49 protein-coding genes, 2 tRNA genes and 1 pseudogene (2 of these 52 running past the window's edge) are annotated in these 57671 nt (G+C 39.6%); 18 read left to right on the top strand and 34 right to left on the bottom strand.

The genetic code is table 11. The annotated features are described in order from the left end of the window. On the top strand, positions 1-726 hold the 3' portion of the coding sequence (locus tag KX723_RS01445) for a uroporphyrinogen-III C-methyltransferase (protein WP_218814344.1). The gene continues 288 nt to the left of window position 1, outside the view; the window shows 726 of its 1014 coding nt (coding positions 289-1014); the start codon falls outside the window, past its left edge; its stop codon occupies positions 724-726. Beyond that, complete coding sequence (locus KX723_RS01440) at positions 723-1649, top strand: heme biosynthesis HemY N-terminal domain-containing protein (RefSeq protein WP_218814343.1); 927 nt, start codon at positions 723-725, stop codon at positions 1647-1649. Before KX723_RS01445 ends, KX723_RS01440 begins: the two co-directional genes overlap by 4 nt. A gap of 72 nt (positions 1650-1721) precedes the next feature. Here the strand turns inward: KX723_RS01440 and KX723_RS01435 are convergent, their stop codons facing one another. Next, the gene (locus tag KX723_RS01435) at positions 1722-2945 is read right to left on the bottom strand and encodes a dihydroorotase (RefSeq protein ID WP_218814342.1); all 1224 of its coding nucleotides are present in this window, start codon (positions 2943-2945) and stop codon (positions 1722-1724) included. Positions 2946-3347: 402 nt separating this feature from the next. Between KX723_RS01435 and KX723_RS01430 the strand changes: the two genes are divergently transcribed. Continuing rightward, positions 3348-5891 carry a hypothetical protein gene (locus KX723_RS01430; protein WP_218814341.1) on the top strand — a complete coding sequence of 848 codons (2544 nt, stop codon included), beginning with the start codon at positions 3348-3350 and terminating at the stop codon, positions 5889-5891. 96 nt (positions 5892-5987) lie between these two features. On the opposite strand, the gene KX723_RS01425 is transcribed toward KX723_RS01430, so the two are convergent. Further along, complete coding sequence (locus KX723_RS01425; protein ID WP_218813425.1) at positions 5988-7205, bottom strand: IS256 family transposase; 1218 nt, start codon at positions 7203-7205, stop codon at positions 5988-5990. A gap of 101 nt (positions 7206-7306) precedes the next feature. Continuing rightward, positions 7307-8185, bottom strand: a pseudogene (locus KX723_RS01420) (IS481 family transposase); the annotation flags it as partial. A gap of 8 nt (positions 8186-8193) precedes the next feature. Here KX723_RS01420 and KX723_RS01415 point away from each other — a divergent pair. Beyond that, positions 8194-8364 (top strand): hypothetical protein, encoded by a 171-nt coding sequence (locus KX723_RS01415; RefSeq protein WP_218813323.1) that lies wholly within the window; start codon positions 8194-8196, stop codon positions 8362-8364. A gap of 11 nt (positions 8365-8375) precedes the next feature. Here the strand turns inward: KX723_RS01415 and KX723_RS09815 are convergent, their stop codons facing one another. The 9 genes from KX723_RS09815 to rpsO form a co-directional block, all read right to left on the bottom strand. Then, on the bottom strand, positions 8376-8546 hold the full coding sequence (locus KX723_RS09815; protein WP_425516588.1) for a helix-turn-helix domain-containing protein: 171 nt from the start codon (positions 8544-8546) through the stop codon (positions 8376-8378). 267 nt (positions 8547-8813) lie between these two features. Next, positions 8814-9737 (bottom strand): aspartate carbamoyltransferase, encoded by a 924-nt coding sequence (gene pyrB / locus KX723_RS01405; protein WP_246562482.1) that lies wholly within the window; start codon positions 9735-9737, stop codon positions 8814-8816. Positions 9738-9755: 18 nt separating this feature from the next. Continuing rightward, complete coding sequence (gene carB / locus KX723_RS01400) at positions 9756-12947, bottom strand: carbamoyl-phosphate synthase (glutamine-hydrolyzing) large subunit (protein WP_218814340.1); 3192 nt, start codon at positions 12945-12947, stop codon at positions 9756-9758. Between the two features lie 8 nt (positions 12948-12955). Then, the gene (gene carA, locus KX723_RS01395; protein WP_218814339.1) at positions 12956-14008 is read right to left on the bottom strand and encodes a glutamine-hydrolyzing carbamoyl-phosphate synthase small subunit; all 1053 of its coding nucleotides are present in this window, start codon (positions 14006-14008) and stop codon (positions 12956-12958) included. Beyond that, the gene (locus KX723_RS01390; RefSeq protein WP_218814338.1) at positions 13996-15084 is read right to left on the bottom strand and encodes a beta/alpha barrel domain-containing protein; all 1089 of its coding nucleotides are present in this window, start codon (positions 15082-15084) and stop codon (positions 13996-13998) included. Before KX723_RS01390 ends, carA begins: the two co-directional genes overlap by 13 nt. 118 nt (positions 15085-15202) lie before the next feature. Then, a tRNA-Leu gene (locus KX723_RS01385) sits at positions 15203-15289 on the bottom strand. 41 nt (positions 15290-15330) lie between these two features. After that, on the bottom strand, positions 15331-15699 hold the full coding sequence (locus KX723_RS01380) for a rhodanese-like domain-containing protein (protein ID WP_218814927.1): 369 nt from the start codon (positions 15697-15699) through the stop codon (positions 15331-15333). Next, positions 15699-17798: a polyribonucleotide nucleotidyltransferase gene (gene pnp, locus KX723_RS01375; RefSeq protein WP_218814926.1), complete on the bottom strand. Its 2100-nt coding sequence runs from the start codon at positions 17796-17798 to the stop codon at positions 15699-15701. The genes KX723_RS01380 and pnp overlap by 1 nt, the downstream gene beginning before the upstream one ends. Before the next feature lie 140 nt (positions 17799-17938). Further along, the gene (gene rpsO / locus KX723_RS01370) at positions 17939-18196 is read right to left on the bottom strand and encodes a 30S ribosomal protein S15 (RefSeq protein ID WP_218814337.1); all 258 of its coding nucleotides are present in this window, start codon (positions 18194-18196) and stop codon (positions 17939-17941) included. Between the two features lie 212 nt (positions 18197-18408). Between rpsO and KX723_RS01365 the strand changes: the two genes are divergently transcribed. From KX723_RS01365 to KX723_RS01355, 3 genes are all read left to right on the top strand, one after another. Continuing rightward, positions 18409-19056: a S24 family peptidase gene (locus tag KX723_RS01365; protein WP_218814336.1), complete on the top strand. Its 648-nt coding sequence runs from the start codon at positions 18409-18411 to the stop codon at positions 19054-19056. Between the two features lies 1 nt (position 19057). Continuing rightward, the gene (gene nth, locus KX723_RS01360; protein ID WP_218814335.1) at positions 19058-19699 is read left to right on the top strand and encodes an endonuclease III; all 642 of its coding nucleotides are present in this window, start codon (positions 19058-19060) and stop codon (positions 19697-19699) included. 263 nt (positions 19700-19962) lie between these two features. Beyond that, positions 19963-21966, top strand: a complete 2004-nt coding sequence (locus KX723_RS01355; RefSeq protein WP_218814334.1) for a hypothetical protein — start codon at positions 19963-19965, stop codon at positions 21964-21966. Here the strand turns inward: KX723_RS01355 and hemC are convergent. From hemC to KX723_RS01340, 3 genes are all read right to left on the bottom strand, one after another. Beyond that, entirely contained in the window at positions 21961-22890 is a 930-nt protein-coding gene (gene hemC / locus KX723_RS01350; protein WP_218814333.1) for a hydroxymethylbilane synthase, read from the bottom strand. The two genes, KX723_RS01355 and hemC, sit on opposite strands and share 6 nt — an antisense overlap. 49 nt (positions 22891-22939) lie before the next feature. After that, positions 22940-23830 carry a 1-acylglycerol-3-phosphate O-acyltransferase, YihG family gene (locus KX723_RS01345; RefSeq protein WP_218814332.1) on the bottom strand — a complete coding sequence of 297 codons (891 nt, stop codon included), beginning with the start codon at positions 23828-23830 and terminating at the stop codon, positions 22940-22942. 77 nt (positions 23831-23907) lie between these two features. Continuing rightward, a complete protein-coding gene (locus tag KX723_RS01340; RefSeq protein ID WP_218814331.1) occupies positions 23908-25122 on the bottom strand; it encodes a D-alanyl-D-alanine carboxypeptidase family protein in 1215 nt (404 codons plus the stop codon). A 207-nt stretch (positions 25123-25329) separates the two neighbouring features. Between KX723_RS01340 and KX723_RS01335 the strand changes: the two genes are divergently transcribed. The 3 genes from KX723_RS01335 (at position 25330) to KX723_RS01325 (ending at position 30818) form a co-directional block, all read left to right on the top strand. After that, entirely contained in the window at positions 25330-26487 is a 1158-nt protein-coding gene (locus KX723_RS01335) for a hypothetical protein (protein ID WP_218814330.1), read from the top strand. A gap of 171 nt (positions 26488-26658) precedes the next feature. Further along, on the top strand, positions 26659-28398 hold the full coding sequence (locus KX723_RS01330; protein ID WP_218814329.1) for an autotransporter assembly complex protein TamA: 1740 nt from the start codon (positions 26659-26661) through the stop codon (positions 28396-28398). Continuing rightward, positions 28395-30818, top strand: coding sequence for a translocation/assembly module TamB domain-containing protein (locus tag KX723_RS01325; RefSeq protein ID WP_218814328.1), 2424 nt, complete (start codon positions 28395-28397; stop codon positions 30816-30818). Before KX723_RS01330 ends, KX723_RS01325 begins: the two co-directional genes overlap by 4 nt. Before the next feature lie 12 nt (positions 30819-30830). On the opposite strand, the gene KX723_RS01320 is transcribed toward KX723_RS01325, so the two are convergent. The 4 genes from KX723_RS01320 to KX723_RS01305 form a co-directional block, all read right to left on the bottom strand. Then, entirely contained in the window at positions 30831-32369 is a 1539-nt protein-coding gene (locus tag KX723_RS01320; RefSeq protein WP_218814327.1) for a hybrid sensor histidine kinase/response regulator, read from the bottom strand. Between the two features lie 256 nt (positions 32370-32625). Beyond that, the gene (locus KX723_RS01315; RefSeq protein WP_246562480.1) at positions 32626-33693 is read right to left on the bottom strand and encodes an undecaprenyldiphospho-muramoylpentapeptide beta-N-acetylglucosaminyltransferase; all 1068 of its coding nucleotides are present in this window, start codon (positions 33691-33693) and stop codon (positions 32626-32628) included. A gap of 14 nt (positions 33694-33707) precedes the next feature. Continuing rightward, positions 33708-36704 carry a mechanosensitive ion channel domain-containing protein gene (locus KX723_RS01310; protein ID WP_218814325.1) on the bottom strand — a complete coding sequence of 999 codons (2997 nt, stop codon included), beginning with the start codon at positions 36702-36704 and terminating at the stop codon, positions 33708-33710. A 9-nt stretch (positions 36705-36713) separates the two neighbouring features. Further along, the gene (locus KX723_RS01305; RefSeq protein ID WP_246562479.1) at positions 36714-38075 is read right to left on the bottom strand and encodes an amino acid permease; all 1362 of its coding nucleotides are present in this window, start codon (positions 38073-38075) and stop codon (positions 36714-36716) included. Positions 38076-38157: 82 nt separating this feature from the next. Here KX723_RS01305 and rsmI point away from each other — a divergent pair, with 82 nt between their 5' ends. Genes rsmI through KX723_RS01290 form a run of 3 tightly spaced genes read left to right on the top strand, consistent with a single transcriptional unit; the run spans position 38158 to position 40571 of the window. Beyond that, positions 38158-39015 (top strand): 16S rRNA (cytidine(1402)-2'-O)-methyltransferase, encoded by an 858-nt coding sequence (gene rsmI, locus KX723_RS01300; RefSeq protein WP_218814324.1) that lies wholly within the window; start codon positions 38158-38160, stop codon positions 39013-39015. Then, positions 39005-40222 (top strand): tyrosine--tRNA ligase, encoded by a 1218-nt coding sequence (gene tyrS, locus KX723_RS01295; RefSeq protein ID WP_218814323.1) that lies wholly within the window; start codon positions 39005-39007, stop codon positions 40220-40222. The genes rsmI and tyrS overlap by 11 nt, the downstream gene beginning before the upstream one ends. Before the next feature lie 58 nt (positions 40223-40280). Next, positions 40281-40571, top strand: coding sequence for a hypothetical protein (locus tag KX723_RS01290; RefSeq protein WP_218814322.1), 291 nt, complete (start codon positions 40281-40283; stop codon positions 40569-40571). Between the two features lie 67 nt (positions 40572-40638). On the opposite strand, the gene KX723_RS01285 is transcribed toward KX723_RS01290, so the two are convergent. The 6 genes from KX723_RS01285 to argS form a co-directional block, all read right to left on the bottom strand. Continuing rightward, entirely contained in the window at positions 40639-40809 is a 171-nt protein-coding gene (locus KX723_RS01285) for a hypothetical protein (protein ID WP_218813323.1), read from the bottom strand. A gap of 40 nt (positions 40810-40849) precedes the next feature. Further along, the gene (locus KX723_RS01280; RefSeq protein ID WP_218814321.1) at positions 40850-41212 is read right to left on the bottom strand and encodes a gamma-butyrobetaine hydroxylase family protein; all 363 of its coding nucleotides are present in this window, start codon (positions 41210-41212) and stop codon (positions 40850-40852) included. Positions 41213-41215: 3 nt separating this feature from the next. Beyond that, the gene (gene hslU / locus KX723_RS01275) at positions 41216-42550 is read right to left on the bottom strand and encodes an ATP-dependent protease ATPase subunit HslU (protein ID WP_218814924.1); all 1335 of its coding nucleotides are present in this window, start codon (positions 42548-42550) and stop codon (positions 41216-41218) included. 186 nt (positions 42551-42736) lie between these two features. After that, the gene (hslV, locus tag KX723_RS01270; RefSeq protein WP_218814320.1) at positions 42737-43294 is read right to left on the bottom strand and encodes an ATP-dependent protease subunit HslV; all 558 of its coding nucleotides are present in this window, start codon (positions 43292-43294) and stop codon (positions 42737-42739) included. Positions 43295-43411: 117 nt separating this feature from the next. Beyond that, on the bottom strand, positions 43412-44062 hold the full coding sequence (locus KX723_RS01265; RefSeq protein WP_218814319.1) for an SPOR domain-containing protein: 651 nt from the start codon (positions 44060-44062) through the stop codon (positions 43412-43414). Beyond that, positions 44062-45822 (bottom strand): arginine--tRNA ligase, encoded by a 1761-nt coding sequence (gene argS, locus KX723_RS01260; protein ID WP_218814318.1) that lies wholly within the window; start codon positions 45820-45822, stop codon positions 44062-44064. Before argS ends, KX723_RS01265 begins: the two co-directional genes overlap by 1 nt. A gap of 170 nt (positions 45823-45992) precedes the next feature. On the opposite strand from argS, the gene KX723_RS01255 reads away from it, so the two are divergent. Beyond that, entirely contained in the window at positions 45993-46892 is a 900-nt protein-coding gene (locus tag KX723_RS01255; RefSeq protein WP_218814317.1) for a GIN domain-containing protein, read from the top strand. A gap of 116 nt (positions 46893-47008) precedes the next feature. On the opposite strand, the gene KX723_RS01250 is transcribed toward KX723_RS01255, so the two are convergent. From KX723_RS01250 to def, 4 genes are read right to left on the bottom strand one after another with little or no spacing between them, the layout of a single operon-like run. Continuing rightward, positions 47009-47539 carry an OmpA family protein gene (locus tag KX723_RS01250; RefSeq protein WP_218814316.1) on the bottom strand — a complete coding sequence of 177 codons (531 nt, stop codon included), beginning with the start codon at positions 47537-47539 and terminating at the stop codon, positions 47009-47011. Positions 47540-47574: 35 nt separating this feature from the next. Further along, entirely contained in the window at positions 47575-48876 is a 1302-nt protein-coding gene (rsmB, locus tag KX723_RS01245; protein ID WP_218814315.1) for a 16S rRNA (cytosine(967)-C(5))-methyltransferase RsmB, read from the bottom strand. Next, a complete protein-coding gene (gene fmt / locus KX723_RS01240) occupies positions 48869-49813 on the bottom strand; it encodes a methionyl-tRNA formyltransferase (protein WP_218814314.1) in 945 nt (314 codons plus the stop codon). The genes rsmB and fmt overlap by 8 nt, the downstream gene beginning before the upstream one ends. After that, a complete protein-coding gene (gene def / locus KX723_RS01235) occupies positions 49810-50319 on the bottom strand; it encodes a peptide deformylase (RefSeq protein ID WP_218814313.1) in 510 nt (169 codons plus the stop codon). Before def ends, fmt begins: the two co-directional genes overlap by 4 nt. Before the next feature lie 167 nt (positions 50320-50486). Between def and KX723_RS01230 the strand changes: the two genes are divergently transcribed. Further along, a complete protein-coding gene (locus KX723_RS01230; RefSeq protein ID WP_218814312.1) occupies positions 50487-51341 on the top strand; it encodes a hypothetical protein in 855 nt (284 codons plus the stop codon). A gap of 267 nt (positions 51342-51608) precedes the next feature. On the opposite strand, the gene cydB is transcribed toward KX723_RS01230, so the two are convergent. Together cydB and KX723_RS01220 are read right to left on the bottom strand one after the other, a co-directional pair. After that, positions 51609-52604 (bottom strand): cytochrome d ubiquinol oxidase subunit II, encoded by a 996-nt coding sequence (gene cydB, locus KX723_RS01225; RefSeq protein ID WP_218814311.1) that lies wholly within the window; start codon positions 52602-52604, stop codon positions 51609-51611. Continuing rightward, complete coding sequence (locus KX723_RS01220) at positions 52605-53984, bottom strand: cytochrome ubiquinol oxidase subunit I (RefSeq protein WP_218814310.1); 1380 nt, start codon at positions 53982-53984, stop codon at positions 52605-52607. It lies immediately after the preceding gene. A gap of 300 nt (positions 53985-54284) precedes the next feature. Here KX723_RS01220 and thpR point away from each other — a divergent pair, with 300 nt between their 5' ends. After that, positions 54285-54866: an RNA 2',3'-cyclic phosphodiesterase gene (gene thpR, locus KX723_RS01215; RefSeq protein ID WP_218814309.1), complete on the top strand. Its 582-nt coding sequence runs from the start codon at positions 54285-54287 to the stop codon at positions 54864-54866. Between the two features lie 14 nt (positions 54867-54880). On the opposite strand, the gene KX723_RS01210 is transcribed toward thpR, so the two are convergent. The 3 genes from KX723_RS01210 to dapA all read right to left on the bottom strand — a co-directional run bounded on the left by KX723_RS01210 (position 54881) and on the right by dapA (position 56129). After that, positions 54881-54971, bottom strand: a tRNA-Ser gene (locus tag KX723_RS01210). Positions 54972-55015: 44 nt separating this feature from the next. After that, the gene (locus tag KX723_RS01205; protein WP_218814308.1) at positions 55016-55243 is read right to left on the bottom strand and encodes a hypothetical protein; all 228 of its coding nucleotides are present in this window, start codon (positions 55241-55243) and stop codon (positions 55016-55018) included. A gap of 10 nt (positions 55244-55253) precedes the next feature. After that, the gene (gene dapA, locus KX723_RS01200; protein ID WP_218814307.1) at positions 55254-56129 is read right to left on the bottom strand and encodes a 4-hydroxy-tetrahydrodipicolinate synthase; all 876 of its coding nucleotides are present in this window, start codon (positions 56127-56129) and stop codon (positions 55254-55256) included. A gap of 330 nt (positions 56130-56459) precedes the next feature. Here dapA and KX723_RS01195 point away from each other — a divergent pair, with 330 nt between their 5' ends. Together KX723_RS01195 and KX723_RS01190 are read left to right on the top strand one after the other, a co-directional pair. Next, positions 56460-57458, top strand: a complete 999-nt coding sequence (locus KX723_RS01195; protein WP_218814306.1) for an aminoglycoside phosphotransferase family protein — start codon at positions 56460-56462, stop codon at positions 57456-57458. A gap of 43 nt (positions 57459-57501) precedes the next feature. Beyond that, a protein-coding gene (locus KX723_RS01190) for a nucleotidyltransferase family protein (RefSeq protein ID WP_246562478.1) crosses the window boundary here: on the top strand, positions 57502-57671 show its 5' portion. Its footprint extends 469 nt past the window's final position; the window shows 170 of its 639 coding nt (coding positions 1-170); it begins with the start codon at positions 57502-57504; its stop codon lies off the right edge, out of view.

Below are 57671 nucleotides of genomic sequence, written 5' to 3'. Positions count from 1 at the left end.
CTGATTCGACTAAACGAAGCCAAAGAGCTTATTCAGCTAGCTAATTACAATCTTTTTTATCTACGTGATCAAAATAGTGCTTTATCGGCGTTAAATTTAGCGAATAAACAATTAGCTGAATCTAATAACTCGACCGCTTCCCTAGAGACGCTTCGCAACTTATTAACGCAAAATATCGCTAAATTAAATGCATTACCACACCTAGACCTGAGTAATACACTCGTACAATTAAATAGCCTGAAAGCCCAAGTAGCAGAACTACCTTTGCTGAGCACTACACTCACTACCCAAGAAATAGCAAGTTCACAGCCCCAAGCTACTTCAGAAAAAAAATGGATGGATGCTATTCAAACGAGTCTACATAGTTTTCAACAGTTAATCGTTGTGCGGCATTTAGATAAACCGATAGAGCCGCTATTACCGCAAATACAGCAACAATATTTACAACAGAACCTACAATTATTATTACAGCAAGCACAGTGGGCCTTGCTCCATAACCAACAAGAAATTTATCAGTCCAGCTTGCAACAAACTAAAGAAGCCATACAACAATATTACGTAGAAAAATCTCCGGCGGCTCAAACTATCATTCAACAAATCAACAAACTTGCTGAAATAAATCTACAGCTCGCATTACCGGATTTAAGTCCCACCTTAGAAGCCATCGATTCTCTGATTAAAACAGTCGCTCGCACACCTACCGATCAGAAGGAAACACCTTTATGAAGCGGTTTTTTATATTTTTAATCATTCTATTATTTTCAGTTTGGATAGGCGTTGAAATAGCCACAGACCCTGGGTATGTGCTTATTACTAGGCATAAACTCGCTATAGAAATGCCCTTATGGTTAGCCTTAATCGGCTTTTTACTGAGTTTTATTGTTGTTTATTTTTTAATTCGTACTATCCATTATTTTGGTTTATTGCCAAAGCGTTGGCGTGCTTGGTTACAAAACAGACAGCAGCAAAAACAAGATTCTATAGAAGATCAAACATTATTTGCGACGCTTTATCAAAAGCCTCCAGATTGGAACATTATTTTAAATACCTTGCCCCAACTAGAAAAAAGAAGTTGGTTATCTGAAGAGCAAATACAAAAGTTAGAACATGATAGCTATGCGGGTTTATTACAGGAAGCCATACAAACTAATTTAGTCAAGTTTGAAGAAAAATGGCAACAACTACCCCATCGATTGAAGAAAGATCCTTATTTTCTTAACTTCTACATTCAAGGCCTTATCCAATATCATGAAACTGAAAAAGCGGAGGAATTAACGCGCAAACTTTTAAAAAAGCATTGGTCCGCACCACTCGTGCATACCTATGGTCTTATTAGAAGCGCACATCCTGAGCGCCAATTAGCCTATGCCGAAAAATGGCTAAAAAATAATCCGCATGATCCTGATCTTTTATTAAGTTTAGGCCGTATCTGCAAGCAACTACAATTATGGGGTAAAGCACGGGATTATCTAGAGACGGGTTTAACTCAAAACCCATCTAACCCAGAAAGCTATCAAGAGTTAGGTGAGCTATTTGAAGCCTTAGGAGAACCGTCAGAAGCATTACAGGCGTTTAAAAAAGCTTTAAAAATAAGAGTCGATGTTTGTATCTCCGACGGGTCCAACCGTCATGGCGAGCGAATGCAATGAGCGTGGCCATCCAGTTTAAGATATTTTCTAGATTGGCACGCGCTTCGCGCTCGCAATGACGAATTAGTGTGATTAGACAGACGCTAAATCATAAACATGATTATTTAAAATCGTATAAACAGGCCAACCTCTTAGCGTAAGCCCTGCAAAGGGTGACCAGTGGCATTTGGTCTTGAGCTCATTTTCATTAACCACACGGCGCATGGCTAAATCGACTAATACATAATCGGCATAAGCTTTTAATTTAAAAATTTCTTGTGCACGCCTAGACGTTAAATCCACTATTTTTTCTAATGATAAGTGGCCTTCATGGTACGCTTCTAATAATAATGGCAATGTTGTTTCTATCCCTGGAACTCCCGAGGGGCAAGCACCATAAGGCCGGGCCTTTTCTTCAGCGGTATGCGGCGCATGATCGGAACCGATGGTATCTATAACGCCTTCCTTAATCGCTTGAAATAAGGCTTTTTGATGCTCTGTTGCTCGCAAAGGTGGATTCATAACCGCCTTACCTTGCAAGCGATCATAATCATTGCTATTCAAAAACAAGTGATGCGGTGTTGTTTCGGCAAAAACGGGCAGGTCTTCCATTTTCGCTTGTGCAATTAAATCCATTTCTTGGCGCGTACTAGTATGCAAAATATATAAACGTGTTCCATACAAACGCACTAAATCAATCGCTTTTTTTACAGCGATACTGGCGGCTTTTTCATCACGTATTTGTGAATGAATCGCATAAGGCTGCGGTAATACTATTTTTTTGCTATTTTCCTTTAATCGATGCTCGTTTTCTGCATGTACGGCCACTAGCATATCTTCTTCAGCCGCTAATTTAAAAATCGCATGCAGGCTTTCATCATCATCAATCACTAAACCACCGGTGCTGCAGCCCATAAACACTTTAATACCAATAACCTGTCCTTTTACTTTTTTTATTTCGTCTAAATGGTGTTTATCGGCACCAAAAAATAAATGATAACGTAATGGTATTTTTACGGCTTTTAGTTGGCTATCAATTAAGTTTTTCTTTTCCTGTAGTTCGAGCTGCGTCACTGTCGGTGGAATTGTATTCGGCATATCAAAAACGGTGGTATATCCACCTTTAATGCTTGCTTGCGCGGCGGTTCGCCAATCTTCTTTATACTCCAGGCCAGGCGTTCTGAAATGCACATGGGGGTCAATTAACCCTGGCAGTAATAATAAATTTTCTGCCTCTATACTTACTTCTTGCTGGCTTTCAATGCTTAGACTTTGACGGGCTCCGTCCAAAGTTTGGATATGCTTGATTTGAATCATAAATGCATTTGTTTATAGGAATAAGGCTCAACTCGATTCTCTTAACAAAAGAGTATAATACGCCTAATCTAACATCCAGTTAATATTTCACAAAATACCTATCAGTAATAACCCCTAGGAAATGAGAAAAAACCCTTTCTATCTCTTTACAACACCTTCTTTTTTCAACCTATTAAAATTCACCGCTGCATACAAAAACAAGGCCTATATTTACTTTTTTTCTTAAGTATCTCTTAATTTTCTTTCTATATACTTCTCTCCAAAATCCCCCATGCAAAAAAAGAAGCAAAGCCACATGGGGCTATATGGTCTAGGAAACTGCAATAGCTACGCATTGAAAATGCATATCATCGCATAATTTCTGGTAATTCAATTGATACAAAAATAAAAAGACCAATTTCTATGCCACAAGATAAAGTTTTCACCTTATACTTCATTTCAAAAAATGGAGAACAACCCAATTTCTCTCCTAATAGCAAGAAAATTGTGGCGTCCAAGGAACAAACACTACTAGGTCAGTCTTCTAAGATAAAGATTACAATAGCCTCAGGAAATAACAACTATCCTGATAGGACATTTTTTATCTTTTATATTTCACCAAGCTGTGAAACACAGCTTGCCTCTATTCTTGATATAATCCAGCAGAATGCAGAATATTTACGTTTAAACAAAGATAAACAAGAATACGACAAATTTTCAAAATTAGAAAAAACATTAAATGGCGCCGGATATAGCATACACTCAGAAAAAACATCTAATTCCACCCACCGTTATGCTACCGATCCCGGCCGAAGAAAAAGAACATTAAGCTCTACTTCTTTAAGGGACATTCCTGAGGCAAATGATAATAAAGGAAAAGGAGTCACTAGATCTGCTACTTTTAATAACCTTCGTAACCCAAGTTTTTGCCAAGGAAGCATCGCAAGCTCCTATCCTTCAACTAGCAGTCTTTATAATGATGATCCGTTGATTGATTCGAATAACCATCGGCTAGCAAGAGAGCTTGCTCACGCTCAACAAGAAAATAGCGTATTGAAAGAACAGCTTCAAACAGAAAAAATCGCTAAAGACGATGCTGTGCGAGCCCAGCAAGAAGCTGAAGGAAACATCAAAACGCTAAAAGAACAGCTTCAAAAAGCTCAAACAGAAGCTGATGCAAGAGCAGGCACAGCTGCAGCAACAGCTACAATAGCAACCGACGCTAAAACAGTAGCTGAAGAAAAAGTCGCAACCCTAACAGCAACACTTGGTCGAGCAATCGTAGCTCAAGCCGAAGCCGAAGCAAAAGCCAACAATTTAGAAGCACAGCTTAAGACGGCAACCGATGCTAAAGCCGACGCTGGAAAAGCGAATGAAACGTTGCAAACTGAACTTAATAACGCTAAGCAAGCTCAAGAAACAGCTGAAAAAGAAAATGGAACATTGAAAAGACAGCTTCAAGCAGCACAAACAGCAAACGAAGATAGAGCAAGCACTGAAGCTGAAGTCGAAAATCTAAAAGAACAACTTAAAAAAATTCAAATAGAAATTCAAACAGTATACGGTGCTAAAGACGGTGCTAAAAGAGCACAGAAAACAGCTGAAATAAAAATGACAGCTGCTAAAGAAAATCAAAGAAAATTGGAAACTAGACTGTCAGAACAGAAAGAAACATTTGAAAAAGAAATAAAAACATTAGAATGTAAACAAGTTGAATTAGAAAAAACAATAGAAACTTTAACTACGCAGTTAGGATTAAAGCAGACAAAATCTCAGCAAAAAGTTGCAGAAGAACTTTTAACGTTGCAAGCTGAACTTAAGAAAGCTCAGCAAGCTCAAACAGAAGCTGAAAGAAAATATAAACAAGCTCAAGAAGCTTTAGAAAAGCTGCAACAAACTAAAGACAACGTTGATGAGCAAGTCACGACTCTACAAGAACAGCTTGCGGCTGAAACAGCAAAAGCTAAACAAGCTCAACAAGATTTAGAAAAGCTGCAACAAACCAAAGGCACAGTTGATGAGCAAGTCACAAATCTACAAGAACGGCTTGCGGCTGAAACCAAAGCTAAAGAGACAGCTCAAGAAGCTTTAGAAAAGTTGCAAAAAACTAAAGGCAACGTTGATGAGCAAGTCACAAATCTACAAGAACAGCTTGCGGCTGAAAAAGAAAAGGTCGTGGATTTAGAAACGAAGCTTAGGGAAGCAACTGAGAATAAAGAAAGAGCTGAAGCAGAAGTCGAAGACCTAGAAGCGAAGCTCAAGAAAGATGAAGCTCAAGTCACAAAGCTAACAGAAGAACTTAGTCGAGCAACCAAAGCGAAAGACGATGCTGAAGCAACCGCTAAAACAGCAAACGAGGATAAAGAAAAAGCTGAAGCAGAAACTAGACAAGCTACAAAAGCTCAGCAAAAAGCTGAAGCTCAAGTCAAAGGGCTCACAGAAGGATTTATTAGCGCTCAACAAGAAGCTGAACAAGCTCTAAAAGCTGAAATTAATGAGTTAAAAGCACAACTGTCCGAGCAGAAAGATTTCCAGCTATTCCTTCAACCTTTACAGCGTGAATTGGAACAGCATGCCGACTTATTAAAACAAAATAATTCTTCACTAGCACAGAACAAAGCTAGCATGATTTTGGATTTATCTGAGGCATTAAAATTATTTGCGACAAAAAATAGCAACCGAGAAGAATCTTTAGGACAATTAAAACAGAAAATTAATGATTCTAGAGAAACCCTAGAACAGCATAGAAATATAAGCAGTCGCCTGCTTTGTTATATGTTTAGATCTAAACGTCCTGTATTTAAAACAGCAAGTGCTCGACTTTTATATAACATAGAAAAAACGATAAGCCCTTTTGACGCTAATCAATCTCTAGTTGAGTCATCGAATACAACCGAGGCAACGCGTCCGAAGAATAATGGGGCATCTTGGATAACAGACAGTATACTAAGTCATCGACACCGTTAGTCATAAGCTGTAGTAGCTCAGACTTGATCGGACAGTTGCCGGTTATTAAGAAGTGACTGTCAGTGAGCCTGTAAACAATTTTGTGTAAGTGCCGTGTCAGGAGAACCTACCCTCGAATTCGATAGCGAATCGATTCATAGCGGCTCTCCAATCATGTAAAGCCATCGTCCACTTTTGTGATGCCTTCTGTACCGCTAAATATACTACTTTTAATGCCGATTGGTCATTAGGAAAGATTTTACGATTATTAATTGATTTTCTAATCACACTATTGAGTGATTCAATGGCATTGGTGGTATAAATAATTTTTCGTATGTCGTCAGGATAATCGAATAAGGTCACCATATTACTCCAGTTTTTATGCCAGGTACGGCTAATGGCGGGATATTTTTTATCCCATTTTTCACTGAACATCAGAAGCGCTTCTTCGGCTTGCTCTATAGAAATAGCACGGTAAATAAGCTTAAGATCCGCTACCACGGCTTTCATGTCCTTATGCGGTACGTAGCGTAAGGAATAACGAATAAGATGCACAATGCAGAGCTGAACCTTCGTTTTTGGGAATACCGCGTTTATTGCCTCTGGAAACCCGCTTAGTCCATCCACGCAAGCAATAAAAATATCCTTTACCCCACGATGATTTAATTCGGTTAATACAGATAGCCAAAATTTTGCACCCTCGGTTTCAGCTATCCACAAGCCGAGTAATTCCTTTTGTCCTTCACAATTAATGCCCAAAGCCAAATAGATGGATTTATTGATCACACGTTTATCTTGATGGCATTTAATAACGATACAATCTAAATACACGATAGGATATACCGTTTCTAAGGGGCGATTCTGCCACACCGTCACCTCATCCATCACGGCTTCAGTCACTTTAGAAATCAAGCTGTGCGATACCTCCGCACCGTACATTTCTTTGAACGTCGCCGCTATATCACGGGTAGTCATCCCTCGGGCATACAGCGCTAAAATCTGTTCATCAAACTCCGTCAAGCGCGTTTGTCCTTTGCGTATAAGTCGAGGTTCAAACGTACTATTTCGATCCCTAGGCGTGTTAATCTCAACTTCGCCAAAATCACCCTTTAATCGCTTCGGTGAATAACCATTGCGGCTATTTCCCGTATTCTTGCCTTCTATCGCGTGCTTTTCGTAGCCTAGATGCTCCTCTAGCTCTGCATCCATGGCTCGTTCTACCGTGAGCTTTAATAGCTGCTTGCTCAGCGCAGATATATCTTTTTCACTCTTTATGGATTTAGCCAATTCACTGATTAATTCGGGAGCTATATTTATTTCTTGTTCTTGTTTCATTACTTATTTCTCTTTTATCGCTAGTGCTTTTTTCAGCGCATTAGCTTAGGTAATAATAAGCATTTACACAATTTAGTTTACAGGCTCCTGTCAGTTCAAGTTTAGTGAATAAACTTTTCCTTCCAGATTTGTTTCCCATCAACGAGAGTTTCTATAGGTGTTCTTCCACAACACATTTTGCCTTGACGAGTTCGTTTATTATTATAGAAATTAATCCATTCGTCTAGATCGTGTTGTAACATTTCTATACTTGAATACAATTTTTTTCGAAAAGTAATTTGATAAAACTCCTGCAAAATAGTTTTATGAAAACGTTCACAAATTCCATTCGTCTGAGGTGAACGTACTTTTGTCTTTGTGTGATCAATGTCATTAAGCGCTAAATAAAGCTGATAATCATGATGTTCGGCTTTACCACAATACTCTGTGCCTCTGTCAGTTAAAATCCGCAATACGGGCAAGCTGTGCTCCTCAAAAAACGGTAATACCCGGTCATTGAGCATATCGGCTGCCGTAATCGGTGTTTTCGTCGTATACAGCTTAGCAAAAGCAATTTTACTATAGGTGTCGACAAATGTTTGCTGGTACACACGACCAACTCCCTTTAATGTCCCTACGTAAAAACTATCCTGCGATCCAAGGTAGCCAGGATGGACTGTCTCAATTTCACCACACACTTCATCATCGTGTTTTTTCCTTTCAAGTGCGACAATCTGTGCTTCTGTTAGTAAGATGCCTTCTTCAGCCACCTTGGTTTCTAGCGCCTTCAGACGTTCTTTAAAATTCTCTAATGAATGACGAACCCAGATACTCCGTACACCACTGCCGGATACAAAGATACCTTCCTTGCGTAACTCATTACTTGCCCTGTGTTGACCGTGGGCTGGATAGGCGACGGCATAGTTCACGACGGCTCCTTCCGTTTTATCATCGACTCTATTTTTTAAATTAGGTTGACGACGGCTCTTTTCAAATAAGGCTTCCATCGATGAGACAGGAAAGCATTGTGAAAGCAATGCGAAGTCGAAGAGCCCGCGATAGGCGTGCGTTGACGGGCGAAGCAGGAAACGCATCACGCCGTAAAGTCATTTGTGGGAGGCACGGGCATGAACTCCGAAGGAGTGAGTGCGTGCCGGACGCAGGACGTATCGCGGCCTAATTTCAGTCGCGTCATGCGAACGAATTTCGGGGACACGATGGCCGAAATTCTTCGGGAGCATAGCGACTCACTTGTCCACCTTTTTCAACCGCTGATTTATAGCTGTAAAAGGTATCTCGAGATAGCCCCATGACCTGGCAAGCTTTCGATACGTTTCCTAATTCCTCCGCTAAATTAAGCAATCCGACTTTATGTTTAATAATTTTATCAGTAGTATGTAACGTGAGAGTTTCCTCTGTTTTTAAATTTTGATTCGAAGTTTTACACCTCTATCAAAACCGGAAACTCTCGCTTTTTCAAGCTCTGTGTACGATTACATCTGAACTAATACACATAAGCATAAACAGCGCTTATCTTGTGAGATGGGCGTGGGGCCATCCAGTACTGTATTTTATAGCTTGCTGCGCGCTTCGCACTCGCAAGCACAGCTTAAAGTTATGTAGGGCAGACTAGTTAATATTTTTATTTAATACTAAGGTTAAAAGAGCCTGTCTGACATAAACAGCATTTTCTACTTGCTCAAAATAGGCGGCATAGGGTGTTTTATCAATCGCTTTATCAATTTCACCCGCGCGTGGTAAAGGATGCAATACCTTTAGACTAGACTTTGCATTTTTAAGCTTTTCTAGTTGCAACACAAATTGATTTTCTAGCAATTCATGCTCGGCTTTGTTGAAACGTTCTTGTTGAAGTCGAGTCATATAAATAATATCGACCTTAGAAATCACTTCATCTAAATTAGAATGAAAAGAAACCGGTATGCCTTGATGATGTAATTCATCGTAAAATGATTCAGGCAAAGCAAGTAAAGGAGGAGATACTAAAAATAAGTGACAATTAAATAAGGCACAGGCCTGTATTAAAGAATGAATAGTCCGTCCATATTTTAAATCACCTACAAACGCGATAGACAATCCTTCTAACTTGCCTTGGGTTTCTTCTATCGTCATTAAGTCGGCTAAAGCCTGCGTGGGATGTTGGTTTGCACCATCTCCTGCATTAATCACCGGTTTATCCGCTATTTCAGCGGCTAAACTTGCGGCACCTTCTTGAGGGTGACGGAGAACAATCAGGTCAGCATATTTAGAAATTGTTTTAATGGTATCGCTTAAATCTTCACCTTTTGTGACCGAAAGATTTTCAGCATTGGAAAAACCAATCACTTGCGCACCTAAACGTAGAGAAGCTGTTTCAAACGATAAACGCGTACGTGTAGAGGATTCAAAAAAGCAATGTGCAATAATTTTATCCAGCAAATATTTCTTAGGGGCTTTATGTTTAAATTGTTTTGCTAACTTTAATACCGCATTAATTTGCTCTAAGCTGAAATCGCGCATGGAAATAATATCAGTATCGAACAGTAAATTAGACATGAATAAACTCAATTTAAATTAACTATTTTTTCCTACTAAACTTTGCCATGAGTCCACCGGCAACTCTTTGTCCCATAGCGTCACTAAGCCTTGCAGAAAAACTTGGGCAATTTGCGCATTGGTTACCAAAGGAATATGGTGATCAATGGCTAATCGTCGAATTACAAAACCATCCGTTCGTTGCAACCCCGTCGCTGAACTAGGAATATTAATAATGGCCGCTACTTTTCGCTGACTAATCAAATGTTTAATATTAGGTTTCTTTGCCTCGCTGGCTTTATTAACAAGTGAGGATTTGACACCTTGCTGGCGCAGGAACTGATGTGTTCCTGCCGTACTGTAAATCAACCAGCCTTGCTCATCTAACTGCTGTATCCAAGGTAATAGCTTAGCTTTATAATTATCCGCGATACTCAGCAGTATTTTCTTTTCGGTGATCGTTTGATCGGTTGCTAACCAGGCTTTATAAAACGCTTCGACTAAATCATCAGCTATACAAGCGACTTCACCGGTAGATGCCATCTCAACTTGCGCCACAGGGTTCGCACCTTTTAAGCGACTATAAGAAAATTGCGCTGCTTTCACGCCAACATAATCCAGCTCTAAGGTTTCATACTGCTGTGGCTGATGTTTACCCAACATAACTTCTGTGGCTATTTGAATCAAATTATGCCCTGTTACTTTGGAGACAAAAGGAAACGAGCGTGAAGCACGTAAATTACATTCTATAACCTGAATATCATTATTTTTTGCGATAAATTGAATATTGAAGGGGCCTGTAATATTCAATGCTTTAACAATTTGTCGTGCGATTTTTTTAGTGCGACGTATTGTTTCTAAATACAATTTTTGCGGAGGCAACACAACCGTCGCATCACCCGAGTGCACACCCGCATTCTCAATGTGCTCTGAAATCGCTTCAATAACAATATTACCCTGCTGTGCTACACCATCAACTTCTAATTCTTTTGCCTCTTCAACAAACTTAGAAATAACCACTGGATGTTCTTGAGAAACTAATGCGGCCGCTTGCAAATGCTGCTGTAACGATTCGGGATCGTAAACAACATTCATTGCTGCACCGGACAGAATATAGGAAGGCCTAATTAATACGGGATATCCTACCTCGGATGCAAACGCCTTTGCTTTTTTTAAGCTAGTAATGCGCTCCCAAGCCGGTTGATCAATCGCCAGTTTATTTAATAATGCCGAAAATTTTTCTCGATTTTCTGCCTGATCAATCGATTTAGAATCGGTACCTAATAAGGGATAACCCGCCGCTGCTAAAGGTAGTACTAAGTTATTGGCAATTTGCCCGCCGACTGAAACAATAATCCCCTTAGCTTGCTCAAAATCTACAATATCTTGTATACGCTCAAAGGTCAGCTGTTCGAAATACAGCCGATCAGATTCATCATAATCCGTTGATACGGTCTCAGGATTTGAGTTGATAATGATGGCGGTTTCTTTTAAACGACGTAAAGTTTGCACGGTATTAACTGCACACCAGTCAAATTCAACCGAAGACCCAATGGCATAAGGCCCTGAACCTAATACAACAATAGGGCGCAAAGCAGCCGGCTTTATATCGTGTTCTACCGCATGGTAACTTAAATACAAATAATTGGTTTGCGCCGCAAATTCACCCGCTAAGGTATCAATCTGTTTTACATAAGGAATGATCTTATGTTTTAAACGCAAAGCACGAACCTGTTTAGCCGATTTATTTTTTAGTTGTGCAATCGCTTGATCTGAAAATCCAGATTGTTTTAATTGGCGCAGTAATTTTTGATTTAAATTAGCTTGTGTTAATTGCTTTTCTAAATCGGCTATTGCATGGATATGTGCCAAAAACCAGGGGTCAATCTGTGATAATTTTTGAGCCTGCGTGACTGAACCACCTTGTAAAAAAAACTGATACAGCGCAAACAAACGTCTATCGGTTGCAACTTGTACTTCTTTTTCTGGATGTTTGATGCTCTCTGAATGATCGCTTAAACAAGAAGCGCCGATATTTAACATGCCCACGGCTTTTTGCAAGGCTTCTGGAAAGGAGCGTCCTATCGCCATGACCTCGCCTACACTTTTCATTTCCGTGCCGATCGTTCTTTCTGCTGCCTTTAATTTTTGAATGTCCCAGCGTGGAATTTTAACCACAATATAATCCAATGCGGGTTCAAAATAGGCACATGTCACTTGCGTCACGGTATTTTTGAGTTCGTGTAAACAATATCCGAGTGCTAATTTGGTAGCAATAAATGCCAAAGGATAGCCCGTTGCTTTAGAGGCTAATGCGCTAGAGCGCGAAAGCCTCGCATTCATTTCTATGACACGGTAATCGCCATTCTCTGGATTAACCGCAAACTGGATATTACATTCGCCGACGATATTAAAACAATCGGCCGCCTTTAAAGCGATATTACGTAAAAATTGATGTTGCGCATTACTTAATGTCTGCGCCGGCGCAACGACGATACTTTCTCCGGTATGGATTCCCATCGCATCCATATTTTCCATATTGCATATTGTTAATCCATTACCCTGTCTATCGCGTACGATTTCATATTCAAACTCTTTCCAACCAAATAAATATTCTTCAATCAAAATCTGTGGCGAAGCAACTAAACTTTCATGCGCACGCTGTTCTAGCGTTTCTTTATTCGGAATTTTTCCAGAACCTAAACCCCCTAAAGAAAAACCAGAACGTAACATAACTGGATAACCAATTTTCTCGGCTGCCTTTAACGCTTGTTGTACGGTTTTCGCAGCAATACTTAATGGCGTTTTTACTTCAATTTTCTTTAGCGCCAGTTTAAAAAGATCCCTGTCTTCGGTTTGACGAATCGATTCAACTGATGAGCCCAATACAGTTACTTTATGTTTTTTTAATACGCCTTTCTCTTGTAACTGCAGACCTAGATTTAAAGCCGTCTGGCCACCAAAACCAAGCAAAATCCCATCTGGCTTTTCTTTGGCAATAATTCGTTCAACGGTGTTGAAATTTAACGGTTGTAAATAAACCTCATCCGCCAAACTCGCATCAGTCTGCACTGTCGCAATATTCGGATTAATCAACATCGTTTTAATATTTTCTTGCTTTAATGCCTTAATCGCCTGTGAACCCGAATAATCAAATTCTCCGGCTTGGCCAATACGTAACCCGCCTGAACCTAAAATTAATATCTTTTTGCCTTTAAATTGTTTTTTCATAAATTTTTTTATAGGGTGCGATAAAAGCGTTCAAATAACCATTGTGTATCCATTGGCCCTGGTGCAGCTTCTGGATGAAATTGAACTGAGAAAAAAGGATGTTCGGTATGCTCAATACCAGCCACGGACTGATCATTCAGATTACGAAATAATATCTTCCAATCAGCAGGCAATGTTTTCTCATCCACAGCATAACCATGATTTTGTGAAGTTAAATAACAACGCTGTGTTGGTAAATACATGCAAGGTTGATTTTGCGAACGGTGACCAAAAACTAATTTATAAGTCTTGGCATCCACCGCTAACGCCATCAATTGCGTGCCTAAACAGATTCCAAAACAAGGCTTTTTCTTGGCTAATACTTTTTTCAAAATAGCCACGGTTTTTTGGCATAAAATGGGATCACCTGGACCATTTGAAATAAATACCCCATCATAATCCTCTTGGCTATAATCATGGTCATAAGGAACTCGCTTTATTTGTATAGGATACTGTAATAAACAACGCAGTATGTTTTCTTTCATACCACAATCGACCACGATAATCTTTTTACCGCCTTTTCCATAGTAAATGGGTTCGCTAATCGTGACTTGTTTCACCCAATCAATGCTATCAAATTCTATAAACTCGGTAGGATCTTTAACAGAATGCGTAATTATCCCCGGAATTACGCCCTTTTCCCGTAGACAATGTGTTAATGCACGTGTATCAACACCCGTCATATAGGGAATGCTTTGCTCTTCTAACCAAGCCAGCAGAGAACGCTGTGCTGAATCATTTGAATAAAAAGGCGCAAGTTCTGACATTACAACGCCTTTTACCTGTATCTTTGCAGACTCCCAAGTATCGGGCGCAGAAACACCGTAATTTCCTATCAATGGATAGGTAAAACAAAGTATCTGCCCAGCATATGAAGGATCTGTTAAAGATTCTACATAGCCGACCATACCCGTATTAAATATGACTTCGCCTGTTTGGTTATTCATTTGCGAGTCTGGTGAAAATCCTGCAAAACTTTCGCCGGTTTTTAACAGTAATCGTGTTGGTATTAATGACTGCATTGTTGCTCTTGTTGATGATATTGAGAAGCAAGATAAGGATTCCACATCATCCCTGTTGCTGAAAGTGCGATATCTGCCCCTGCATTGAAAAACGCATTAAAATGTTCTGGCAATGTAATACCCCCCATTCCTAAAATAGCTAAATCTAATTTTTGCTCTTGATTGATTCTAGAGATTTTATTAATAAACTGTAAAGCAAGTGCATAAATGGGATAACCAGAAACACCACTAAAAATTCGTTTTCCAAATGCGGGTTGATGTGTTTGATCCAGCACGCGCATGCTTACAGAATTAATCGTACTAACACCTCTCGCGCCTGCTTTGGCTATTGCGGCTAAAATTTTACTCAGCACAGAAGTGTCAGAAACAAAACCTATTTTAACAAGTAGCGCAGAACTATTACCCACACGGCTTAAAACACAGGAAATAATCTTATTCACTGCCTCTGCATCTTTATAAATAGGCTCTCCTGCTTTTAATAAATTAGGGCATGAAAGGTTAAGCTCGATAATATCTGCACCGGCTTGTTGGGCAAACGACGCTGTTTCAGCAAATTCAGTGGCAATCGCTTCTAGCGATTCGCCTTCACCATAAACCGATACTATTAACACTTGACCTTCTGATAAGCTATTTTTTGCCAAGGCTATATCTTGGATAATAACTTCAGGTTCTAAACAACCATTACCAAAGGAGTTACTAATCGCAATTTTTTCTGCTGAAAGGGGATTTTTTTGCGTATAAAGTGGTTTATCTAAATCCACTTCACTCAATACCGCATCTTTAGCAAGATAAACAATATTGGGTAATGGATGGCTAGGCGTAGCACGTCGTCGAATCGTTTTATAGGTTAATACATCAAATCCCAAACGCGCTAATAAGGCAATGCCTTTTCCGGTTGTCACGGCGCAAGCTGCCGCACCAATACAAGAAGCCAATGGGAACCCTAAAAATTGAGTCCATTGTGCTTTAGGAAGCCAAGAACGAGAAGGTGGAGTTATTAAGGAAAAAGGGGGATCGCGGAAGTTTTCTTCAAATGTTTTACGAATGTCATAAAGAGGCGGCGAAACGCTACTCATGCAATTTTGCTAGAAATAATTTCGACTATTTAAACCGATTTTTTAAAAAATACCAAGCTTTTTATATATACGCACAGTAATTAGCTTTCCGGCAAGGCGCCGCGCGAAGATGCGTTACTGGTGCCGAGAAGAGGACTCGAACCTCCACGGGTTTTACCCCACAAATACCTGAAACTTGCGTGTCTACCAGTTCCACCACCTCGGCTTCAATACAAACCAATATGCTTTTTAGCTAGGTTCTTTCCCTTAGGTTGCTAATGGATAACCTGCTTCTAACCAAGCACGAAATCCGCCGGTTAAAGAAGCCACCTGTTGGTAACCCATTTTCTGAAGGTTATCGGCAACTAAGTAAGAACGAAAACCACCACTACAATAAACAACGATATCCGCTGCATCATCAGGAATCAGCCTTTCAATATCACGCTCAATAGTGCCTTTGCTGAGATGAATAGCGTTGGGTATTGCACCTTGCTTATATTCATCTAACTCTCGCACATCAATCAAATAAAAAGGCACTTTGCTTAGCTTATCAGCTAAGTCGCTGGTGCTTATCTCTTTGATTCTAGATTTTGCATCAGCCACTAAAGCAATAAACCCTGATGTATGCTGCTTTATCACGATTGTATTTCGTTTTCCGTCTCGTTTACTGTCATTTTTTCTGTCGCTTTTTCAGCCTCTATATCCTTCATAGACAAACGAATACGTCCTTGTCGATCGATCTCAAGAACCTTCACTTTAACGATTTGGCCTTCAGTTAATACATCACTCACGTTCTCAACGCGCTCATTAGAAATTTGAGAGATGTGCACCAGACCATCACGACCTGGTAATACATTAACAAACGCACCAAAGTCTGTAAGCTTGACAACAGCACCTTCATAAATAGCACCTACTTCAACTTCTGCCGTTACCTTTTTAATGCGTTCTATCGCATTTTGGCAAGCTTCTAAGTCAGAAGTAGAAATCCGAACAACACCGTCATCACTAATGTCGATTAAGGTCCCGGTTTCTTCAGTAATAGAACGAATGGTCGCACCACCCTTACCAATTAAATCACGGATTTTATCCGGGTTTATCTTTAATGTGGTGATACGTGGCGCATAGGGAGAAACTTCAACTCGAGCGCCAGGTAAAGCTTTTTCCATAATACCCAATATATGTAAACGTCCTTCTTTAGCTTGTCCCAGTGCTATTTCTAAAATTTCTTTAGTAATACCATCGATTTTAATATCCATCTGTAAAGCGGTAACACCATCAGCGGTTCCTGCTACTTTAAAGTCCATGTCGCCTAAGTGATCTTCATCACCTAAAATATCTGTTAAAACGGCAAAACGATCTTCTTCTTTTATCAAGCCCATTGCGATACCCGCAACATGCTTTTTGAGAGGAACAGCCGCATCCATTAATGCAATACTAGCACCACAAACCGTTGCCATAGAGCTAGAACCATTCGATTCTGTAATTTCAGAAACAACACGTAATACATAAGGAAAATCAGTTTCGCTAGGCAATACGGCACGTAAAGCGCGTTTTGCCAGGTTACCATGTCCAATTTCACGTCGTTTAGGACTGCCGACTTGTCCTGTTTCGCCTACGCTATAAGGAGGGAAATTATAATGCAGCATGAAGGTTTCACGCGCTTCGCCATCCAAAGCTTCTACGATTTGTGCATCTCTATCCGTACCTAAGGTTGCAACAACAATGGCTTGTGTTTCTCCACGTGTAAACAATACAGAACCATGGGTACGCGGTAATAAGCCGGGTTGAACAGTGATCGGACGTACTGTTTTTTGGTCTCTACCATCAATACGCGCTTTACCATCCAAAATACGATGACGAACTATTTTTTCTTCTAATGATGAAAATAATCCTTGAATCGCTTTAGCGGTAATCCCTTTTTCTTCATCTAGCCATTGCTTTGTCATGGCATCACGTAGTTCATCCAACTTAGCTTTACGATCAAGCTTTTCTGGGATTTGATACGCCTTAATGATGGAAGCCTCAAATGCTTGTGTCATCGTCTGTTCTAATGCAGCATCCAAACGAGCGCTAGGCTGCCAATCCCATGCGGTTTTACCCGCTTCTTGTACAAGCGCTTTAATCGCTTGAATAGCGACTTGCATCTGTTCCTGCCCAAAGATCACAGCGCCTAACATAATTTCTTCAGAAAGTTCAGCTGCTTGTGACTCTACCATCAATACAGCATTTTCTGTTCCCGCTACAACTAAGTCTAAATCGGATGTTTCGAGCTGTTTAAATGTAGGGTTTAGCAAGTATTCGCCCTGAGAATAACCCACTCTCGCCGCACCAATAGGACCTTTAAAAGGTAGGCCTGAAAGCGCTAGTGCCGCTGAAGCACCAATCATCGCAGGGATATCTGCATTAATATCAGGGTTAGAGGATAAAACCGTCGCAACGACTTGGACTTCGTTGTGAAATCCTTCAGGGAATAAAGGTCGTATTGGCCTATCAATCAGCCTAGAGGTTAAAATCTCTTTCTCGCTTGGACGTCCTTCCCGCTTAAAATAGCCTCCTGGAACACGGCCAGCGGCATAACTTCTTTCCTGGTAATGCACTGTCAATGGGAAAAAATCGGTTGTTTCGCCTGCCTGCTTACGACCCACCACTGCAACTAATACCGTTGTACCTTCTAATGTCACTAAAACGGACGATGTCGCCTGACGAGCAATCGCACCCGTTTCTATACTCATCATATGAGCGCCAAATTGGAATTCTTTCTTTATAGGATTTAACACTTACATTCCCTCAAAAATAACAAATGGGCGAAAAATCCCGCCCATTTAGAATAAAACGTCTTCAACTGAATATTAATCGAAGAATAGTGGCTCAATGCTTAGCCACGCAAACCGAGCTGTTTAATCAAGCTCATATAACGTTGTAGATCGACTTTCTTTAAGTACTTTAACAATTTTCGACGTAAAGCCACTTTCTTTAATAGGCCCTGTCTAGAATGGTTATCTTTTTTATGTGCTTGGAAATGGCCGTTAAGTTGTTCAATAGCCCCCGATAGTAAAGCCACCTGAACCTCCGGCGAACCCGTATCGCCAGAACAACGCTGATATTTAGCCATTATTTCGCTTTTAGCCAACATAAAACCTTTACCTCTTATAAATGACCCGCTATTCTATGCATAATCTGCTCCCCTGACAAGGCTTATTTACCATTAATTTGCCACTAAATGGCTCTATTATTAGGGACACTCATGCTAGAATAGACCCCCTACACCACCTCTCCAGTCGTTAGCACTAGAAATTATAAGAATTAGCAGATAAAATCACCGCTAACTAATAAGTGAATAATCATATGAAAAACCGCAGTATGAGCACCATCCTCAAAGGATTAATGGCTGAATTAGGGATAAACGAATCCGAATTGGCCCGCCGAACCGGCATAGGCCAACCTGTAGTACACCGAATATGCTCGGGAGAAACAGATAATCCTAAAGTCGCAACGCTAAGCCCTATTGCAAATTTCTTTGCTATCTCCATCAGCCAGCTAATTGGTGATGAGCCCCTATCTACGGATCGTATCCCTGGCACTTTTAACCCTGACGCCCAAGGCTGGCGCCAAATCCCTCTTTTAGACTGGGAGCAAATACTCGCTTGGCCTAATCTAAATAAAAAAACAGGGCCTTTACCCACCGTCTCTACGGATATTGAGCTGAGCCAACATGCCTATGCGGTTGCGGTTAGAGACACGACCATGGAACCACGCTTCCCAGAAGGAACCGTTCTGCTCATTGACCCTGACTTAAGGCCTAACAATTTAGATTTTAGTATCATTCACGTTGATGGTCATGATTTACCGAATTTTAAGCAAATTTTAATTGATGGTGAACACACTATTCTTAAACCGCTAAACCCTGACTTCAAAACCTTGTTATTAAGCAAACCACATAAATTTTTAGGTGTTATGGTCCAATCTAGAATGGATTTTAAAAAAAGAAAATAGCATGAACGCAAAAAAGCGTCTTGCTATTTTTCAACGCTTTAATAAGCAAAACCCTCACCCACAAACAGAATTAGTTTACCACTCTCCTTTTGAGTTATTAATCGCGGTTATTCTCTCGGCGCAAGCCACTGATAAATCAGTTAACCGCGCGACTAAAACCTTATTTGCTGTCGCTAGCACGCCTGAAGCCATCGCCGCGCTTGGCTTAGATGATTTAAAAAAACATATAAAATCAATTGGACTATATAATACGAAAGCAAAAAATATTATTAGCACTTGTGAAATTTTACTCAAACAATATCAAGGAAAAGTGCCAGAAAAGCGCGAGCTTTTAGAAAAGCTTCCTGGCGTAGGACGGAAAACAGCCAACGTCGTTCTCAATACTGTATTTGATCAACCCACGGTTGCCGTTGATACACATATTTTTCGTGTATGTAATAGAACAGGTCTTGCCAAAGGAAAAACACCACTCGCTGTTGAAAAAACACTACTTAAAACTATACCCAAGCCTTATTTGAAAAATGCACACCACTGGTTAGTTTTACATGGGCGTTACACTTGTCTAGCGCGAAAACCAAAATGCCCAGAATGTATCATTCAAGATCTCTGCGAATACCCGGCACGTTTTGAAAGCGCGAAATAGTTGGGCTTTCATTAAGTTATTTTTATAAAAATTAGACCAGAGTGCTAAAAGCTGAAAATTTTTCGCTTTCTGTTCCATCTATCAACCGGTTCCTACTAGCACGCGCTCTTCCAATTGTTGCATTTTGCACCCTCTGTTTCTTTAAGACTTCCTTAATATAATTTATTTATACTTAATACGTAGGATAAGATTTTATATAGCTCTTTAAAATCAACCGGTCTTAGGATAAGCGCTAAAAAACCAGCTTTAAACCAAAGGTTTTTATGTTTAATTCTACGACAAATATTTACCAAAAATCACGCGCAGAAGCCATCAGTGCTGTTGACTCAATCCAAGCAACTCCCTTGCACAATGTAAACGTAATAGCCGGTAGCGCTGCAGGCTCTAATGACCCACTCTATTTATATGACACTATCAACGCAAGCCGTTATGCAGCAGCATGGGACGGATTGATAGCCAGTGGCGCAATTGTCGGCGCCGCAATCGGCGTTTATGTCGCTGCTTATCGAGACCTCAGAGATCGCGAAAAAACAAGTCACTTCTTTTATTTTAGTCGTTTACTACAATCTAAAAAAAAGGATGCATTATTCACTTTAATGGGTGAAAGTGAATATGACTATAAACTTTTAGCGGCTGCTGCCCATTTTTATTCACCGGATATTTCTAAATTTGTACGTTATAAACGCCAATTTTTTTGCTGGGGTAGAAAAAAAGAAGAACTTAAATATTTACAAAGTTTTTTAAAAGGAAAAAATGAGAAAGAAACGCTAGCTACACTTTTTCAAGCAATAATTGATAAAGTTGTTATCATTTTAAACAAAGAAAATGCGTTGGACGGGGCAAGGTTTGGGTGTAAGTCGAACAGCTATTCCATCGGGCTTACAAAAAACTATGCGGAAAAACTATTTTCTGCCCATGAAAATAGTTTAAATGAAATTACAATTAACCCAAACCCTAGTTTGGGTAAAAAAATTATGGCGGCCGTAGGCTCTGCCAGTTTTATTTATTGGTTAGTAGGCTTTGGTTTTTATTTATTTCCCGTAGGGATTGTGGCAGGCATCGCCTTACCTCCACTTATGATTGCAATGGCTTGTCTCGCCTGGCAACTCGGATACAGTATGGGCGAACATACTCAAAACACGGCTAGTATCAATGCAAAAAATCAGCAAAAAACGCTATTCGAAAGACGAATCATTGAATGCAGCAAACGCCAGGCCTTTATAAACCATAATGCCCTCCCCTTAGTAGACTTTAAGAGTTCACAGTTACACAGCGATTTACAAAAAACCTTAAACAAACCCCGTTTTTCCAAGGTTCACGCGGCATTGCAAGGATTTGTAGGTGGCTGTTTTTATCCATTTTTTGCAACCTGGTTATTTGGCGATCTGTTTAAGTTAATAGCCGGGCTCATCATAGGCACGTCAGTAACAGGCCCTGCTGCACCAGCAATATTTGGGACAATTTTCATGGCCATAGCCGGCGCTACGCTGTTAGCCGGCATAGGCTATGGAATCTATTGCGCCATCCACGCCGTTAAAAACCATGAGAAAAAATATGAAGATTTATCGACTAAAATTAAACATCTTGAAGAAACAAATAGTAAAGTAGCTGATTTATCATTACAAACCTATGAGCGTTTCTTGCGTCGGTTTAGTCTAGAAGAACCCTATTGGACACGCATTAAAAGGGGGTTAAACCGAGCATGGGAAGCTATCAAACATATAGGCACAGGCAGCTTAGTTTTTCGCCTTGTGATATGGGGCAGTATAGCCGCTTTGACGTCCCTTACATTAAGCGCACCTATTTTCATTACCTGTGTCGTTGTTTTTGCTACGCTTGCTGCCCTATGGTCTCACTATGCTTACAAGGCTCATAGCAAAGAAAAACAAGCAGAGAATGTTTTGGAACACTTATATTATTCTCAACAAATCAATGCAAATAAGCTTTCTTCTGTCGCAACGAATGGGTGTGTTTTGCCACAAACTATCTCAAGTACACCCGCGCCACAAGAAGCGAAAAATAATGAACAACATCCCAGTACACCCACCATTAAATCATCCGATGAGCCGTGCGAACAGCCTGTAGGAACAGCAATGACTGGCATAGATAAAGAAAGTAATCCTGCTCCAAGAAATCCTCGCATAGCTCGGTGGGAATCGCCTAGAGCTCCAATCCTAAGTTTACTTTACCCATCAAGTTCAGATAGAGATAAGGATAAAACAATGACTGACTCGACTCCCACTGAAAAAATATCAGCCCGACTATGATAAGTCTTGTAAAATCCTATCTGCGCCTTGAACCAACAATTCTCTTGCGGCAGCAATACCTAAAGTTTCAGCTTCGCTAATACTGCCATGCTTTTCTACTTTTACGAGCAAACTTCCATCTGGCTTTGCTACCAATCCCCGCAAACGCAATTGTGTATTGGATAAACACTCTGCATAAGCAGCAATAGGAACTTGGCAACTACCTCCTAACTGTCGACTTAGCGCACGCTCAGCCATCACACAGTCATAAGTTGGCTTATGATTTAAAACAGCCATTAGCGAGAGCAATTCGCTATCATCTGAACGGCCCTCTACCCCCAATGCTCCTTGACCTGGCGCTGGCAAAAAATAACTGGTTTCTAAATATTCGCTAATACAGTTTGTTTTTTGTAAACGGATCAGACCTGCTGCCGCTAAGATAATGGCGTCATACTCACCCGCCGCCAATTTTTCTAAACGCGTTCCTACATTTCCACGCAACACTTGAACAGTAAGATCAGGTCGTAAAGCCATTAACTGTGATTGGCGCCTTAAGCTCGACGAGCCAACACAAGCGCCCGAAGGTAATTGGTTTAGACTTTTTCCTGATCTTGAGATCAATACATCTCTCGCGTCTTCTCTCTCGCAAATAGCCGTTAACGTCAATCCCTTTGCTAAATCCATAGGTACATCTTTCATAGAGTGAACAGCAATATCAGCATCGCCATTGAGCAAGGCTTTTTCCAGCTCTTTAACAAAAAGTCCTTTACCCTCTAACTTATTCAGCGAAGTTTCTAAGTGTCTATCACCTTCTGTAACCAGCGGAAGTAGTTCAATCTGCATAAAAGGATAATGCTTTTCCAATTGCACCTTAACTGCGTTAGCTTGCCAATAGGCCAAAGGGCTTTTTCGAGTTGCGATACGCAAATGTTTTCTTGCCGTCAAAACCAACCTCGTTCAATAAACTATTGCTAAAGTATACGGAATTTAACGCCTAATAATGCACTTGCGTCGCTTTAATAAGTTCATCCTTTTGTTCCCACAAATGATTGAGCTTTTTCTGGAAGCTCGCACGAAATTGCCTATCATTTTGATAATCTCCGTGCCAATCGGATGTAATGGGTATCGCTTCTATCTCTACGATTATTTTCTTTATATTCCCCGATAAAAAATCGTATAACCCAGATTTTTTTGGAGGGTAGATGATGGTCACATTGATAATTTTATGAAAAAAATCACCTAAAACCGCTAAGCTAAATCCAATGCCGGTTGATTTAGGGCGAAGCAAATATTGGTAAGGGGACTGTTGTGATTGACGTTTCTTTTCACTGAAGCGAGTCCCTTCAATAAAGTTTGCCACCGTGGTGGGTGTAGCCTTAAATCTCGTACAAGCTCGCTTAGTTGCTTCAACGTCTTTATTTTTTAATTCGGGGTGTTTAGCTAATACCTTTTTGCTGTAACGATGCATGAAAGGAAACCCTAACAACCAACAAGCCCAACTCGCAAAAGGCAATGTCCAAAGTAACTCTCTTTTGAGAAAAAACTTTAAGGGTGGAATTTTTTGATTAAAAATCCGTTGTAATACCAATATATCTGCCCAAGATTGATGATTTGCAATAAGCAAATACCATTCATTATAACTAAGCTGCTCTAGCCCCTTTACTTCCCATTTTATAGAGGTTGTTAGATCTTGAATAACGCAATTCCCTTCTATCCAATACACGGGTAAACGCTCCATCCACAGTTTACAGTTTCGCTGCCAAATTTTCAGAGGAATTAAATAACAGAACAACCCTAAAATTGCTAATGGGATAAACAAACTTATTAAATTGATAAGATAAAGTATGGCTACAAAACAAACTCTGAACCGATTTAAAAACTTCATGGTAGTTGGATCCCGCGGTCAAGCCGCGGGATGATAGTCAAAAGACATTTTTGAGCTATGCCTAACATAGCTGAAACTTACGCTTTTGCTTTGTGAAACCACAGACTTGTGTGGTCAACTAAGCTACGCCATAACCCGCCCTTAGATAAATTCTCTAGGGCAACAAGAGGAACGGTTGCAATAGGCTTATCATTTAATACCACATTAATTTGCCCTACTACATCACCTTTTTTAATAGGCGCTATTAAATTAGATGTAAAGACCATTTTAGTGGTAGGCGCTTTGTTTTGCCCTGTAGGCAAAGTGGCATATAAATCTTGCGCCAGACCTACATTGACTTGAGAACTCTCTCCAAACCAAACACGTGGTGTCGCTAATTTCGTATTCGCGCTATAAAGCTTTTGTGACTCAAAAAAACGAAATCCATAGGTCAATAACTTTTGGCTATCTTGCGCACGCATTTCATCCGATGGAGCGCCCATCACAATAGTGATTAAACGCATATTGTTTTTCTGTCCAGACGCCGCTAGGCAAAAACCAGCTTCATTGGTATGTCCGGTTTTAATACCATCCACATTGGCATCGCGCCATAATAAGCGATTACGATTAGGTTGTTTAATGCCATTATAGGAAAACCATTTTTGCGAATACCATTTATAATCTTCTGGGAAATCCAGAATAAGTGCTCGAGCCAAAATACCCATATCATGCGCAGTAGAATAATGGTTAGCATCCGGCAAACCATCTACATCCATAAAATGCGTATGATTCATCCCTAGCCGAGCAGCCGCTTGATTCATGAGACTCACAAAAGCTTCCTGACTACCTGCTACATACTCTGCCATTGCGACACAAGCATCATTACCGGAATCAACAATAATCCCTTGCATCAATTGACCAACAGGCACTTTATCACCCACTTTAACAAACATCTTTGAACCGCCTGTTTTCCAAGCGGCTTCACTAATAGTCACTAACTCCTCAGGATGAATGCGCCCTTCTTTTAAAGCCATAGAAATGACATAAGAAGTCATCATTTTCGTTAAACTAGCAGGAGATACTCTCTGATCAATATTACCGCTGGCCAAAATACTCCCGCTATACGCATCCATTAACAAATAAGCCTTTGCATTTATGTTAGGCGGAATGGGCGTTAATGTGGGTTGCTGCGGTGTTGTATTGATAGTACCAGGCGCCGTAATAGGAATAATCGGATCGGCTTTAACAATGGGCATAAATAACGTAAGGATTAAGCCCATAACAAGGGGGGCGAAAGAACGCATCTTAAACATAAATAGGACGCCTTATAGAGTTTAATAAAAATATGAATGGCTAGATTGAAGTTATTGTAATGACTTCACAAGATACTGCAAGGGTTAGACACTTTCACAAGCAACTCACGAAACAATCATATAAAGGTATTTTACTAAAAAAATACCTTTATATGATATTATCTGCCGATAAATGGTATAAATTACATAAGTAAAAGGAGCTTACCTATGCGTGTGCGTAAGAAATATTTAGAAAGAGCAGGCCTATTTAATCAGTTTATTCAGGCTGGACTCTTCAGTAGTATCTTTACTTTTACCTCCAATATTGGAGGTATCCGAATAATTTTTGAACGTGGGCTCCACGCTATCCTCTTCCCTATTGCCATTGCCCCTGATGCAATAGCCAGCTTAATTGCTCTACTTAGCTTTGGTAAGGCTAAAAATAAAAACCTCGGTAGAACATTTGACTTAATTTATGTACCTACAAAAACTGCTTTAGTTTTTACGGCTGTTTTTGCTGGGCTTAGCGTGATTATGGTCCAGAGTTTGTTTCTCACTGTAGTAAGCTCGGGGATAATTTACCATGCGGGATTAGGTCTTTATAATGCCTACCACTGGCGGAAAGCACCGGAAAACTCACCTTCACACCTAAAGCTTAAAGCGCTTTATAAAAACAATATGATTAATAATGGAGTTTCAAGCTTAATAGGCGCTATTTTTCTATCTGGTATTATCACGACGCTGATTTTTTTCCCTTTACTATCCGCACCTATTTTAGCGATTGCAGGAATAGGTACGGCGGTCATGCTGATGTTAACAACTACTTATAGCGTATACAGATACTTCAAACAGCCTATAGTTAACCCAACAACATCCCCAGTAGTTAATATGACTGAGTCAACCTTGTCTGATTCAACTTTGTCTGACTTAAGCTTATCTGAAGCAACCATGCCTGTAATAAAAGGATATTACTACCGTAAATTTCGGTCTGAAGAAATAAGGGGTGATGATTTTAAGAAAGAGAAGGACTTCCTTGTAGAGCAAATTACAAATAAAAAAGCAGAACTCAACGATCAGATAAGCCATAACCGTAATAAGTCCCGAGAGTTTTTTTGGCCCGAAAATCCAAAGCGGCAAGCTAAACAAGAGTTCTTACAGAGTGTTTTAGAACCGTTATCCGTATTTGAACCCAAGCTTGATAACTCAGAATTTATTAACGATATAAACCACGCTTTGTCGAATGCACAAGGAAAGGTCTTTCAATCTTTTTTCCGTGCTAAGGGCGATGTAGGGGATATTGTGGATGCCCTTAAAGTATTTGTTAATCACTATAAGGAATCTTCTGAGCTTCCTCCTACGAATACTCATATTAACTCACCTGTTTAATCCCTATTCACCAAACGTCTGTGATGAATGAAAAGAAGAGTAACGCTTAAAAGGTACTCTTCTTCATGAGGAATTAGTCCGTCGCCCACAGGGTGGAAAAACTGACAATTCCACCCACTTTATAAGCTATCCCTCTTTACTTATAATCACATATTAGGTATTAAACCTAGTATGATAAAAATAAGAAAATTCATTATCGCTATACTTGCGATCACGGGGGCACTCTATGCCTTAAAGGGGAGTGCCGAGTCCTCCTCACCACCCCCTGTTGCTTATCAAATACAGGGCCTAGAGCCGGCTTTAACGACACTAGTTAAAGCCCGTTTAGCGCATAGCCTAGAAGCGTTAACGCCGCCTTTAACCTCCAATGTTATTCAGGTATGGAATGAGCAGCACGCCCCTGCTGAAATTCAGCAAGCCCTCACCCCTTACGGCTATTTTAAGCCTTCAATCCACTCAAAACTTCTGTACCAAAATAAAACCTGGCAGGCTATTTATACGATTAATCCAGGGCCCTTATTAAAAATCACTCAGCTAAACGCGTCTATTCAAGGTGAAGGCGCTAATAATGCGGCATTAAAAACGTTAATGGATCAACTCCCCCTCCATCAAGGCGATAGTTTTTTAAGTGAACGTTATGAGCAAACAAAACAAAAGTTATTGAGCACCGCTATTGCTGAAGGTTATTTATCTGCTTATTTCAGTCAACACCGTGTTTTAATCAACCGGCAGTCCTATATAGCTAATATTGATTTAGTGCTGGATACAGGTCCGCGTTACTATTTTGGCCCCATTAGCTTTGAACAAACCATCCTCAAAGATAGCTTTTTAAGACACTATATTCCTTTTAAAAGCGGCGATCCTTATTCATCTGAACAGCTGTTAAAACTTCAAGATAACCTCAATCGAAGCGGCTATTTTCGACATATTTCTATTAATGATCTTACAAGCAAAAAACAAAGCCAGCAGATACCTATACTCTTTAAATTAACGCCACGCCCGCCGCAACAATACACCGCAGGAATAGGATATAGCACCGATGTTGGCGTAAGAGGAACGCTAGGTTGGGAGTCTCGCTATCTCAATCAATTTGGCCATAAGTTAAGTATTATGAGCCAATTATCGAAGGTACAAAACAGTCTACAAACGACTTATAGCATTCCTGGAAAGCAACCTAATACTGATAACTATAATATTAATTTCGCTATCGTTCGCAAACAACTTTCTAAAGTGGATAGCACAACACAGCAAATCGGAGTAGGAAGCAGCCATCAATGGAAAGGTTGGCAACGTAATTTATTTTTAAACTACCAAATTGAACGCTTCAATTGCACTGATCGTCCAAGCAAGATTTCGCACTTACTCACGCCAGGTATTACTTTTTCTCGTAGCAAATTTGATAACCCGCTCTATGCCTTGCATGGCTACCGTATCAACCTAAGGGTACAAGGTGCTGATAAAAGTCTATTATCAAGCGCTAGTTTTTTACAAACCCAGCTACAAACGAAATATATTCTAAGTTGGAATGAAAATAGCCGTGTGATCTTGCGCAGTGATCTCGGCTATACCATAACGCCCAATCCTACTAACTTTCCTCCTTCTCTACTTTTTTATGCCGGGGGTAGCCTAAGTGTCCGTGGCTATGACTATCAAGCATTAGGTCCTGGGCGTTACTTAATGGTGGGTAGTGCTGAGTATCAACATAAAATTGTTAATAATTTCTACGCTGCAGCATTCTTTGATATGGGTACTGCTGTTAATAATTTTCCGATTAATCTACAAAAAGGCGCCGGTATCGGTGTCGTATGGATTTCCCCACTTGGTCCTATGGAGTTAACACTAGGAAAAGCGCTGGATCTGCCTAATCATCTAGTACGATTACAATTCAGCATGGGAATTGATTTATTATGACAATAAGAAAATTTTCTTCTTTACGTTGGATTATCTTCTATAGCATAACGTTGTTTTTTTTAAGCCTAGGTTATTTAGCGGTAACCACACAAAAGGGTTTAGAAATAGCCAGTCAATTAACCCGACACTGGTTACCCGGAACTTTAAAAATCACGGAACTAAACGGCCGCTTACTTGGTCCTATTCAGATAAAAGATTTAAGTTATAAGGACGCGGACACAACACTTACTATTTCATCTGTTCAATTTGATTGGCATTGGAGCGCCTTACTACATGGCCAATTCAGTATAGCTTCGTTATCGATTGATAAGCTTATTTTAGCTATCAAAGAACAAGAAAAACAAAAAGACAGCGCGGCATCTGAAACAACTATAAATGATTTCCAACTACCCACATTTTTTAAACATATTCATCTAAACTCAATGGATATTAAACAATCCATCTTGCGCTATGGTGCTAATACTTTAAGCTTAGATGGTTCGTTACATAAACAATGGAATTTTAATTGGCAATTAACTATCCCACAATTAGCAAGCCTTCTTTCAGATAGTAAAGGCCAACTTTTTTTACAAGGGCAAATAAATGGGAATTACTCATCACCTCATTTTTATCTTTCCCTTCTAAAAACCAATCTAAGTTATTTAGATTGGCAATTAAACCAAATTCAAGGATCATTTGATTTAGATAGCCTGGACAGCAAAAAATGGCTGTTAGACCTAAAAGCTGTTCAATTTAAAAATAATACCTTTTCTTTAAATCCCGTTCATATAAGCCTCAACGGAAGCTTACAACCTTTTTCTTTGCAGGGAAATTTATCCGGCTTTAAGCTCTCGCGAAAAGATGAAACCCTTGTAACGCACAATCTAAATATACCTTCTAGCCAAATAACGGCAAAATTAACTCCGGAAGGCTTAGCCGCAAGCTTGATAACAAATCCTAGTGTTGCCGATCAACTCAGTGCATATATCCAACTCCCGCATTACAAATATTCCCTTGAGATAAATCCAAAGCAGACAATAAAAGCAAACATTCAACTCACATTAAAAAATTTAAACTATTTCTCTACTTTTATTCCTGCTGTAAAAAATCCACAAGGTGCTCTAAATACACAACTTAATTTATCTGGTCTTCTATTCTCACCCTCTATAAATGGAGAGCTCAATTTAAAAAATACAAGTACACAAATACCGTTGCTAGGCCTTTATTTGAAAAACATGAATCTTGTATTGCATACCGATAAAAATGTACTGCAAGGATCCGGACGATTAGACTCTGGAAAAGGCACATTGACATTCCAATCAAAAACACAGCTAAATCAGCCCGAGTTTCCTAGCCTTATCACTTTACAAGGAAATAACCTGGAAATTAGCCATACAAGAGAATTTAAAATTACTGCTTCGCCTTCATTGCAAATACAAGCGAATACACAGCGTATTGAAGCAACGGGCCTTATCGCTTTTCCAAAAGCCCTCATTAAAATTAATGACAATACTTTTAATGGCCATGAACTATCAAATGATGTGGTATTTGTTAATCATAAAAAAGAAACTGCCTCTCTTCCATTTACCTATAAAAATAATATTAAATTACAATTGGGAGATGACATTCAATTTAATTATCAAGGACTACGCACTAAAATCACAGGAAATTTAGATATTAATCAAACCAGCGATCATCCCATTTTAGCAACCGGTGTACTATCTCTCACCGAAGGGGAATATACTTATTATGGCCAAAGCTTAAAACTACAACCACATTCATTACTAAGCTTCGCCAATAGCCCTATCGATAACCCCAACATCGATGTTACTGCTAATAAAAATGTATGGGTTTTACCTAAAATTAGCACTGCAAATAATTCAGGGGCACCAAAATCAAAGTTAGGATCTTCTAGTTTTATCTCATCCGCATTACAAACAACACAACCTATTCAAGCAACGGTAGGTGTACGTCTACAAGGCTATCTTGAGAATCCTAAAATTACGCTATATGCCAACCCTACCAATGCCATCACTTCTCAATTAGAAATCCTCTCTTACTTAGTCACTGGCCAACCGAGCGATCAGCTTAGTGCGGCTAGTATGCAATTATTGCTCGGTGCTGCCACACAGGCCGGCGGAGAAAAAACGGGTGTTGGCCACTTGATTAACAAAGCGCAGAAGAAAATGGGTATTGATCAATTAACGATCGGCGTTAATCCAATCTTTAATCCCAATACTAATAAGCTACAACAAAATACTTCTTTAATTATTGGTAAAAGCTTCTCGCCACGCCTGAATGTTTCTTATAGTTTAGGATTACTTGATCCCATTAGTGTTCTACAAATCAATTATTTACTCAATAAGAATTTCTCATTGCAAAGCACCAATAGTAACTTTGCGAATGGAATTGATTTACTTTATAAATTAGAAAAAAATTAAGATACGCTCTAATCAACTAGCCTTAATAAAAGCTTCAATGTCCTGCATGATTTTATTGGTCAAGGGTTTTGTGAAAACACGATCGATACCCGCTTCTTTACATTCTTCTTCCACCTCTTCTACACCGTGACCTGTCAGTACAAAAACGGGTAAGTGCGGTTTGTTATTTTCTTTTTCCCATTGACGATATTCTTTGCATACTTCGCTACCTGTTAACTCAAGTAAACCAATATCTAGCAATGCCCATACAAAAGTACCCTTTTTTAAAGCTTCCAATGTGGCTTTACCATCAATCGTTTCGCTTACCGCATAGCCTTCTTTCTGTAATAGGCATTTATGCGTATAGCGTGCTATGACATTATCCTCGACAATCAAAACAGTGCCTGTTTTAGTGGTACTTTCAGAAATAGATGGTAATACTGTTTCTATTTTATCTGGAATTTTATTCGATAAAGTAAACTTAAATTGTAAACTAAAGCAGGTTCCCTTTCCTTCTTCACTGCTTACCTGTATTTCACCACCTAATAAATCTAACGATTCCTTTACTAGGTATAAACCAAGACCATAACCTTTATATTCCTCTAGATGGGCAGGATGGACGCGGTAAAAACGATCAAATATTTTATCCAATTTATCTTCGGCCATACCAATACCTGTATCTGAAACCTTTATTTCTAGGTTGGCATGATTATTCTCTATAGATAACAGCTTAATAGCTAAACTGATAGTACCCTCTTTAGTAAACTTAACTGCATTTGATACTAGATTAATTAACACGCGTTTTAATTTAATTCGATCACCGAAAACAAGCGGTAGTTTTGGATCAAGTGCGAATGGAAACTTCAAACCTTTTGTATACACAGCAGGTCCCATCAACGCATGCAGTTCTTTAGCAAGCCCTGATAAATCCAGTGGTTCTGCCTTCACTGAATCCGTCATCTGTTTACTATCAATGGTGTTTACAACGGCGCTCAGTAGTTCCAATAGCTGATTACCTGCATCATGAATCATTTCGCCATGTTCTTTTGCTTCTTCCAGCGAATCTAAACCCATTTTTTGTAACTGGGCAAGACCTATAATCCCTGCTAGTGGTGTTCTGATATCATGCGCCACGTTTTGCAAAAATACTTGTTTGGCAATATGAGCTTGTTTTTGTTTGGTAATATCAATAGCCGCGCCTATAACATATTTAATTTGATCATTTTCATCAAAAATAGGCTTTCTGGTCGTGATGTAGTGTTTTCCCTTATATTCTTCTTCTACTGTTTCCTCAGTTTTTATCTCTAAAACTCTTTTAAATCCCTCTTTAGCCATCTCTCCAAAGATACTTACATCTTTACCTAAAATAGTAGATAAATTATCTATGCTAGATAGTTTTAATAATCTTTCATTTACCCATAAGAGACTACCATTACATCCTATAATAAATCTATTTATAGGTATAATGTCATTACTATCTATATGCTCTGCGCTAGAAATAATACTATTATCTATTTTAGCTATATATTCTTTTAAGTCTTTTTCTTTTAAAAACTGAATCTCCGTTGGCATAGTTTCTTATACTCCTTTTTATTAATTTATTTTATTTAATGATTAAAGCTGCATATAATTTTCATCATTCTCTGATGTTTTAACAAAAATTTTTTAGGATAATGACAGTGAGCAAACAAACTGAATTTTTAGCTGAGGGATCGATATTATCTTTAAAACTCGCGATAATTGGCATAATTAATGATCTTATTATTATTTTATTCATTAAGCGATATATGATACATGAAAAAATAAACAATAAAATAAGCTTTCTGCCCTAACTCTCGCTAAGCGCTACTAACGTATCAACAATTAAACGGGCACTATCAGATTGTTTAAAACTGGTTAATTTATTTTTTATAACTTCTAAATCGGCATAACAATCAAAAGCAGTTTGTAAAAATTTTTCATCTGAAAATTCTTCTGCATATAAAACGGCACTTAATCCTTGTTTAGAAAAATAATCCGCGTTTTTTATTTGATCGCCACGACTGGCTTGTTTAGAGAGTGGCAATAAAATATGTGGTTTTTTTAGTGCTATAAGCTCATAAATGGAAGTGGCGCCCGCTCGGCTAATCACTAAATCTGCACTGGCTAAAACATCTGCCAATTCTTCTTGCAGATATTCAAACTGCTTATAATCTGGAACATTTGAGAAATACTCACCTAATTTCCCTTTACCACAAAGATGGATAACCTGAAATTTGCTTGTTAGAGGTACTAACAAGCGTCGAATCATGTTGTTAATATCAACAGAGCCCAAGCCTCCTGCCATAATTAATAACACCGGCTTTGCTTCACTAAAACCACAAAACCTTAAACCTTTACTCCGATCACCCTGATATAAAGACTCACGAATGGGTACGCCCGTCACTAATACCTTAGCTTTATTTTTAAAATATTGAGTGGTGACAGGAAATGTCACGCAAATAAGTTTAGCAAAAGGAAAACTTAAACGATTTGCTAATCCAGGCGTTAAATCCGATTCGTGAATAACGACAGGAATGCGGCTTAACCACCCACCAATGACAACAGGTAAAGCGACAAAACCGCCTTTAGAAAAAATAATATTGGGTTTAAGGCTACGGCAAAGTAAAAAACTTTGTGCAATACCAAAAACGAGCTGAAAAGGGGTTAAAAAATTTTCCCAAGACCAATAACGCCGTAACTTACCCGTTGTAACTGAATAATAGGGAATATTTAATGGCGCAACAAGAGAACGCTCGATACCTTGCTTTGAGCCCACATAAAAAATAGTGGCTCCTTTATTCTTAAGCAGTTGAATCAAAGGAAAATTCGGCGTGACGTGACCAGCTGAGCCACCACCCGTGAATAATATTTTCATTTTTTTCATTCGATTTAGCTCGATGGCTGAAGATCTATTTTTCCTGCAATATGCACGTCATGCGGTGCTTCAGGCGGTAAAATGCCTTCGCTTGAAAAACGTTCCCACAGACTAAATAAAAACTGAGAACGCACACCCGACCGTGAGCTAATATGATTTAAATCCACATAATATTCGACTTTAAATTCTAAAAGTACTTTATCAATTTCTTTAAAATAAACTTCGGGCTTTGGATTGGTCAAAATTTTTGGAACGGTTGCTAATACTTGTAAAATAATATCCCTAATCCGATTAGGATTATCATTACGATTAGACTTCACTGTTACTAGTGCACGTACAACGCTATCGCGATGCGTCCAGTTGATAAAGTTTTTACTAAAAATATCTGCATTAGGAACTAATAGCTCCTGACGATCATCGGTAGTTACTGTAATAGAACGTGCACCTATATGGGAAACTTGCCCATCATAATTACCTACTGTAACCCAATCCCCTACTTTTACAGGCCGCTCTAATAATAAAAAAATGCCGGTAAAAAAGTTATTAAATAGATCACGTAATCCTAAACCAACCCCTAAAGAAAAAAGCCCAAAAATAAGGGATATATTAGCCCACGTTAATCCCAAAATATTTAAACCAATGGTAATGCCAATAGCAATCAGCGTGTATTGTGTGAAAATGGATAAACTATTACGTAACCCTAAATCTTTGGTATGTACAAACAACCAACGATAAGCAAATTCACGCGACCAATGCGCAATCCATATCAAGATAACCACGAGAACCGCTAACTGTACAACCGTTAAACCTGTTACTGCTACCGTATTTGTAATATCAAACAATTTAGTGCCTAATAATTTGCTCACATTGGTATTAATAACAGGAACTCTATCCCCCCAACCATACAGTTCAAACAATCCCATAATAGATAATATAAGTAACGCTAGTTTTAAAATCTGATGAAACGGCTTTAATAAAGCCTGACTCCACAACCAACCATTCCTAAAACGACGAATACATTGTTCAGAAGCCCAACGAATCAGCTCATCTAAAAGCCCTCTGAGTAACAGATAAGCCGTAAGCGCTATTAAAAACAAACCTTGATAATGCGCAATAGCCCACGCTAATTCAACGTAACCCACTAAGCCAATCAGCGCATTCGTTAATAAACTAAATGGAATTAAAAAACTTAACCAACGTATAATCCGTTTTAAATAGGCATGTTTATTTTCTATATAGGGTTCTAATAAGGTGGGGACCACTTCCCAACCTTTCATTAATACCAAAGCAACCACCAAAAGAAAAAACATAAATAAGCGACCAAAAAGATCTTGTACTTCATAGTTAACCGGCAATTGATTAACTAAAATAGTCGCTAAGGTAATAATCCCGCCAATTAACAGCGTGGTGCGTAGACGATAATATAATTTGACGTCGTGGCCACTTTCATCGGTTGTATTTTCTAATAACAAAATATGTGCCAGCTGAATAACAATACTGAATCCTAAGCAAACCACGCTGACACTAATAATTAAAAAGAATAATTTGAGAGGTATATTTAATAAAAACAATAACCCTATTAACGCGGCTAACAACATAATCCCGGTTAAATGACGTTGTAACAGTTGTAATACCACAATCACTGTTTGTGCCGAAAAAAAACCGCGGCTACGTTGTTGTAAGCGAACCCTATCTACCGCTAAAAAACGACGTACTTTTAACCATAAAGCAAACCATAGCAGAAACCCAATCACCCCAATTAACCACTGCCAACCTGATACTAATTCAAGCTTGCTCATGATGGGATCATAAAGGCCAGCTAACTTTTCAAGTGTTAATGCAGGAATTTGGCCAATGGTCTTTCCTAATGCAAACCATGCCCCTAAATTCCAGCCAGGTAACCCCTGTCGATTAGCCAGTTGTAATTTCAACTGTTGCGCTACTGACAGTTGTTGCGCTTTAACTCGTTCTTGTAATTGCTTGGTTTTGAGAAGTAATGCTTGATAACCTGTAGAAATTGACTGTAAAACCGCAAGTTGCGTTTTATCCTGAACTAAATTAACCCCCTCCCCTTTTAAATCTTTGTCCACTAACTGCGCATAGCTTTGTAAAAACTTAAGCTTTTTTTGCAATAAGCTTGCTGAAACCTGTGTTTGCTCATTAATGTTTTCAATTTGATGCTGTAAATTACTGAGCGTACTTAATGGAAGCTTCTGATTAAAAGCATTCTCTAATATTTGTAATTTATTCGCTATTTTCGCTGTATTAAGCTCTGTTTCTAATAAATTATTTCTTTCTTCCGCTTCAAATATATTAAACTCAATCTGATCGTAAGAGGTATTATTCAAAAAACCTGTTGTCTCAGCTTTTCTTAATTCTTCGTTCCATTGGTTTAAGCGTATAACCCATTTTTTTTGCTCTTGATCTAAACGAGCGGCCAAACCATCTAAGGATTGTTCCCGGTTTGTTTGTTCTTGAAGTTGATATTTTCTCTGTAAATCCCGTTTCCATTCTTCAGAAAAAGCCAATGTTTGCTGAATAATATCTCGTGATTGCTGCAACGTTTTAGTTCGTTGTTGTTGTAGCTTAAATAAACCTCGGCGTTCCTGCACATACTGTTGTAGATTTGCTTGCTGCGCTTGAGTAGCAGGAATACTTCGATCCACATTTTGCCACTTTTCGGGTACATTTCGAATAGAATCGAGAACGAGATCCGTAGATTGTTGTGTAGTCTGCAGGGTTAAATTGATACTTTCTAAGTCTGCCTTTGCCATCGTAATCATCAGATCAAGTCTATCTAATGATTTTTGAGTTATAGGCTGCGCGTAAAGATTTTTTTGTTCATCCTGCAAACCCTGTAGTTTTTTTGCGAGTAAGCGACTACGCGTTTGCTCGGCAACTAATTGTTGCTGAGCTGACGTCAATAAAGGCGATTGATTAGATAGCTCAGCAAAAGCAGTTGTACTAAAACTACCAAATAAAAAAATTAATAAAACAACTAGCTTATACAAACTATCGCCTCAGGGTAAAGGTAAAGGTTGCTCGTCTGTATTTAAGTTTATCTTGTCTTCAGGCGCTTGCCACTTCATCCAAACATACACAGGAACACTGCTCAATAATAATAAGGTGCCATAAAATACGGTCTGCTCGCCTGAGCCAATAATAGCCCAAAAAGAATAAACGCCGGCCAAAATAGCAATAATGACCGAACCCAATAGTTTTTTACCTTTTTTAAATAAAGCAGGGTATTTCAAAAAAATAACCAGCTCAGACATCGTCGTCAAGAAATAAGGGATCAATGAAGCTAAGGTGGCTAACAAAATAATAATAGTAAACTGTTTAACCATAGAATGGCTTAAGGTCATTAACAACAGCACCGTAATTAACACACTAGAAATAACTAAACCCACAACCGGCGTACCATTCGCCGATCTTTTTTCAAAAATGCGTGGAAAAAGGTTATCTTGAGCGGCAGCTAAAGGGATTTGGCCTTGCAATAAAATCCAACCATTCAACGCACCCAAACAGGAAATAACGGCACCTATAGCCACAACGACACTACCTATCGGCCCAAACATTAAACGGGCTGCATCGGCATAAGGCGCATTAGAATGCGCGAGCTGGCTCAAAGGCAGGCTTCCCATCACAGCAATACTGCTAAGAATATAAACCGCTGTTGCAATCAATACGCCTAAAATTGTTGCTCTAGGAATATTACGGGTAGGGTTTTCTACGTGACCCGCCGGTACTGAGGCTGATTCTAACCCAATGAAAGTCCATAAGGTTAATGTGGCCGCTCCACTAAACGCCGTAAAATTAGATTTGCCTGTTAAATTAAAATCAGCCAAGTAGTGAGGATGTATATAGAAAACGCCTACCAACGCAATAAGCAACAAGGGAATAAGTTTTAAAATAGTTGTCAATAATTGAAACATACCGGCATGTCGAACCCCTAGTAAGTTAACCAAGGTCATTAACCAAACCAGGCTTATACTGACCAGGCACGATAACAGCGCATTTTTAGCCAGTATAGGAAAAAAAAAGCTCAAATACGCCGTGAGCGCAACTGCTATTGCTGCATTACCCACCCAAAGTGCAATCCAGTAATTATATGCCATTTGAAATCCAGCAAAATCGCCAAATGCCTCCCGACAATACGCATAAGGGCCACCAATCCGTGGCATTACAGTACCTAGCTTAGCAAACACTAACGCTATTAACAAAGCACCACCAGCGGTTGCAATCCAAGAAAGTAAACTAATACTTCCATATTCTGCCAAAGAGGCCGGCAATAAAAAAATGCCTGACCCTATCATGTTTCCAGCCACTAAGGCTGTTAACATCCACAAGCCTAATTTTTGTTGTTTTGCTTGCTCAGCCATATACTATCTAACCTCTGGGTTTTGCACAGAATAAAGTGTGTGTGCCATTATACCCCTCTCATCTTCTATTGCGAAAAGGTTTATGCTAAAAACGCCGGCTTTATATATCGTTGCCACGCCCATTGGCAACCTGGGAGATATGAGCGCACGCGCGATAGAGACCCTGAAATCGGTTGACTACATCGCCGCAGAGGACACTCGCCACTCACATAAGTTGCTCGTACATTTTGCCATTGACACGCCTGTACTTTCTTTACACGAACATAATGAATCTGAGTGCAGCGAAAAACTGCTAGAAAAATTATTGAAAAAAGGGCAAACGATTGCCTTAATCAGTGACGCAGGAACGCCTTTAATTAGCGACCCTGGATATCGTTTGGTAAAAAAAGTTCGACAACATAACATTCCTGTTATCCCCATCCCTGGTCCCTGCGCCTTAATAACTGCCTTAAGTGCTTCTGGATTAAATTGCGAACAATTTATCTTTGAAGGTTTTTTACCTGAAAAAAAAGTCGCCAGGCAAAAAAAATTAGACGCATTACGCTACGAAACACGAACCCTGATTTTCTATGAAGCACCACACCGAATTCTCGATCTAGTAGAAGATATGCTAGCTATTTTTGGGGCGCAACGTATTGTAGTCTTAGCCCGCGAACTAACAAAAACCTTTGAAACTATCCATGAGGGGAATCTAGAAGAATTAACAACTTGGCTCAATAACGATAAAAATCAACAGCGTGGCGAGTTTGTGGTTCTTGTAGAAGGCAACAAAGAGTCACCTCAGCATTCCGATCTAGAAATACAACGAATTTTAAAGCTATTATTAGATGAACTGCCGATTAAACAGGCTGCAGCACTTGCTGCTAAAATAACCCATGGAAAAAAAAATAAACTCTATGCGCAGGCATTAGCATTAACCGGTAAAAACCATGACAACTGACGCACTTGAAATCATTCAACGAGGAACCTCCGAAATACTTGTTGTGGATGAACTAAAGAAGAAACTAGCAGAAGGAAGGTGCTTACAAATTAAGGCTGGATTTGATCCAACTGCACCTGATTTGCATTTAGGTCACACCGTACTGATTAATAAAATGCGTCAGCTACAGGACTTAGGTCATGAAGTGGTTTTTTTGATTGGCGATTTTACGGGCTTGATTGGAGACCCCTCCGGCAAAAGTGCAACGCGCCCTCCACTCACCGTGGAAGAAGTTTCTGCCAATGCAAAAACGTATCAACAACAATTTAATAAAATATTAGATAGCACAAAAACCAAACTACGTTTCAATTCAGAATGGCTATCTAAACTCTCTGTCACCGAATTGATTAAACTTGCTTCAACCTATACGGTTGCCAGAATGTTAGAACGTGACGATTTCCATAAGCGTTATCATAACCACCAAGCGGTTGCTATCCATGAATTTATATATCCTCTACTCGTAGGTTATGACTCAGTTGTATTAAAAACTGATATCGAATTAGGCGGTAACGATCAAAAATTTAATTTATTAATGGGGAGAGAACTACAAAAGCATTTTCAACTATCTCCGCAAGTCGTGATCATGATGCCTCTTTTAGAAGGATTAGACGGGGTACAAAAAATGTCTAAGTCACTCAATAATTATATAGGCATTAATGAACCAGCCGGGGAAATGTTTGGAAAGATCATGTCGATCTCTGACAAGCTGATGTGGCGTTATTTTGAGTTGCTTTCCCTCAATAAAACTACGGCTGATATCAACCAAATGCAAGCGGAAGCGAAACAAGGTGCAAACCCACGTCAATTTAAAGTAGAACTCGCCCTAGAAATTGTAGCGCGCTTCCACGACAAAATGGCGGCTGAAATGGCCTACCAAGAATTTGAACAACGATTTAAGTCAGGCGCCCTACCTACCGATATTAAAGCAATTACTTTAACGATTGATACTGATTCGCTATCTGTTGCCAATGTATTAAAACAAGCTGGTTTAGCGGCAAGCACCTCTGAAGCTTTGCGCTCGATCAGCGCAGGCGCTGTTAAAATAGATTCGGTAAAGATTGAAGATAAAAAATTAATGCTGCATAGCAATACCACGCATATTTACCAAATCGGTAAAAGACGTTTCGCCAAAGTAACCATTTTGCAAAACCCTGAATGCAAAAAGTAGCTCGGCATGTTATTATTTTCTGTGGGTAATTAATAAGTATAACAAAGGAGTAGCGCGTATGGCGGAAACAGCAGTATTTGACACACTGACTTACGCTAATAGATTAAAAGAAGTCGGTGTACCCGGAACCCAGGCAGAAACACATGCCCAATTACTTTCTGAAGCTGTCGTCAGTAAAGTCATTACTTCACAATACTTAGATACAAAACTTGCTGAAATAACTGTCAAAATAGATGTTAGGGTTGCGGAATTAAAAACAGAACTTATTCGATGGGTTTTAGGGGCTGCTATTGCCCAAACTTCAATCATCCTTTCCTGTATGAAACTTATAAAATCCATCCACAAGTGAGTCGCTATGCTCCCGAAGAATTTCGGCCATCGTGCCCCCGAAATTCGTTCGCATGACGCGACTGAAATTAGGCCGCGATACGTCCTGCGTCCGGCACGCACTCACTCCTTCGGAGTTCATGCCCGTGCCTCCCACAAATGACTTTACGGCGTGATGCGTTTCCTGCTTCGCCCGTCAACGCACGCCTATCGCGGGCTCTTCGACTTCGCATTGCTTTCACAATGCTTTCCTGTCTCATCGTTAGAGAAACGCTTTTAATAAAGAAGCATTCCAAAAATCTAGGTTGACCCGCGTTTCTCATTTGCTGCTTCTAAGCGCTGCAAATACCGCTGCCAATAAACATCCTGATGTGCGGCTAAATCATAAAGCGTTTCCCAGGTATAAAGTCCTGTATTATGACCGTCATCAAATAGTAATTTGACTGCATAATGACCTACGGGTTCTATATTAATAATATTAACCTCTTTTTTTCCTGGGATTAATTTTCCTTCCGATTGCCCATGACCTTTAACATCGGCTGAAGGAGAAAACACACGTAGATATTTGCAAGGTAAAACAAATTTCTCTCCATTATCAAATTGAATCTCTACAACTTTAGTTTTTTGTAACAGTTTAATATCAAGAGGGATAGGAGAGTTCATTGTTTATAAAATATAATGGCTACGATCTTCATCGTTAGCTAAATCCGCTAAATGTTGATTCACATAGTCAACGTCAATGTTGATCGATTTATCCTTATAATCAGTTGCCTCAAAAGATATTTCCTCAAGCAAACGCTCCATTACCGTATATAAGCGTCGTGCACCAATATTTTCAGTTTTTTCATTCACATCATAGGAAATTTCAGCAATGCGTTTGATAGCTGATTCTTCAAAATTCAATAGCAGCTCCTCAGTATGCAACAAAGCTTTATATTGAACAATTAAAGAAGTTTGAGGTTCAACTAAAATACGTTCGAAATCTTCTGCTGTTAATGCTTTTAGTTCAACCCGAATAGGTAAGCGTCCTTGTAATTCAGGCACTAAATCCGATGGTTTAGCTAAATGAAAAGCACCTGCCGCAATAAATAAAATATGATCGGTTCTCACCATCCCATATTTAGTAGAAACAGTACAGCCTTCGATAAGCGGCAATAGATCACGTTGCACACCTTCACGTGAGACATCAGCACCGTTCATTTCGCCGCGCCTACATACTTTATCAATTTCATCAATGAATACAATCCCATATTGCTCCACCCATTCAATCGCCCTACGCTTTATTTCTTCTTCATTCAGCAACTTACCAGCTTCTTCTTTCTGTATAGCTGGTAATGCATCCTTTACCTTCATACGACGTGTCTTTGAACGCGAAGTCCCAATATTCTGCAACATATTTTGCAACTGGCTTGTCATCTCTTCCATACCAGGGGGGCCCATGATTTCCACACCCATAGGAAGCGCCGCAAGTTCTATATCTATTTCTTTGTCATCCAAAGATCCTTCTCGCAATTTCTGGCGAAAAACCCGGCGCGCAACCGACTTTTCTTTTTTCTTAAGTTCATCCGCTTCGGTATCTACAGTCCGTACGGGTGGTACAAAAACATCAAGCACTTTGTTTTCAGCTGCTTCTAAAACTTGTGGTTGTAATCGAGTAATTTCTTCTTCACGTAAATGCTTAAAAGCAGAATCGACTAAATCTCTAGGAATAGAATCTACATCACGGCCGATATAACCAACTTCTGTAAATTTTGTCGCCTCCACTTTCAAAAAAGGACAGGCCGTGATCTTAGCGGCACGACGTCCGATTTCAGTTTTACCAACACCTGAAGGTCCTATCATAAGAATATTTTTAGGTGTCACTTCTTCGCGCAATTCAGGTGTAAGCAGCATACGACGCTTACGATTACGCAAAGCAATCGCAATGGCCCGTTTTGCATCGTTTTGCCCAATAATATAACGATCAAGCTCTTGCACAATCTGCTTAGGTGTCATATCCATTTTAGTCAGATCATGTAGTTCTATTGGCAGGGAATCATCTGAAAGCAATGTAGATGTATTCGAATTTTCTTCAGGAAAATTAGCATCCATCCTCGTTAACTCAGACGTTTCATTCGATTCAGTCAATGTATCAGATAAATTCAATGGGTTAGTTTTCATTGTTGGGTCAATAATAAAAGACATTTTTTATTTTTTAGTGGAAATAGAGTCAATTTCTTCAATCGTACGCTGGTGGTTAGTAAACACACAAATATCGGCAGCAATCATTAAGCTCCTTTCAACAATATCACGCGCACTTAATTTGGTATTTTGTAATAAAGCCAACGCAGCCGATTGGGCATAGGCTCCACCAGAACCAATTGCAATAGAATCATGTTCAGGCCTAATAACATCACCTGTACCGCTTAACAAAAATGATTCCTTTCTATCTGCAACAGCTAGCATCGCTTCCAATCGGCGTAATATACGATCCGAACGCCAATCCTTAGCCAGCTCAATAGAAGCGCGTTCTAAATTACCTTGGTGTTTTTGTAACTTTTTTTCGAATAGATCTAAGAGAGTGAACGCGTCTGCGGTCGCTCCTGCAAATCCAACTAATACTTGGTCATTAAATAATTTGCGAACCTTTCTAGCGTTCCCTTTTAAAACAATTGCATTACCTAATGTTACTTGTCCATCTCCACCGATAACGACTTTGTCCTTCCGCCTAACTAATAATATTGTTGTACCATGTAAAGCTTGCATGGCTTACCTTTTTAGATTTATGAAATATCAATATCCATTAATGGTGACTTATAGCAGCCTTTTCAAGTCCAACGCTGCAATATTAGTAAAAGGCCCTTTAAAGAAGGTACAACCCTTTTAAGACTTAACCTTTAATAAAGCAGCCTGCATTCCCGCCGTATTTAAGCGTTTTTGCTGTTCCGAAGCAATGGCCAAGGTATAAGGCCCCATAAAGAGCTGGTAATTTACGCCCCCATTCACATTAACTACTTTACTTTGCACCGGAAATCCCTTTAAAAGCGCTTGGGCCTGATATTGCTCTGCTTGAGAAACATCTTGAAAATTGCCTAATATAAGGCTGTATGTCTCATTACTGAACTGGCTCATTTCTTGCTCCAGCTGCTTCTTAGCTTCCGCTATGGCAACTTGCTCCGGCGTGGTACTTAGTAACCCATCTAACGGTTTTTTCAAAGCGGAAGAGACAGAGGCTTCTTCAGCCATCGTGGTAACAGCCGGGGACTGGGAAGATAATGTTAAATTATCCTGGGGCAAAATATTATAAAAATCGAATTTTGGCTCAGGTGGTTTAGGCGCAGGCGCCTCCAATATTTTCTGCTTTAACTTATCTTCTGCTTGCTGCGCTATTTGTTGTTTATTATGTGATTTTAAAAAAAATAATCCTAGAACCAACATAAATAAGGCAACCACTAAGCCCAATAGAGCCCAAAAACGGCTACGATTTGCACGTACTTTTTGATAAGTTGCATATTTAGCGTAGTCTTTAGCCATTACATTACTTCCATTGTCTCTACACCCAATAAATCTAAACCATTTTTTATGACTTGCTGAGTCGCTGCTATTAAATTTAAACGTGCATTTCGCAAACCCTCTGTCTCTACCAAAAAAACATGTTGGTTATAATAAGCATGAAAAACCTGCGCTAAATCCCGCAAATAATGCGCTATTAGGTGTGGTTCATAATTATTCGCCGCTTGCTCTAACATCTCGGGATAACGATTCAACAAAATTAATAGATCAATTTCTTGCTCTTCTTTTAATTGCGTCAATGAGTCCATGCCTATAGTTTTATCCCAATTTAACGCTTTCGCTTTGAGTTGACGCATCACACTGCAGATACGCGCATATGCATACTGCACATAGTAAACGGGATTCGCATTTGACTGTTCTTTTGCAAGATCCAAATCAAAATCCATATGTTGCTCTGCACGACGCAGCACATAAAAAAATCGTGCCGCATCACTACCTACTTCTTCACGCAATTCGCGCAGAGTAACAAACTCTCCGCTACGCGTTGACATCTGTATTTTCTTGTCACCCCTATAAAGCACCGCAAATTGTACCAATAATGCCGTTAAACTCGCAGCGGGGTAACCTAAAGCCTGAATAACCGCCTGAATTCTTGCTATATAGCCATGATGGTCAGAACCTAATATGTTCACCATCTTTTTAAAACCTCGCTCTTCTAAAATGCATAGCCGGTACGCCGCATCCGCTGCAAAATAAGTCGCTTGCCCATTTTCTCGGATCAACACTCTATCTTTATCATCACCAAATTCAGTCGATTTAAACCATAATGCACCCGATTCTTCATAGGCATGACCATTTTTCTTTAGCCGTTCAATCGTTTTGTCTACAAAACCTGTTTTAAACAAACTATTTTCTGAAAACCAATTATCAAAATTAACCCTAAACGCCGTTAAATCTTCTTTAATATCATCCAATATCGCATTTAGACTCATATCAAATAGCTTCTGATAATCATCCGCACCTAATAAAGTTTTCGCCTTTAGAATCAAGGCATCAATATGAGCTTCTTTATCACCGCCCTGTGGTTCATCGGCAGGAATAGCTTCGAACACAGATAACGCGGGCTTATAAAATTGCTTTCCATATTTCGCCAAAAGTTGCTCAACGATTCCACGAACATAAGCACCTCGATAAGCATTACTAGGGAATGCAAATTTTTCTTCGCAGGCTTCTAAATAACGCAACCAAACACTGGTTGCCAAAATATCCATTTGTCGCCCTGCATCATTTACATAATATTCTGCATGAGCTTTATAACCCACTGTTCTCAGTAACCTAACGAGTGAATCACCATACGCCGCACCGCGCCCATGTCCTACATGCAAAGGGCCGGTAGGGTTCGCCGAAACAAATTCTACTAATAAGGGTTCATCCTTTCCGATTTTTGAAGCACCAAAGTGTTCTGCTTGCGTTAGAACGCTATCGATAACCGGATACCAGGCGGTCTTTTTTAAAAAAAAGTTAATAAATCCTGGCCCTGCTATCTCAACCTTCTCTATGATCGAAGTAGCTTTAGAACAATCTATATGGGCGGCTATCTGCTCTGCTAGCTGGCGTGGTTGTTTTTTTAAGGGCTTAGCGAGAAGTAGCGCAATATTACTTGAAAAATCCCCGTGTGACTTGTCCCTCGCATAGTCCACTTGAATGGTCAAAGAAGATAAAGGGGGTACCTCTGCTGCTGCTAAAGCAGTTTTGATTTCTTGTTGGATAATAGGCTTCATAAGTATTCAATCGGTAGGCGTATGAGCTCAAGAGTATACCCCAATCATCTTAAGGAAAAATAGTACGCGCGCTTCTCTTAAAGCGGCCCTATCAACTAAATTAGCGACTAACTAGAAAAGTTTATAAGAGGAGCGTACTATCCCCCCAAATAATAAAAAGAGGCTTATTTATGAAACCCTTGCTCTATTGCCTACTCCCCATTTTGTCCTATTTTTCTATGCCGGTTACGGCTCAAACGCTTTCTACCCCTTTGGTAAGAAAGAATGTGGCGGTTCAAGCTTTTTCTGCCTTATCGATACAAGGTCCGGTTAATGTCACTATAGACACCAGTCAAACCAACCCTTCTATTCCTCCCTTACAGATTTTCGGTGATCCTAAAACAGTTTCTGCAGTAACGTGGAAAATAAAAAACCACACTTTATATCTAGACACAAAATGGACTTATAGACCACATCGCGGCGACAAGCTCACCATTAAAGTTAATACTACGCCCTCTCAATTAAGTCAGATTGACTTCAATAGTAATGGTCGTTTATTTGGTCAAGGACTAACGGGGTCTTTATCACTCATTAGCCGCGGAAACGGCAGTATTAACCTGAGCACTAATAAACTAAACTTAAAGTCTTTAGTTAGCCATGGGGAAAGCAATATTTCGCTCTACCATGTCAATAGTACTGATTTGAGCATACAGGGTAAAAATTCAGGAAAAATTAAAATAGAAGGTGATGTTGCACTACATACTATTAACCTGACAGGAAATGGGACGCTCCTGGTTCATTGGGTCAATAGCCCCTATTTAAAAATAAACGCTTCTGGCAACGAAAAGATTTTTCTAGCCGGCGTTACTAAAACCTTAGATATGCATCTAAGCGAAAAAAGTCATCTATTTGCAAAACAACTCAGGGCAGAGAATGGGTTTGTTGAAACGAAAAATCAAGCCAACGCTAAAGTTTCAGTTAAACAGAAATTAAGTGCGTTAGCGCAAGATAACAGTACTATTTATTATTCAAAACCGGTGGAGTTCCTAAATACTTTTACTAAAAACACTGGTTTAGTGCTTAGTAATTAACCTTTTTGTCATTGCGAACGCCGAAGGCGTGTGGCCATCCAGTAACATTATTTAATTTTTCCTGGATGGCCACGGCCGCAACGAAGTTTCGGCCTCGCCATGACGAAACTGTGGTTTTATTTAACAAGTGTAATCTCAACCCGGCGGTTAGCCGCGCTCGCTTTTACGCTTTGGTTGCTCGCAATAGGATCATGGCTACCAAACCCTGTTGCACCCAAACGCCGTGACCCAATCCCATGAGACCATAAAAAAGCAACGACAGTATCTGCTTGGCGCTGTGAAAGCTCGTTTGCCGTTTGTGGATCATAGATATCATCTGTATATCCCACCACTTGAATAAGGCCATCGCCATATTGCTTCATTGTTTTCATTGCATCAAGCAGTTGCTTTGAGCATTCCATCGTTAATCGCCCATTGGATTGAAAACAAACATCGCTATAGAGAACCACTCTCAGACGATCTGAGCTTTGAATCACTTGAATAAGCGCAGGTGGCAATTGTTTTTTATTAGCCGATGGTGTGATTTTTTCAACTTTAGCGGCATGCAAATCATCATTTGACTGCGTAGGCGTTGTTGAGCAGGCCGAAAGCAAAAACAAATTTAGCAGCAATAAACTACAAAAAAAGGGGGATTTTATTTTCATCATGGAATTGTTCTCATTTACGAGGGATATACCCTATCTCATTTTTTCTGTAATCTAGCATAATAAAAGCCATCTGTACCCTGAATTTGAGGAAAAATTTGTCGTCCTACTCCGCAAGCGACGCCCCATTTTTCATCAATTGTCTGTTCATGCGCATCAGACTGTTGTCGTAAAAAACGCTGTAATACGTCTTGATCCTCTTCTGGCAGTACCGAACACGTGGCATAAAGCAAAATCCCACCTGGCTTAAGGAGCGGCCAAAGTGAAACTAAAAGCTCCAATTGCTGCTGAGCAAGCTTATCAATATCTTCCTCTCTGCGTAATAGTTTGATATCCGGATGTCGACGAATGACGCCTGTCCCTGAACAAGGTGCATCTAACAGCACTCTATCAAACTGTTCGCCTTTCCAACTGTCTTTAAATACCTGCGCCTTTGTACAAACTAACTTCACACCATCACGCATTAATCTTAAACGTGAAAGATTTTCTTCGATTTTACTTAAACGTGTTTTATCCTGGTCAAGTGCCACCGCAGTCTGTAAATCTGGCTGTGTCTCTAAGATATGCGCAAACTTTCCTCCGGGTGCCGCACAAGCATCCAACACACTCTGTTTAGGCTGTAGCATTAACAAAAAAGCAGCTAATTGTGCTGCCGTATCTTGTATAGAGACTTCCCCTTCTGAAAAACCAGGTAATCCATACACACTGCAGGTTTCATTAAGAATAAGACCCACATCGCTTATAGGGCTTAATATCGCCTCTATCGCTTTAGCCTGAAGGTTTGGTAAATAATCATCTCTAGAGATCTTCAGACGATTAGCACGCAAACTCATGGGCGGTGCTTGGTTATTCGCTTCTATAATAGCTTGCCAATCCTTTGGCCATGCGTGCTGTAGCTTTTTCAACAACCAACGTGGGTGTGCATAATGCGCTTCCTTAGGCAGTTTTTTTAGCAACCCGGCTTGTTGGCGCTGAAACGAACGTAATACACCATTAATAAGAGGTGCTGCCCAATTTTTTTTAAGATCTTTGGCCGCTTGTACTGTTTCATGGACCGCCGCATGTGCTGCTGTCTTTAAATAAACAAACTGATATAACCCGATTAACAGCAAAGCATAAATATCTCGGTCATTAATGTTCAGTGGTTTTTTTAATAAGTAAGAACAAACTTGCCGTAAAGGCTCATACCAACGTATCACGCCGTAACATAGCTCTTGTATAAATCCTCTGTCTCGAGATTCAACGGTATTAGGCATACCTTCGGCAAAGGCGTCGGTTAATGAGGCGCCCCCTAATACACGTGCAATTATTTGTGCCGCCAGTGCGCGAGGATTAATCATGCTGACCTAAGAGAGTACCCACATTAAATAAATGTGATTTTGAATGGAGTAGTGCAGAAGCGGGTAAACAACGTCCTCCTGGTAGTTGTAGCTGCAATAAACGCAAACTACCTCTTCCCGTCATGACGTCAATTCCTTGCTCTCCTACGTGTAGAATAGTTCCAGGAGGGTTATTTGAACTTTGATCTAAAACCTCAGCCGACCAAACCCGCAATAAAAGCGCGCCTAAAAATGTATAGGCCACCGGCTTAGGATTGAAAGCACGTATCATTCTAGCAATAACATCCGCATTTTGAGACCAATCAATCTCTGCCTCTGCTTTATCTATCTTCTTAGCATAAGTGCTTCCTTGATCACTTTGTGGCTTTAATTGGTAATTTCCTTGTTCTACGTTGTTTAGGCTAGTCACTAATGCTTGAGCGCCCAATTTGGCCAAACGATCTTGTAAGGTTTGGCTGGTATCTGTCTGTTCTATCTTGCAAGAAACTTCCTGCAAAACTTGTCCTGTATCCAAGCCTTCATCCATTTGCATAATACTAATACCCGTTTCTTCATCGCCTGCTAAAATAGCACGCTGAATCGGCGCCGCACCGCGCCAACGAGGCAATAGTGATGCATGAACATTAATACAGCCAAGAGGAGGAATAGCTAAAACGGCCGGTGGAAGAATAAGACCATAGGCAACCACCACCATCAAATCAGCATTCCACGCCGCTAACTTTTTCTGTTCATCCACGTTTCGCAACGTTATTGGCTGACAAACAGGTAGATTTTTTTCCAAGGCAAGTTGTTTGATTGGGCTCATTAACAAATGGCGCCCCCGACCTTTGGGCCGATCGGGTTGTGTATACACAGCCACTACCTGGTGTTCTGACGCAAGCAACGCTTGCAAACTTGGTAAAGCAAATTCAGGTGTGCCTGCTAAAATGATGTTCAAGCGTTACCTTGTCGTTTTTTTATTTTTTCTAGCTTTTTACGTGCTAATTGGCGTTTAAGCGGCGACAAATAATCTAAAAATAATTTCCCATTGAGATGGTCTACTTCATGCTGAATACAATGCGCCAATATATCTTCTGCTTCTATCTCATAAGGCTTTCCATGCCTATCAAGCGCAGATAACTTTACCCACAATGCTCGAGGCGCCTTATCATAAACACCAGGAACTGATAAACAACCTTCCTCCATGAGTGCTTCACCGCGTCTTTCCACAATCTCAGGGTTAATTACGCACAAGGTGGATGATTTATCATTAGAAACATCAATAACTGCTAGCTTTTTATTAATAGCAATTTGTGGTGCAGCTAAACCAATACCCTTCGCAGCGTACATGGTCTCAAACATATCCTCAATGAGCTGCTGTAAAGCAGCATCAAAGCTAGTGATTGCTTCAGTAGGTGCGCGCAGACGGGGGTCAGGTAAATGGATAATGGAACGTATGGCCATAATTTCTACTAGCTATTCTTTGTCACTCAATTATTACTCGATTTAAGCGGTGATTTTCCTGACTTTAATCCCGTTAGTCAATCATTGATTCATATATCAATAAATACAGCTGATCTGGTAGCGGCTTATCTATCCTATTTCGTCGGTTAAGGATGCCTTAATTTAACTTGTTGATAATACAAGGAGATTTATATAAAAAAAGAACCGTGGGCGTTTTTGGTTTAAGCATAGGTGGCTTTGTGGATAGAATTAAAAACATACAAGACGCAAATTTAAATAATACGCTGCGAGAGGCGATAGAAAAAACCATTAACGCCTCTAATAGGGATGATGCAGAAAATCATCTTTCTCTAGCTGTTCTACTCTATACCCAACTGTATGAAAATCTTCGATTATTAAATCCTACGCATTCAAAAGAAAAAACTTTTAATTATCTCGATAATCTTTTGAAAAAAAATAGCTCCAGAGAGTTAACATTAATCTGTGATCAGTTCAGTAGAGCCTACCAAGGAAAACATGGGTTTTCTACCATTTTTGGAAGCGAAGAAGATCGCATAGCTTATACGATCACTCAAAAACTAATAGAAAATTCAGGCGCTGAGCTTACAGCTTACTTCAATATAATTCATACCATCGAAAAACTTCCTATTTATTTACAGAATGAAACGGCTGCCAAACATCTCGTTGAGGAGTTAAAAATTTTATCAAATAACTATTTTTCTAGCTTACTCAAAATAAATAGTTCAGGAAGTACTGAAAAAACGAAAGGAAGCGAAAGAATGGAAGCTTTTAATAAATTCCGATTAGATAGTTATCTAGAAATAGAGCGCTATAAAAAACATCACCCAGAAGCATCAACTCAAGCAACAAGTTTTCTAGATAAACTATTGTGGCTCATTACAAAGCTAATTCCTTTAATACGCAAGGAAACCAGAATGATGATGTTTGGAGGCCACACAAAAGCTAGCCTATCACTTGACAATATTAGCCAAGAAGTTAATAAAATAGCGCCTGCGACTTAATTTTCGTCTGTTATATTCACAGCAATGGGATGTTCGGCAAGGCGCCACGAGAACGAAGCAACCACCGTGTATTCAACATACATGAGGATTGCGAGACGAACGGGAACACAACCCAACATTCAAGTGTGAAAAGTATATTTAATGTGGGATTAAACTACGTAACAAGGTAGATACCAGCGCAACCGTTGCAACGCCCGCTATATATAAACCGATAAACCAGAGCCACTCTCGAGTACGTTTTTTCATTTGAAATGAGGTCTATTATAATTAATAGTGAATAGATTCTTTTACCTTACCGCGAAAAACATGATAAGAATAAAGCGTGTATATCAATAAAACAGGTAACAACACTGCGGTACCGACTAATGTAAATTTTAAAGTTGAAGGTGCTGCAGCGGCATCCCATATTGAAACCGAATGAGGAATAATATAAGGCCATGCGCTAATACAAAAACCAAGGTAAGAACAAATAAACAAGCCCATAGTAAGAACAAAAGGTGCCTTTTCTTTTTTACGGTTATATAGGCAATAAAAATTATAAAGCACAATAACTAATGTTAAGAGTGGCAAAATAGCTAAATAGTAAAAATGAGGCAATGAAAACCAAATTTTTATCACGCGTGGCTCAATAATAGGCGTCCAAAAACTTACCCCTACCAAGAAAAAAGTAACTAAGCCTAACAAAATCTTAGCTGCCTTATAAAGTTGGTCTTGCAAATTCCCTTCGGTTTTGACAATCAACCAAGTCGCACCTAACAGTGCATAACCACAAACAACAGCCAGGCCAGTAAAAACACTAAAAGGTGTCAACCATTGATAGGTAGTATGTGGAAGTGGTAAGTGACTACCGTATCCTTTTACAAATGTCCCTAGAATAACGCCTTGGATAAAAGCAGCTACGGTAGAACCCGTTGCGAAAGCAATATCCCAAACAAATTGACTACGATGTGCTTTAAACCGGAATTCAAATGCTACACCTCTAAAGATCAAAGAGACCAACAAAATCATAATGGGTATATACAGCGTCGGTAATAAAACACTATATGCCAACGGAAAAGCCCCATATAAAGCCGCTGCACCAAATACTAGCCAAGTTTCATTGCCATCCCAAACAGGTAAAACACTGCTCATCATAATATCGCGATACTGCCCGTGTTTAATCCAAGGAAATAAAATGCCTATCCCTAAATCAAAGCCATCAAGCAATACATACATCATAATAATGAATGAAATGATCACTGCCCATGTCAAAATTAATAACATCTATTTAACCTCAGGCGCCATGTATTTAAAGGGAGACTCTGTAATGACATCCGTTATTGACTCATGCGGTAAGGGGGCTGGCCCTTTACGTATCACTTTAAAGAGATAAAACAAATAAAAACTAAATACGATGCCATAAACGCTAATCAATAAAATCAAAGATATAACAACTTGGTGCATAGGAACCGTAGACGCGCCTTGTGAAGTACGAATTAAATGATAAGCAATCCAAGGTTGACGCCCAGACTCGGTTGTTACCCAACCTGCTATCGTACTCAAAAATCCTAAAGGCGCTATCGCAACACAAAAGCGATAAAAGTTTCGATAATGGAAAAGCCGACCACGAATGGATAACCACAATGCGATCAAGGCCGCTAAGAAAAATAATAAGCCAATCCCTACCATGACACGGAACATCCAAAAAGTAGATTCTATGACAGGCCTATCTTTAGCAGGCACACTCTTTAAGCCGATTAAAGTACCGTCCCAGTGGTGGGTATTAATAAGACTAGCTAATTTTGGAATACTAATTTCATAGAGATTTTTAGCGTGCTTAACATCAGGAATAGCAAATAAAATTAAAGGCGCTCCTTTTTGTGTTTGCCAATTTGCTTCTATCGCTGCTGTTTTAAGCGGTTGGTATTTTTGAACTTTTAGCCCAAGCATATCCCCTAATAAAATTTGTCCTGGGGCAAGAATAATTGCCGCTCCTAGCGCAAACGAAAAACAAATTTTTGCTAGTTCAACATGCTGCTGCCTTAATAAATACCAAGCTGACACCCCAGCAACCACAAAGCAAGTCGTCAAATAGGAAGCCATCAGCATATGAAAAAAACTAGGCAACATGGAAGGGTTAAATACAACTGCCCACCAACTGTCTACAACATATTTCCCGGCTTCAACGTGGAACCCTGCTGGTGTTTGCATCCAAGAGTTAGCTGCTAAAATCCAAAAGGCAGAAATAGTAGTACCCAACATCACTAATAAAGTCGCTGTATAATGCAACTTAGGGCCAACTTTATCCCAACCAAACAACATAATACCTAAAAAGCCGGCTTCTAAAAAAAATGCGCTTAATACTTCGTAAGCAAACAAAGCACCTAATACGCCTCCCGCTACATGGATAAAGGGTCCAAAGTTAGTTCCTAACTCATAGGCTAAAACAATACCTGAAACCACACCCATACCAAAGGTCAGCGCAAATATCTTTGTCCAGAACTGGCAAATTTTTAAATACACTGGCTTGCCGGTTTTTAACCACAAACCTTCCATAATCGACAAAAAGACAGCTAAACCAATATTGAGCGTAGGAAACAAGATATGAAAACCTATCGTAAACCCAAATTGTGCACGGGACAGTAAAGTGGTATCGATAATCATAGGGAGTTAATTGTACTGAAAAGGACTTTTCTATTATAACCTATTTTAATATAAACGAATGTGCAAAAAGTCAATCTAGCGATTGAAAAAGCTCATTTTAAAATAACAGCAATTTTTAAGTTTAAGTTTACAGCACTTATCGTCAATATCTGACAAGGAAAACACTATATAGTAGGGTATAATAAACGGTTGTGCAATTATCTGCAGTATAGAAATTTTTCTTGGCTAGAAGGCTCTACCCTTTTCCCTTAAAATACCGTACTGTCTTAAATGTCATAGTCTTTAGTAAGGAAGCTACACTTGAGCACTCATGATCCTTTACGTTTATTTTTCGCCATTGAATTAAACAATGAATTACGCCTCGCTTTAACTCAACTGATTGATGAGTTAAAGCACGAATCTTGGGGACATCGTGTTAGATGGATACATCCAGAAAATCTACACGTCACCTTGCGTTTTCTAGGTACTACCAATCGCTCTCTGATAGCAGCACTTGCTGAGGGCGCGCATAAAGCAATAAAAAAAATTGAGCCTTTTCCATTACAATTACATAATATTCGTTTCTTCCCCTCCCCCACGGCACCTCGTGCCATTGCGGCTGATATCATTCCTACTTCACAACTTTTTGAGCTAGCTCATTCCTTAGAAGAAGTTGCGGGAAGTTTAGGTTTCCCACCCGAAACAAAGCCTTACCTACCTCATTTAACATTAGGTCGAATTGTTCACCAGCATACTTCTAATCTACGAGAAGAACTTAAATTAAATGCTAGCCCTATGTTGGTAAATAAAATTGTATTGTTTCACAGTGAAAAAACCGAATATAACCAAACATACACACCCCTTGAATATATTTCACTTCAAACAGCCACAGCAAAGGTGTAGGGATTTAATTATCTTGGCGGAGAGGGTGGGATTCGAACCCACGTAGGATTTGCATCCTCATCCGATTTCGAGTCGGCGCCGTTATGGCCGCTTCGGTACCTCTCCAATCTGTACATTTTTCGCAGTTGAATTTTTTGCTGCGTTCCCGCTCAATCTATAGGCGGATATAAATCAGGCAACTGTGTAGGCTTTGCTGCATTTATCTCGGGGATTATATACTGTGTTTGCTTTATTTTTAAGCTATTTGGTTTTTTCAACGGCCCTAAATCCTGACTATAGAGATATTGAGACTTATGCGTCTTTATATAGTTATTGACCGAACTACAGCCGGTTACACTAACAACAAAACTTAACAGTAACAAAAAAGATAACTTCATAGTGCTTTATTTAGGTAAAAGTCGTAAGGCGGTTTAGCAGCGGTTTTAAAGTTGCTTGATGCTGCGATGACAAGGTCGTCAGGGGTAATCGCAGATGCGGGGTTGGAATTAGCTTGTGTTCTGCCGCTAACCATTTAACCGGGATAGGGTTTGTTTCAACAAATAAATCCTTACAAAAAGGCTGGAGTTGCTGCTCTAACGCTTCCGCCTTATCCCAATCCGTATTTTTTGCGGCCTCACAAAGCTCATGCACTGCTTTTGGTAATAAGTTAGCTAATACTGAAACAACCCCTTTGCCACCCAAACGTATAATTTCTAATGCGACATTATCATCACCGCTATAAATATCCAGATTGCTACCGCAATATTCTATAATAGCTTTTGCACAAGCAGGTCGGCCTTCTTTAATCCCCACAATGTTAGTAATACCCGCAAGCCTAGAAACTGTTTCAGGCAACAAATCAACGCCGGTTCGCTTTGGAATATTATAAAGAATCTGTGGAATAGGCACTTTTTCAGCAATGGAACGGTAATGTTGATAAAGACCTTCTTGGGTCGGGCAATTATAATAAGGGGTTACTAATAAACAAGCTTGAACCCCTATTTCCATGGCCTTCCGAGTTTGGTCAATACTCGTTTGCGTACAATTTGTTCCAGTGCCCGCAATCACGGGAATACGGCCATGAACTTTTTCTACAACCGTTTTAATAACGTTTTCTTTCTCTTCGGCATTCAGTGTCGCAGGCTCGCCAGTTGTCCCCATAACGAGAATAGCATCTGTACCTTGTGCAACATGCCAATCAACCAAATTACGTAAACAGAGATAATCAATATCTCCACTTTCACGCATAGGCGTTAACAATGCGACCATACTGCCATGAAACATATCCGATCCCACCTTGTCCTAAACGAGGAAAAATACTTCCCGCTGCAAAAATAGAGTCAAGCGAACTTACCAGGGTATACTACTGGGGAAGCTTGTAGATAATCAAGTCAGTTCCATTGTAAACTATATCGTCAATAGTCGAACTATACTCACAACAATGGGATTTTCGGCAAGGCGCCGCAAGAACGAAGCAACCGCCGTGTATACAGCGCACATGAGGAGGGCGAGTTGAACGGGAACGCCACCGAAAATTAAAGTGCCAAGAGTATATTTACAAAAAATGAACCTTCGTGTAATAAACCTATATCTTGGTTTAGAAGAGTCAACTTCATGCCTACTGCTATGAATAAATTAAACACGCTAAAAAGTTGGTTAGAAACAGCGTGTTCACTACGCAATTTCGAATTACAACCCTTGGTCAATGAGGCAAGTTTTCGCCAATATTTTCGGGTGCAGATGGATAATAACAGCCATATTGTGATGTTTGCACCACCCGATAAAGAAGATATAACGGCATTTATCTCCATTGCTAAAAATTTCACCAGTCAAGGCATCCACGCCCCAAACATTCTTAACTATCATCTAGAACAGGGATTTATCCTATTAAGCGACCTGGGCAACGATCTCTATTTCAACCTATTAAATACAGAAACCGCAGATGATTTATACACACGTGCCCTGGCTGTTATTCCCCAAATTCAAGCTTGTGAGCCAAAACTAGCTAATAATCAACCTTTAGGCTTATTTGACGAGAAATTTATTCGTGTTGAATTAAACTTATTTCCCGATTGGTTTTTAGGCAACCATCTAAACCTGATTATGACACCTAAGCTTAGCGCTTCACTTGAAAAAATTTTTCAGCTATTGATTACTTCAGCGCTCAAGCAGCCTCGTGTCTGCGTACATCGGGATTATCATTCACGTAATTTATTATTAATAGACAAAGAAAAAGTGGGGATATTGGACTTTCAAGATGCGATCTATGGCCCTATTACTTACGATGCTGTTTCTTTATTACGAGATGCTTATATTGATTGGCCAGAAGCCCAAGTCGAAAAGTGGACATTAAATTTTCATGATATGCTAATGCCAAAGCATTCGTTTTCTAGCGAAGAATTTATTCGCTGGTTTGATTTAATAGGCATTCAACGACATTTAAAAGTTTTAGGTATTTTTGCACGTCTTTGTTATCGAGATAACAAGCCTCAATACCTTACTAGTACGAGCCGTCTTCTACGCTACTTACAACAAGTCTGTGAAAAGTATCCTGAGCTCATTGAATTAAAACACTTATTACCCAATATCCACAATAAACTGAGCGAGACATAAAAAAATGAAAGCCATGATACTTGCCGCGGGTCGAGGCTCGCGCATGCGGCCTTTAACGGATGAAATACCCAAGCCCTTACTTCCGATTGCAAATAAACCTTTTATCGTACATCAGTTACTAAAACTAGCCGATGCTGGCCTAAAAGATATTGTCATTAATGTTTCTTATCGAGCAAAACAAATCATAGATGCTTTAGGGAACGGGCATCTTTA

Source organism: Rickettsiella endosymbiont of Dermanyssus gallinae, assembly GCF_019285595.1.
Taxonomy (GTDB): domain Bacteria; phylum Pseudomonadota; class Gammaproteobacteria; order Diplorickettsiales; family Diplorickettsiaceae; genus Rickettsiella_B.
This window is presented reverse-complemented; position numbering and strand designations above follow the sequence as displayed.

What these genes read in the sequence shown, in the direction of transcription:
- def (WP_218814313.1), bottom strand. Translation starts at nt 50,319, where the DNA reads ATGGCCATACGTTCCATTATCCATTTACCTGACCCCCGTCTGCGCGCA.
- KX723_RS01415 (WP_218813323.1), top strand. Translation starts at nt 8,194, where the DNA reads ATGAGACAGGAAAGCATTGTGAAAGCAATGCGAAGTCGAAGAGCCCGC.
- KX723_RS01430 (WP_218814341.1), top strand. Translation starts at nt 3,348, where the DNA reads ATGCCACAAGATAAAGTTTTCACCTTATACTTCATTTCAAAAAATGGA.
- KX723_RS01305 (WP_246562479.1), bottom strand. Translation starts at nt 38,075, where the DNA reads ATGGCTGAGCAAGCAAAACAACAAAAATTAGGCTTGTGGATGTTAACA.
- KX723_RS01255 (WP_218814317.1), top strand. Translation starts at nt 45,993, where the DNA reads ATGAAACCCTTGCTCTATTGCCTACTCCCCATTTTGTCCTATTTTTCT.
- tyrS (WP_218814323.1), top strand. Translation starts at nt 39,005, where the DNA reads ATGACAACTGACGCACTTGAAATCATTCAACGAGGAACCTCCGAAATA.
- KX723_RS01290 (WP_218814322.1), top strand. Translation starts at nt 40,281, where the DNA reads ATGGCGGAAACAGCAGTATTTGACACACTGACTTACGCTAATAGATTA.
- KX723_RS01265 (WP_218814319.1), bottom strand. Translation starts at nt 44,062, where the DNA reads ATGGCTAAAGACTACGCTAAATATGCAACTTATCAAAAAGTACGTGCA.
- KX723_RS01205 (WP_218814308.1), bottom strand. Translation starts at nt 55,243, where the DNA reads ATGAAGTTATCTTTTTTGTTACTGTTAAGTTTTGTTGTTAGTGTAACC.
- KX723_RS01280 (WP_218814321.1), bottom strand. Translation starts at nt 41,212, where the DNA reads ATGAACTCTCCTATCCCTCTTGATATTAAACTGTTACAAAAAACTAAA.
- KX723_RS01365 (WP_218814336.1), top strand. Translation starts at nt 18,409, where the DNA reads ATGAAAAACCGCAGTATGAGCACCATCCTCAAAGGATTAATGGCTGAA.
- pnp (WP_218814926.1), bottom strand. Translation starts at nt 17,798, where the DNA reads ATGATGAGTATAGAAACGGGTGCGATTGCTCGTCAGGCGACATCGTCC.
- rsmB (WP_218814315.1), bottom strand. Translation starts at nt 48,876, where the DNA reads ATGATTAATCCTCGCGCACTGGCGGCACAAATAATTGCACGTGTATTA.
- KX723_RS01195 (WP_218814306.1), top strand. Translation starts at nt 56,460, where the DNA reads ATGCCTACTGCTATGAATAAATTAAACACGCTAAAAAGTTGGTTAGAA.
- hslU (WP_218814924.1), bottom strand. Translation starts at nt 42,550, where the DNA reads ATGGATATGACACCTAAGCAGATTGTGCAAGAGCTTGATCGTTATATT.
- KX723_RS01425 (WP_218813425.1), bottom strand. Translation starts at nt 7,205, where the DNA reads ATGAAACAAGAACAAGAAATAAATATAGCTCCCGAATTAATCAGTGAA.
- argS (WP_218814318.1), bottom strand. Translation starts at nt 45,822, where the DNA reads ATGAAGCCTATTATCCAACAAGAAATCAAAACTGCTTTAGCAGCAGCA.
- pyrB (WP_246562482.1), bottom strand. Translation starts at nt 9,737, where the DNA reads ATGTCTAATTTACTGTTCGATACTGATATTATTTCCATGCGCGATTTC.
- carA (WP_218814339.1), bottom strand. Translation starts at nt 14,008, where the DNA reads ATGCAGTCATTAATACCAACACGATTACTGTTAAAAACCGGCGAAAGT.
- KX723_RS01345 (WP_218814332.1), bottom strand. Translation starts at nt 23,830, where the DNA reads ATGAAGTTTTTAAATCGGTTCAGAGTTTGTTTTGTAGCCATACTTTAT.
- rsmI (WP_218814324.1), top strand. Translation starts at nt 38,158, where the DNA reads ATGCTAAAAACGCCGGCTTTATATATCGTTGCCACGCCCATTGGCAAC.
- KX723_RS01435 (WP_218814342.1), bottom strand. Translation starts at nt 2,945, where the DNA reads ATGATTCAAATCAAGCATATCCAAACTTTGGACGGAGCCCGTCAAAGT.
- KX723_RS01285 (WP_218813323.1), bottom strand. Translation starts at nt 40,809, where the DNA reads ATGAGACAGGAAAGCATTGTGAAAGCAATGCGAAGTCGAAGAGCCCGC.
- KX723_RS01335 (WP_218814330.1), top strand. Translation starts at nt 25,330, where the DNA reads ATGCGTGTGCGTAAGAAATATTTAGAAAGAGCAGGCCTATTTAATCAG.
- KX723_RS01220 (WP_218814310.1), bottom strand. Translation starts at nt 53,984, where the DNA reads ATGATTATCGATACCACTTTACTGTCCCGTGCACAATTTGGGTTTACG.
- carB (WP_218814340.1), bottom strand. Translation starts at nt 12,947, where the DNA reads ATGAAAAAACAATTTAAAGGCAAAAAGATATTAATTTTAGGTTCAGGC.
- cydB (WP_218814311.1), bottom strand. Translation starts at nt 52,604, where the DNA reads ATGTTATTAATTTTGACATGGGCAGTGATCATTTCATTCATTATTATG.
- KX723_RS01340 (WP_218814331.1), bottom strand. Translation starts at nt 25,122, where the DNA reads ATGTTTAAGATGCGTTCTTTCGCCCCCCTTGTTATGGGCTTAATCCTT.
- KX723_RS01315 (WP_246562480.1), bottom strand. Translation starts at nt 33,693, where the DNA reads ATGAAAATATTATTCACGGGTGGTGGCTCAGCTGGTCACGTCACGCCG.
- KX723_RS01330 (WP_218814329.1), top strand. Translation starts at nt 26,659, where the DNA reads ATGATAAAAATAAGAAAATTCATTATCGCTATACTTGCGATCACGGGG.
- KX723_RS01250 (WP_218814316.1), bottom strand. Translation starts at nt 47,539, where the DNA reads ATGATGAAAATAAAATCCCCCTTTTTTTGTAGTTTATTGCTGCTAAAT.
- KX723_RS01390 (WP_218814338.1), bottom strand. Translation starts at nt 15,084, where the DNA reads ATGAGTAGCGTTTCGCCGCCTCTTTATGACATTCGTAAAACATTTGAA.
- hslV (WP_218814320.1), bottom strand. Translation starts at nt 43,294, where the DNA reads ATGCAAGCTTTACATGGTACAACAATATTATTAGTTAGGCGGAAGGAC.
- KX723_RS01440 (WP_218814343.1), top strand. Translation starts at nt 723, where the DNA reads ATGAAGCGGTTTTTTATATTTTTAATCATTCTATTATTTTCAGTTTGG.
- nth (WP_218814335.1), top strand. Translation starts at nt 19,058, where the DNA reads ATGAACGCAAAAAAGCGTCTTGCTATTTTTCAACGCTTTAATAAGCAA.
- dapA (WP_218814307.1), bottom strand. Translation starts at nt 56,129, where the DNA reads ATGTTTCATGGCAGTATGGTCGCATTGTTAACGCCTATGCGTGAAAGT.
- KX723_RS01355 (WP_218814334.1), top strand. Translation starts at nt 19,963, where the DNA reads ATGTTTAATTCTACGACAAATATTTACCAAAAATCACGCGCAGAAGCC.
- KX723_RS01325 (WP_218814328.1), top strand. Translation starts at nt 28,395, where the DNA reads ATGACAATAAGAAAATTTTCTTCTTTACGTTGGATTATCTTCTATAGC.
- KX723_RS01320 (WP_218814327.1), bottom strand. Translation starts at nt 32,369, where the DNA reads ATGCCAACGGAGATTCAGTTTTTAAAAGAAAAAGACTTAAAAGAATAT.
- rpsO (WP_218814337.1), bottom strand. Translation starts at nt 18,196, where the DNA reads ATGTTGGCTAAAAGCGAAATAATGGCTAAATATCAGCGTTGTTCTGGC.